This window comes from Xanthobacter wiegelii (assembly GCF_043193855.2).
Taxonomy (GTDB): Bacteria; Pseudomonadota; Alphaproteobacteria; order Rhizobiales; family Xanthobacteraceae; genus Xanthobacter; species Xanthobacter flavus_A.
In genome coordinates, this window is sequence record NZ_CM195529.1 from 3,336,587 (window position 1) to 3,394,257 (window position 57,671).

The 57,671-nt window shown below is 68.9% G+C and carries 45 protein-coding genes (2 of these 45 running past the window's edge); 24 read left to right on the forward strand and 21 right to left on the reverse strand.

The genetic code is table 11. The features are described from left to right. The 3 genes from V5F63_RS15555 to V5F63_RS15565 form a co-directional block, all read right to left on the reverse strand. Positions 1-1,046, reverse strand: the 5' portion of a protein-coding gene (locus tag V5F63_RS15555) for a glutamate--tRNA ligase (RefSeq protein ID WP_394100947.1). Its footprint begins 319 nt before the window's first position; only the first 1,046 of its 1,365 coding nucleotides appear in the window; its start codon is at positions 1,044-1,046; its stop codon lies beyond the left edge, outside the window. Between the two features lie 92 nt (positions 1,047-1,138). Further along, the gene (locus V5F63_RS15560; protein WP_394100946.1) at positions 1,139-2,842 is read right to left on the reverse strand and encodes an SH3 domain-containing protein; all 1,704 of its coding nucleotides are present in this window, start codon (positions 2,840-2,842) and stop codon (positions 1,139-1,141) included. Positions 2,843-2,956: 114 nt separating this feature from the next. Next, on the reverse strand, positions 2,957-4,381 hold the full coding sequence (locus V5F63_RS15565) for a helix-turn-helix domain-containing protein (protein ID WP_209483642.1): 1,425 nt from the start codon (positions 4,379-4,381) through the stop codon (positions 2,957-2,959). A gap of 249 nt (positions 4,382-4,630) precedes the next feature. Between V5F63_RS15565 and V5F63_RS15570 the strand changes: the two genes are divergently transcribed. From V5F63_RS15570 to V5F63_RS15600, 7 genes are all read left to right on the forward strand, one after another. Beyond that, a complete protein-coding gene (locus V5F63_RS15570) occupies positions 4,631-6,163 on the forward strand; it encodes an acyl-CoA carboxylase subunit beta (RefSeq protein WP_394028222.1) in 1,533 nt (510 codons plus the stop codon). Between the two features lie 258 nt (positions 6,164-6,421). Further along, positions 6,422-8,449 carry an acetyl-CoA carboxylase biotin carboxylase subunit gene (locus tag V5F63_RS15575; protein WP_394028221.1) on the forward strand — a complete coding sequence of 676 codons (2,028 nt, stop codon included), beginning with the start codon at positions 6,422-6,424 and terminating at the stop codon, positions 8,447-8,449. 344 nt (positions 8,450-8,793) lie between these two features. After that, on the forward strand, positions 8,794-10,023 hold the full coding sequence (locus tag V5F63_RS15580) for a class I SAM-dependent methyltransferase (RefSeq protein WP_394100945.1): 1,230 nt from the start codon (positions 8,794-8,796) through the stop codon (positions 10,021-10,023). A gap of 183 nt (positions 10,024-10,206) precedes the next feature. After that, the gene (locus V5F63_RS15585; RefSeq protein ID WP_394100944.1) at positions 10,207-12,048 is read left to right on the forward strand and encodes a methylmalonyl-CoA mutase subunit beta; all 1,842 of its coding nucleotides are present in this window, start codon (positions 10,207-10,209) and stop codon (positions 12,046-12,048) included. Between the two features lie 36 nt (positions 12,049-12,084). Further along, positions 12,085-12,468 (forward strand): hypothetical protein, encoded by a 384-nt coding sequence (locus V5F63_RS15590; RefSeq protein ID WP_394100943.1) that lies wholly within the window; start codon positions 12,085-12,087, stop codon positions 12,466-12,468. A 15-nt stretch (positions 12,469-12,483) separates the two neighbouring features. Then, positions 12,484-14,640 (forward strand): methylmalonyl-CoA mutase, encoded by a 2,157-nt coding sequence (gene scpA, locus V5F63_RS15595; protein WP_394100942.1) that lies wholly within the window; start codon positions 12,484-12,486, stop codon positions 14,638-14,640. A gap of 26 nt (positions 14,641-14,666) precedes the next feature. Continuing rightward, positions 14,667-15,542, forward strand: a complete 876-nt coding sequence (locus tag V5F63_RS15600; RefSeq protein ID WP_394100970.1) for an MBL fold metallo-hydrolase — start codon at positions 14,667-14,669, stop codon at positions 15,540-15,542. A gap of 10 nt (positions 15,543-15,552) precedes the next feature. On the opposite strand, the gene V5F63_RS15605 is transcribed toward V5F63_RS15600, so the two are convergent. The 6 genes from V5F63_RS15605 to V5F63_RS15630 form a co-directional block, all read right to left on the reverse strand. Further along, positions 15,553-16,125 carry a UbiX family flavin prenyltransferase gene (locus V5F63_RS15605; protein ID WP_394100941.1) on the reverse strand — a complete coding sequence of 191 codons (573 nt, stop codon included), beginning with the start codon at positions 16,123-16,125 and terminating at the stop codon, positions 15,553-15,555. Positions 16,126-16,129: 4 nt separating this feature from the next. Then, positions 16,130-16,933, reverse strand: coding sequence for an ABC transporter ATP-binding protein (locus tag V5F63_RS15610; RefSeq protein WP_394100940.1), 804 nt, complete (start codon positions 16,931-16,933; stop codon positions 16,130-16,132). After that, positions 16,924-17,730: an ABC transporter permease gene (locus tag V5F63_RS15615; protein ID WP_209483660.1), complete on the reverse strand. Its 807-nt coding sequence runs from the start codon at positions 17,728-17,730 to the stop codon at positions 16,924-16,926. Before V5F63_RS15615 ends, V5F63_RS15610 begins: the two co-directional genes overlap by 10 nt. An 8-nt stretch (positions 17,731-17,738) precedes the next feature. After that, positions 17,739-18,710, reverse strand: a complete 972-nt coding sequence (locus V5F63_RS15620) for an ABC transporter substrate-binding protein (protein WP_394100939.1) — start codon at positions 18,708-18,710, stop codon at positions 17,739-17,741. A 193-nt stretch (positions 18,711-18,903) separates the two neighbouring features. Next, positions 18,904-20,508: a UbiD family decarboxylase gene (locus V5F63_RS15625; protein ID WP_394100938.1), complete on the reverse strand. Its 1,605-nt coding sequence runs from the start codon at positions 20,506-20,508 to the stop codon at positions 18,904-18,906. 643 nt (positions 20,509-21,151) lie between these two features. Continuing rightward, positions 21,152-21,658: a MarR family winged helix-turn-helix transcriptional regulator gene (locus V5F63_RS15630; protein WP_209483667.1), complete on the reverse strand. Its 507-nt coding sequence runs from the start codon at positions 21,656-21,658 to the stop codon at positions 21,152-21,154. A gap of 350 nt (positions 21,659-22,008) precedes the next feature. On the opposite strand from V5F63_RS15630, the gene V5F63_RS15635 reads away from it, so the two are divergent. The 10 genes from V5F63_RS15635 (at position 22,009) to V5F63_RS15680 (ending at position 31,947) form a co-directional block, all read left to right on the forward strand. After that, complete coding sequence (locus V5F63_RS15635; RefSeq protein ID WP_394100937.1) at positions 22,009-22,779, forward strand: GntR family transcriptional regulator; 771 nt, start codon at positions 22,009-22,011, stop codon at positions 22,777-22,779. Next, the gene (locus tag V5F63_RS15640) at positions 22,776-23,522 is read left to right on the forward strand and encodes an ABC transporter ATP-binding protein (RefSeq protein ID WP_394100936.1); all 747 of its coding nucleotides are present in this window, start codon (positions 22,776-22,778) and stop codon (positions 23,520-23,522) included. Before V5F63_RS15635 ends, V5F63_RS15640 begins: the two co-directional genes overlap by 4 nt. 50 nt (positions 23,523-23,572) lie before the next feature. Further along, positions 23,573-24,364, forward strand: coding sequence for an ABC transporter permease (locus V5F63_RS15645; RefSeq protein WP_209483672.1), 792 nt, complete (start codon positions 23,573-23,575; stop codon positions 24,362-24,364). 49 nt (positions 24,365-24,413) lie between these two features. After that, the gene (locus tag V5F63_RS15650) at positions 24,414-25,391 is read left to right on the forward strand and encodes an ABC transporter substrate-binding protein (protein WP_394028208.1); all 978 of its coding nucleotides are present in this window, start codon (positions 24,414-24,416) and stop codon (positions 25,389-25,391) included. A gap of 61 nt (positions 25,392-25,452) precedes the next feature. Then, positions 25,453-26,457 (forward strand): zinc-binding dehydrogenase, encoded by a 1,005-nt coding sequence (locus tag V5F63_RS15655; protein ID WP_509210836.1) that lies wholly within the window; start codon positions 25,453-25,455, stop codon positions 26,455-26,457. 9 nt (positions 26,458-26,466) lie between these two features. Further along, positions 26,467-26,886 (forward strand): PaaI family thioesterase, encoded by a 420-nt coding sequence (locus V5F63_RS15660; protein ID WP_169122793.1) that lies wholly within the window; start codon positions 26,467-26,469, stop codon positions 26,884-26,886. A gap of 10 nt (positions 26,887-26,896) precedes the next feature. Then, entirely contained in the window at positions 26,897-27,679 is a 783-nt protein-coding gene (locus tag V5F63_RS15665; RefSeq protein WP_394100935.1) for a VOC family protein, read from the forward strand. Further along, positions 27,676-29,199: a class I adenylate-forming enzyme family protein gene (locus V5F63_RS15670; RefSeq protein ID WP_394100934.1), complete on the forward strand. Its 1,524-nt coding sequence runs from the start codon at positions 27,676-27,678 to the stop codon at positions 29,197-29,199. Before V5F63_RS15665 ends, V5F63_RS15670 begins: the two co-directional genes overlap by 4 nt. Continuing rightward, positions 29,196-30,296 carry a PLP-dependent cysteine synthase family protein gene (locus V5F63_RS15675; protein WP_209483678.1) on the forward strand — a complete coding sequence of 367 codons (1,101 nt, stop codon included), beginning with the start codon at positions 29,196-29,198 and terminating at the stop codon, positions 30,294-30,296. Before V5F63_RS15670 ends, V5F63_RS15675 begins: the two co-directional genes overlap by 4 nt. A gap of 25 nt (positions 30,297-30,321) precedes the next feature. After that, a complete protein-coding gene (locus V5F63_RS15680; RefSeq protein ID WP_394100933.1) occupies positions 30,322-31,947 on the forward strand; it encodes a gamma-glutamyltransferase family protein in 1,626 nt (541 codons plus the stop codon). 72 nt (positions 31,948-32,019) lie between these two features. Here the strand turns inward: V5F63_RS15680 and dxs are convergent, their stop codons facing one another. From dxs to V5F63_RS15695, 3 genes are all read right to left on the reverse strand, one after another. Next, the gene (gene dxs, locus V5F63_RS15685) at positions 32,020-33,951 is read right to left on the reverse strand and encodes a 1-deoxy-D-xylulose-5-phosphate synthase (protein ID WP_394100932.1); all 1,932 of its coding nucleotides are present in this window, start codon (positions 33,949-33,951) and stop codon (positions 32,020-32,022) included. 120 nt (positions 33,952-34,071) lie between these two features. Beyond that, complete coding sequence (locus V5F63_RS15690) at positions 34,072-34,989, reverse strand: glycosyltransferase family 2 protein (protein WP_394100931.1); 918 nt, start codon at positions 34,987-34,989, stop codon at positions 34,072-34,074. A 7-nt stretch (positions 34,990-34,996) separates the two neighbouring features. After that, a complete protein-coding gene (locus V5F63_RS15695; protein WP_394100930.1) occupies positions 34,997-36,265 on the reverse strand; it encodes a glycosyltransferase family 9 protein in 1,269 nt (422 codons plus the stop codon). Between the two features lie 150 nt (positions 36,266-36,415). On the opposite strand from V5F63_RS15695, the gene V5F63_RS15700 reads away from it, so the two are divergent. Together V5F63_RS15700 and V5F63_RS15705 are read left to right on the forward strand one after the other, a co-directional pair. After that, positions 36,416-37,792, forward strand: coding sequence for a hypothetical protein (locus V5F63_RS15700; protein WP_394100929.1), 1,377 nt, complete (start codon positions 36,416-36,418; stop codon positions 37,790-37,792). Further along, positions 37,789-38,379, forward strand: a complete 591-nt coding sequence (locus tag V5F63_RS15705) for a protein-S-isoprenylcysteine O-methyltransferase (RefSeq protein ID WP_394028198.1) — start codon at positions 37,789-37,791, stop codon at positions 38,377-38,379. Before V5F63_RS15700 ends, V5F63_RS15705 begins: the two co-directional genes overlap by 4 nt. Before the next feature lie 96 nt (positions 38,380-38,475). Here the strand turns inward: V5F63_RS15705 and V5F63_RS15710 are convergent, their stop codons facing one another. Beyond that, positions 38,476-38,751, reverse strand: coding sequence for an exodeoxyribonuclease VII small subunit (locus V5F63_RS15710; protein WP_209483692.1), 276 nt, complete (start codon positions 38,749-38,751; stop codon positions 38,476-38,478). 63 nt (positions 38,752-38,814) lie between these two features. Beyond that, a complete protein-coding gene (locus V5F63_RS15715) occupies positions 38,815-39,204 on the reverse strand; it encodes a hypothetical protein (RefSeq protein ID WP_394100928.1) in 390 nt (129 codons plus the stop codon). A gap of 156 nt (positions 39,205-39,360) precedes the next feature. Here V5F63_RS15715 and V5F63_RS15720 point away from each other — a divergent pair, with 156 nt between their 5' ends. After that, the gene (locus V5F63_RS15720; protein WP_394100927.1) at positions 39,361-40,524 is read left to right on the forward strand and encodes an ATP phosphoribosyltransferase regulatory subunit; all 1,164 of its coding nucleotides are present in this window, start codon (positions 39,361-39,363) and stop codon (positions 40,522-40,524) included. Next, complete coding sequence (gene hisG, locus V5F63_RS15725; protein WP_394028194.1) at positions 40,521-41,498, forward strand: ATP phosphoribosyltransferase; 978 nt, start codon at positions 40,521-40,523, stop codon at positions 41,496-41,498. Before V5F63_RS15720 ends, hisG begins: the two co-directional genes overlap by 4 nt. Before the next feature lie 47 nt (positions 41,499-41,545). Here the strand turns inward: hisG and V5F63_RS15730 are convergent, their stop codons facing one another. Then, on the reverse strand, positions 41,546-41,818 hold the full coding sequence (locus V5F63_RS15730) for a hypothetical protein (protein WP_209483698.1): 273 nt from the start codon (positions 41,816-41,818) through the stop codon (positions 41,546-41,548). Between the two features lie 207 nt (positions 41,819-42,025). Between V5F63_RS15730 and V5F63_RS15735 the strand changes: the two genes are divergently transcribed. From V5F63_RS15735 to V5F63_RS15745, 3 genes are all read left to right on the forward strand, one after another. Continuing rightward, a complete protein-coding gene (locus tag V5F63_RS15735) occupies positions 42,026-42,847 on the forward strand; it encodes a sulfite exporter TauE/SafE family protein (RefSeq protein ID WP_394100926.1) in 822 nt (273 codons plus the stop codon). Positions 42,848-42,944: 97 nt separating this feature from the next. Beyond that, the gene (pepN, locus tag V5F63_RS15740; RefSeq protein WP_394100925.1) at positions 42,945-45,575 is read left to right on the forward strand and encodes an aminopeptidase N; all 2,631 of its coding nucleotides are present in this window, start codon (positions 42,945-42,947) and stop codon (positions 45,573-45,575) included. A 189-nt stretch (positions 45,576-45,764) separates the two neighbouring features. Further along, positions 45,765-49,532, forward strand: coding sequence for a PIG-L family deacetylase (locus V5F63_RS15745; RefSeq protein ID WP_394100924.1), 3,768 nt, complete (start codon positions 45,765-45,767; stop codon positions 49,530-49,532). 45 nt (positions 49,533-49,577) lie between these two features. Here the strand turns inward: V5F63_RS15745 and V5F63_RS15750 are convergent, their stop codons facing one another. The 6 genes from V5F63_RS15750 to V5F63_RS15775 form a co-directional block, all read right to left on the reverse strand. Beyond that, a complete protein-coding gene (locus tag V5F63_RS15750; protein WP_209483706.1) occupies positions 49,578-52,541 on the reverse strand; it encodes a bifunctional [glutamine synthetase] adenylyltransferase/[glutamine synthetase]-adenylyl-L-tyrosine phosphorylase in 2,964 nt (987 codons plus the stop codon). Positions 52,542-52,697: 156 nt separating this feature from the next. After that, positions 52,698-54,077, reverse strand: a complete 1,380-nt coding sequence (locus V5F63_RS15755) for an ATP-binding protein (protein ID WP_394028252.1) — start codon at positions 54,075-54,077, stop codon at positions 52,698-52,700. 65 nt (positions 54,078-54,142) lie between these two features. Further along, on the reverse strand, positions 54,143-54,859 hold the full coding sequence (locus tag V5F63_RS15760; RefSeq protein WP_394100923.1) for a response regulator transcription factor: 717 nt from the start codon (positions 54,857-54,859) through the stop codon (positions 54,143-54,145). Between the two features lie 223 nt (positions 54,860-55,082). Then, entirely contained in the window at positions 55,083-56,660 is a 1,578-nt protein-coding gene (locus tag V5F63_RS15765) for a Do family serine endopeptidase (RefSeq protein ID WP_394100922.1), read from the reverse strand. Between the two features lie 141 nt (positions 56,661-56,801). After that, on the reverse strand, positions 56,802-57,467 hold the full coding sequence (locus tag V5F63_RS15770) for a HupE/UreJ family protein (RefSeq protein WP_394028188.1): 666 nt from the start codon (positions 57,465-57,467) through the stop codon (positions 56,802-56,804). After that, positions 57,464-57,671: the final stretch of a HupE/UreJ family protein gene (locus tag V5F63_RS15775; protein WP_209483712.1), read on the reverse strand. The gene runs 404 nt beyond the window's last position; the window shows 208 of its 612 coding nt (coding positions 405-612); its start codon lies beyond the right edge, outside the window; it ends in the stop codon at positions 57,464-57,466. The genes V5F63_RS15770 and V5F63_RS15775 overlap by 4 nt, the downstream gene beginning before the upstream one ends.

The following is a 57,671-nucleotide window of genomic DNA, read 5'->3' on the forward strand; positions in this document are numbered from 1 at the left end:
CGCACCGCCAGCCAGAACGCCTCGCCGCCCTCGATGCCGGCCGCCTCTAACCGCGCGGCGGCGGCGGAGAAGGGCATGATGTGCAGGGTGCGGGCGGTGAGCGCGTCGAGGTCCGCCGGATCGAACCGGGCGGGCGCCCGGGAGATGGCGGCAAGGTCCACCATGGCCGCGAGCGCGTGGAGGTCGGCGACCGGCTCCACCGCATGGGAGGTGCCCACCAGCACGGACAGCGCGGCCACCGCCAGCGCCTCCTGCCCCGCCTCGCGCAGCGCCGAAAGGGAGAGATGGCCGAGCCGCTTGGAGAGGCCTTCCCCTGAAGGCAGCGTCAGCAGATTGTGGTGAGCGAAGCCCGGCACCGGCCCGCCCAGCGCCGCGAAGATCTCGATCTGCACCGCCGTATTGGTGACGTGGTCCTCGCCGCGGATCACCTGCGTGACGCCGAGCGCCAGATCGTCCACCACCGAAGGCAGCGTGTAGAGGAAGCTGCCGTCGGCGCGCACCAGCACGGGGTCCGAGAGGGTGCTGGTGTCCACCTGCTGCGGGCCGCGCACGCCGTCGTCCCATGCCACCACGCGATGCTCCAGCCGAAAGCGCCAGTGCGGACGGCGGCCCTCGGCCTCGAGCCGGGCACGGTCCTGCGGAGTGAGCGCGAGGGCGGCACGGTCATAGACCGGCGGCAGGCCGCGGGCGCGCTGCAGGCCGCGCTTGAGGTCCAGCTCCTCCTCGCTCTCATAGGCCGGATAGAGGCGGCCCATGGCCTTGAGCCGCTCCGCCGCCGCCGCGTAATCGGCGATCCGGTCGGACTGGCGGACGGTGATGTCGGGCGCAATCCCGAGCCAGCCGAGGTCGGCGGCGATGGCGTCCGCATATTCGGCGCGGGAGCGGGCGGCGTCCGTGTCGTCGAAGCGCAGGATGAAGGTGCCGCCGGAGCGCCGGGCGATCAACGCATTAAGGAGCGCGGTGCGGGCGTTGCCCACATGGATCAGGCCGGTGGGCGACGGGGCGAAGCGCAGCACGGGCGCGGCGTTGCGGGGAAAATCGGACATGGGCAGCCCCATAGCCCGCCTTTCATCCCGCGTCGATGGGCGGGCCCCGGAAAGCGAAGAGCCCGGCGTTGCGGCCGGGCTCTCCTGTTCGTTCAGCGGGGCTGGGGGCAGTCCGGCCCCTGGCAGCGGTTGCCGCCGCCGCCACCCTGCGGCTGCTGGCGCTGTTGCGGCGCCTGCTGCTGCGGGGGCTGACGCTGTTGCTGTTGCTGCTGGATCAGCTGCTGGCGCTGCTGCTGGTACTGCTGGCGCTGCTGCTGCATCTCCTGCTGACGCTGCTGGTTCATCTGCTGGATCTGCTGCTGTTGCTGCTGACGCTGCTGCTGGCGCTGCTGGATCTGCTCCTGCTGACGCTGCTGCATCTGCTGTTGCTGCTGTTGACGCTGCTGGATCTGCTCCTGCTGACGCTGCTGCATCTGCTGTTGCTGCTGGCGCATCTGCTGTTGCTGCTGCTGGCGCTGCTGGTTCAGCTCCTGCTGCTGCTGGCGCAGCTGTTGCTGGCGCTCGGCCGGCGACACCTGCCCCGGTCGGGCACCGGGCTGACCCGGGCCACCAGGACCGCCCGGCTGGCCGGGCTGCACCTGTCCGGAACCACCGGGGCCGCCCGGACGACCGGGACCGCCGGGCTGACCCGGTCCACCCGGGCCACCGGGACCACCCGGCTGACCGGGCTGAACCTGCCCAGGACCACCCGGGCCGCCGGGACGACCGGGACCGCCGGGCTGACCCGGGCCACCGGGACCGCCCGGCTGGCCGGGCTGCACCTGACCGGGGCCGCCGGGACCGCCCGGACGACCGGGACCGCCGGGCTGACCCGGACCACCCGGGCCACCAGGACCGCCCGGCTGGCCGGGCTGAACCTGCCCAGGACCACCCGGGCCGCCGGGCTGACCCGGACCACCCGGGCCACCAGGACCGCCCGGCTGGCCGGGCTGAACCTGTCCGGGACCACCCGGGCCGCCGGGACCGCCCGGACGACCGGGACCGCCGGGCTGACCCGGACCACCCGGTCCACCGGGACCACCCGGCTGGCCGGGCTGCACCTGACCGGGGCCGCCGGGACCGCCCGGACGACCGGGACCGCCGGGATAGCCAGGACCACCAGGATAGCCGGGGCCACCCGGACCACCGGGTCCGCCGGGATAGCCGGGACCGCCCGGATAGCCGGGGCCACCAGGACCACCCGGTCCGCCGGGATAGCCGGGACGGCCCGGAGGATAGCCGGGGCTGCCGGGATAGCCGGGCTGGCCCCAGTTGGGCGGCGGGCGCGGGGCGTCCGGCGGCGGGCGCATGCCCGGAGGCGGGACGTAATTGCTGCGCCACCAGCCGGGCGGACGCGGGCCGGGAGGCGGCGGGCCCCAGCCGGGACGCGGCCGCGGATTATAGGCTTCCCAGCGCCAGCGATCGGCATACCAGGGCTGGTTCACATAGATCGGCCGGTTGACGTAATAGGTGTTCCAATACTGCGAGGCCGCGAAGGCCACCACCGGCACGCCGACAGCCGCGAGGCCCCAGTCCGGCAGCACCGCGGTGCGGCCCTGCTGCTCGTAGCCGATGTATTCGCTGTACACCCAGCCGCGGAAATCCTGCCAGATGACGTCGCACCACGACTCATCCTGGAGGCAGCCCTCCACCTCGATGGGCGAGCCATCGGGAATGACACCGAGGCTGGGGAATTCCGTATCCGGCCCCGTCCGGATGTTGACGTTTGCCGTGGAGAAGGCCGGCGCTGCCTGCGCCGAAACGATCCCCGCCATGGCCAAGCCGGTAACCCAGCCGGCCAGCTTCAGCACCCTCATGGTTCACTCCCATGCGACTCGCATCGAGCCGATGACCATACTTTAAACCGGCCCTCATGGCGTTTCGTGTGCGCAGGCAAGGCCTTTCGCAAGCGCAGGCACGGCCGAATTGCGTCAGGAGATGGTGAACGGGACGATGTCGCGCACGTTCTCGTCGATGCGGATGTCCCGATCGAGGGGCGGGAAGGCTCTGAGGTCGCAGTCCCGGCGCGGGCAGATGCGGCAGGAGACGCCGAGCTTCGCCACCGGCGCGGCCTTCAGATCCAGCCCATCCGCATAGACGATGTCGTGCGCGAACGAGACCTCGCAGCCGAGGCCGAAGGCATAGGCCCGCGCCGGCTGGCCATGGCGCAGCGCCGGGCTCGACACCGCGCGGGCGAGGCAGATGTAGCGGGCGCCGTCCGGCATCTCGCCCACCTGCACCAGCGTGCGGCCGGCGACCTCGAACGCCTCGTGGACGTTCCACGCCGCGCAGGCCCCGCCATGGCGGGCGAACTGGAAGCGCGTCGCCGAGTGCCGCTTGGTGATGTTGCCGGCCCGGTCCACCTTGGCGAAATAGAAGGGCACGCCCTTGGCCCCCGGACGCTGAAGGGTGGAGAGGCGGTGGCACACCTGCTCCAGGCTCGCGCCCGTCTCCAGCACCATGCGGTCGAGATCGTGCCGCAGGCGGCGGGCGAGGTCGAGGAAGCGGCGGTAAGGAAGTATCAACGCACCTGCGAAATAGTTCTGCAGCGCCAGCCGGCAGATCTCCGCCGCCGTCTGGCTGCGGAAGGCGCCGGAGGATACGGTGTGCTCCACCAGCGCCCCATGCTCCAGCTGAGCCATGGTGACGGCCATGCGGAAGGCCCGCGTCGCCGCCGGCAGAACGCCGGAGAGCACGAGCCGCCGCGCCCGTGGATCGTAGCGGGAGAGGGGGGCGTCGGGGTCCGCCGGGCCAATCTCCACCTGCACCTGGTGGCGCCGGGCGAGGTGGGCGGCGATGGCTGCGCCGGGTTCGCCGCCGTCCATGATGCCGAGGGCTATTGCGGCATTTTCCGCAGCACGATCAAGGCTATCCACGTAATTGTCAATGTAATGGAAGAAGTCGCGGACCTCCTCATAGGGGATCAGCTTCGCCTCGTCCGCACCCGGCGTGACGCCGGCCGTGATCATGTCGTCGAGGGATGCGCGCCACTCCGCCGTGCGCCGCAGCGCGACGTGCATCCGCAGGAAGGCGTGGGCGAAGGCCGGGGAGAGGTTCGCCACCGCCTTCATGTCCTGAAGGCCAAGGTCGAGATCCTTGAACAGGGGGTCCGCCGCCGTCTCGCGCAGGTCGGCCACCAGCCGGTCGAGGTCTTCCGCGCCGAAGGAGGTGATGTCCACGGCGAAGGTGCGCGAGATGGCGATCAGCACCGAGGCCGTGAGCGGGCGCTGGTTGCTCTCGATCTGGTTGATATAGGAGGGTGAGACGGCGAGCCGCTGGGCGAGTTCGCCCTGCTTCAGCCCCAGCTTCTCGCGCAGCCGGCGTACCGCATGGCCGGCAAACACTTTCTGACGCATGGCCGCTCCAGGGCTTTGCGACGCACCTGACCCAACGTCCTGTACCGCCAGAGCTTCGAGTTCAGGATTGTGAATGATTTACAATTCGCTATGTCAATTTTTCACATATTCCAATGCGCCGCAACTCCTGTTAGCCGAATTGGGACGCAGCTGCGGGAACTGGCTGCCGGCCAAGCCTGAAAGCTCTGGCTCGGCCGCAGGAACCCGCTAGTCTCAATCCATCTCTGGCCTCAATGAAAGGCGCTCGGCATGAAGGACATCCTTGAGGAGCTCGAGAGCCGGCGGGGCGTTGCCCGCCTCGGTGGCGGCATCAAGCGCATCGAGGCGCAACACGCGCGCGGCAAGCTGACCGCCCGCGAGCGCATCAGCCTGCTGCTCGATCGCGGCACGTTCGAGGAATACGACACCTTCGTGCAGCACCGCTGCGTCGACTTCGGCATGGAGGATCAGAAGATCCCCGGCGACGGCGTGGTCACCGGCTGGGGCACCGTCAACGGCCGCAAGGTCTTCGTCTTCGCCAAGGACTTCACGGTGTTCGGCGGCTCCCTCTCCGAGGAGCACGCGCGCAAGATCACCAAGATCCAGGACCTGGCCCTGAAGACCCGCGCCCCGATCATCGGCCTGTTCGACGCCGGCGGCGCCCGCATCCAGGAAGGCGTTGCTGCGCTTGGGGGTTACGGTGAAGTCTTCAAGCGAAATGTGATCTCCTCCGGGGTCATTCCGCAGATCTCGCTCATCATGGGGCCGTGCGCCGGCGGCGACGTCTACTCCCCTGCCATGACCGATTTCATCTTCATGGTGCGGGACACGTCCTACATGTTCGTCACCGGCCCCGAGGTGGTGAAGACGGTGACCAACGAGACCGTCACCTCGGAGGAGCTGGGCGGCGCCAAGGTGCATACCTCCAAGTCCTCGGTGGCCGACGGCGCCTTCGAGAACGACGTGGAGATGCTGCTGGAGACCCGGCGCCTCATCGACTTCCTGCCCGCCAACAACATCGACGGCGTGCCCGAATGGCCCTCCTTCGATGATCCCGGCCGCACCGACGCCAGCCTCGACACTTTGGTGCCGGACAATCCCAACAAGCCCTACGACATGAAGGAGCTGATCCTGAAGGTCGTGGACGAGGGCGACTTCTTCGAGATCCAGGCGGCCTACGCCAAGAACATCCTCACCGGCTTCGGCCGCATCGAGGGGCGCACGGTGGGCTTCGTCGCCAACCAGCCCATGGTTCTCGCGGGCGTGCTCGACAGTGACGCCTCCCGGAAGGCGGCCCGCTTCGTGCGCTTCTGCGACGCCTTCGAAATCCCGATCGTCACCTTCGTGGACGTCCCCGGCTTCCTGCCCGGTACGGCGCAGGAATACGGCGGCCTCATCAAGCACGGCGCCAAGCTCCTGTTCGCCTATTCGCAGGCGACCGTGCCGCTCGTTACCGTGATCACCCGCAAGGCCTTCGGCGGCGCCTATGACGTCATGGCCTCCAAGCATGTGGGCGCGGACGTGAACTATGCCTGGCCCACCGCCCAGATCGCGGTGATGGGCGCCAAGGGCGCGGTGGAGATCATCTTCCGCTCCGACATGGGCGACCCGGAGAAGATCGCCGCCCAGACCAAGAATTACGAAGAGCGCTTCCTCTCGCCCTTCGTCGCCGCCGAGCGGGGCTATATCGACGAGGTCATCACGCCGCGCTCCACCCGCCGCCGCCTCGCCCGCGCGCTCGCCATGCTCCGCACCAAGAAGCTGGAGCAGCCCCCGCGCAAGCACGACAACATGCCGGTGTGAGCGGGCGGCGAGAAGGCCGCCTGCGAGTTGAAACTGGGAACCTGAAGCTGGGCGTCTGAAGCCGCCGACCGTTCTTGAACCGCCGTCATGCCCCGGCTCGTCCGGGGCATCCACCCATCCGCCGGATCGGGTGTTGGGGTGGATCCCCCGGACAAGCCGGGGGATGACGGCAAGGGAACACGGTTGTCGCGCGCAGACACAGGAACAGGGAACCCGACCCGAGCTTATTCGCGCCACTGGCGCAAAGGAACGAACGCCATGTTCTCGAAGATCCTGATCGCGAACCGGGGTGAGATCGCCTGCCGCGTCATCAAGACGGCGCGCAAGATGGGCATCAAGACGGTTGCCGTCTATTCCGACGCCGACAAGGACGCCCTCCATGTGGAGATGGCGGACGAGGCGGTGCATATCGGCCCGCCGCAGGCCGCCCAGTCCTACCTCATCGCCGAAAAGATCGTGGAGGCCTGCAAGAAGACCGGGGCCGAGGCGGTGCATCCCGGCTACGGCTTCCTCTCCGAGCGCGCCTCCTTCCCGAAGATGCTCGCCGAGCACGGCATCGTCTTCATCGGCCCGAACCCCCATGCCATCGAGGCCATGGGCGACAAGATCGAGTCCAAGAAGGCGGCGGCGGCGGCCAACGTCTCCACCGTGCCCGGCTATCTCGGCGAGATCGCTTCCGGCGCGGAGGCGGCCAAGATCGCCGACGAGATCGGCTATCCGGTGATGATCAAGGCCTCCGCCGGCGGCGGCGGCAAGGGCATGCGCATCGCCTACAGCCGCGACGAAGTGCAGGACGGCTTCGACCGCGCCCGCTCGGAGGCCAAATCCTCCTTCGGCGACGACCGCGTGTTCGTGGAGAAGTTCATCGTCGATCCGCGCCATATCGAGATCCAGGTGCTGGGCGACAAGCACGGCAACGTCATCTATCTCGGCGAGCGCGAGTGCTCCATCCAGCGCCGCAACCAGAAGGTCGTCGAGGAAGCCCCCTCCCCGCTGCTGGACGAAGCCACCCGCAAGAAGATGGGCGAGCAGGCCGTCGCCCTCGCCAAGGCGGTGGGCTACGACAGCGCCGGCACGGTGGAATTCGTCGCCGGGCAGGACAAGAGCTTCTTCTTCCTGGAGATGAACACCCGCCTGCAGGTGGAACACCCGGTCACGGAACTCATCACCGGCATCGACCTCGTGGAGCAGATGATCCGCGTCGCCGCCGGCGAGCCGCTGACCATCACCCAGGACGACGTGAAGCTCACCGGCTGGGCGGTGGAAAGCCGCATCTATGCGGAAGACCCCTACCGCAACTTCCTGCCCTCCACCGGCCGCCTCGTGCGCTACCGGCCCCCGGCGGAAGGCAAGGACGGCCCCATCACGGTCCGCAACGACACGGGCGTCTATGAGGGCGGGGAGATCTCCATCTTCTACGATCCCATGATCGCGAAGCTCGTCACCCACGCACCCACCCGCGCCATCGCCATCGAGGCGCAGGCGGATGCGCTGGATGCCTTCGCCATCGACGGCATCGGCCACAACATCCCCTTCCTCTCCGCGCTGATGGCGCATCCGCGCTGGCAGTCGGGCAACCTCTCCACCGGCTTCATCGCCGAGGAATATCCCGAGGGCTTCGTCGCCCGCGCGCCGGAAGGTGAGCTGGTGCATACGCTCTCGGCCGTCGCGGCGGTGATCGACCACATCCAGAACACCCGCAAGCGGCAGATCTCCGGCCAGACCTCGGGCGTGACGTGGCGCATCGCCAGGCGCCGCATCGTCAACCTCTCGGCCGGCGAGGCGACGCTCGCCACCCCCTGCGAGGTCGAGGCGGTGGACGGCGGCTTCAAGGTGCAGATCTTCGAGGCGGACGGCACGCCCGGCCACATCCACCTGCTGCGCTCCAGCTGGAAGCCCGGCGACGTGGTGTGGTCCGGCACCATCGATGCCGATCAGGTGGCGGTGCAGGTGCGCCCCATCCCCAACGGCTATTTGCTCGCCCATCGCGGCATCTCCACCAAGGCGCGGGTCTATACCGAGCTGTCCGCCTCGCTCGCCGCGCTGATGCCGAAGAAGGAGAATGCGGGCGGCGGCAAGGAGCTGCTTTGCCCCATGCCCGGCCTCGTGGTCTCCGTCGCCGTGGTGCCCGGCCAGGAGGTGAAGAACGGCGAGATCCTCGCCATCGTCGAAGCCATGAAGATGGAGAACGTGCTGCGCGCCGAGCGCGACGGCACGGTCAAGGCCGTCCACGCCAAGGCCGGCGACAGCCTCGCGGTGGATGCGGTGATCCTGGAATTCGCGTGATGGGTGCGGCGCGCCCTCTTTTCACCACGCTCCTCCCCTCTCCCCTCGAAGTCGGCTGTTGCCGACTTCGAATTTCACGAAGCGAACTCGGCAACAGCCGAGTTCGCTCGGGAGAGGGGCCGGGGGTGAGGGGGGTGCCTTGCCGCATTCCGGATGCAGGGACGAACGGCGCCACCCCCCTCACCCCAACCCTCTCCCGCAAGGGGAGAGGGAGTCCGTTCGGTTTGGTTTGGCCGGGGCGCGAGGGTGGCCTCGCGCCTCGTCATGTGAAAATGTCCGGCACATTCGACCCCTCCCCGTCCCTCCCGCCTGCGCGGGTCCGGGCGCCTGCCGGAGCCTTCTGAATGCGCCTCCTCTCCCACCTCCTCAGCCGCTTCGTGGAAAAGGGCCAGCTCACGGTCATCACGGCCGATGGCAAGCGCCACGTGTTCGGCTCGGGCAAGGACGGCCCCTCCGTCACGGTGCGGATGCACGACAAGAAGCTGGAGCGCGACCTGTTCTTCAATCCGGAGCTGGTGGCGGCGGAGGCCTATATGGACGGCCGCCTCTCCTTCGAGGACGGGGCCGGCGCGTTCGAACTGCTCAATCTCTTCTCGGTGAACCGCAAGGGCCTCGGCTCCCACCCCGTGCAGCAGGCGCTGCGCAAGGCGTGGCGTTCGGTGCGGCGGTTCCAGCAGGCGAACCCGGTGGGCAAGGCCAAGGAGAACGTCTCCTCCCACTACGACCACCCGGCCGATTTCTACCGGCTGTGGCTGGATGAGACGATGGCCTATTCCTGCGCCTACTTCACCCATCCCGACCAACCTTTGGCCGACGCCCAGCGCAACAAGTTCCGCCATATCGCGGCGAAGCTGAACATCTCCCCCGGCATGCGCGTGGCGGAGATCGGCTCCGGCTGGGGCGGGCTCGCCATCTACATGGCGAAGGAATGCGGCGCGCAGGTCACCGCCATCAACGTCTCGCCCGAGCAGCTGGCCGAGAGCCGGCGTCTGGCGGAAGCGGCCGGCGTGGCGGGCTCCATCGACTTCCGCGAGGTGGATTACCGCAACCTCACCGGCAAATATGACCGCGTGGTCTCCATCGGCATGATGGAGCATGTGGGCGTCGCCCATTTCGACGAATATTTCACCACCATCCGCAACCTGCTGGACGAGGGCGGCTTCGCGCTCATCCACGCCATCGGCCGCATGTCGCCCCCCGGCACCACGGCACCCTTCATCCGCAAGTACATCTTCCCCGGCGGCTATGTGCCGGCGCTGTCCGAAGTGTTCGCCTCCACCGAGCGCACACACCTGTGGGTGGATGATTGCGAGGTGCTGCGGCTGCATTACTACTGGACCATCCGCGCCTGGCGGCGGAACTTCATGGCCCGCCGCGCGGAAGCCGACGCCATGATGGGCGAGCGCTTCGGCCGCATGTGGGAATTCTACCTCGCCGCCGTGGAGCTGGGCTTCCTGCACGGCTCCAACATGGTGTTCCAGCTGCTCCTCTCCGAGAAGCGCGACGACGTGCCGGTGATCCGCGACTACATCGTGGACGCCGAGCGCGCGCTGGCGGCACGGGAGGGGCGGTGATGGGGGAGCTCCTGCCCTTCGCTCGCCGGTGCCTGTGGCGCCATGGACCCTCCGGTCAAGCCGGAGGGCGACACCTGCCTTCTGAACTGCCTTCTGAACTGCCGTCGTGCTCCGGCTTGACCGGAGCACCCATGCCGCGGCTGTCCGCGTCGTGGCCGACCCCTTCCCTCCCGAGGTCCTGACATGACCGACGCCACCGCCCTCCCCTTCGCAACGGACATCGCTCCCGTCACCCGCGCGGACTGGCTGAAGCTGGTGGAAGGCGTGCTGAAGGGCGCGCCCTACGACAAGCGCCTCGTGACCCGCACCTATGAGGGGCTGGCGCTGGACGCTTTGCCCGAGCGCAAGGCGGATGCGCCCCTCGTCGCCGGACGCCCGGCGGGCGCGCCGTGGGTCATCTCCATGCGGGTGGACCAGACCGACGCCGCCGAGGCCAATGCGCAGGCGCTGGAAGACCTCGACGGCGGCGCCTCGGGCCTCTCCCTCGTCTTCGCCGCCGCTCCCTCGGCCTACGGCTTCGGCCTGCCGGAGAGTGTGGACCTGGCGGTGGTGCTCAAGGACGTGCTGCTCGATCTCATCGACGTGCGCATCGAGAGCGGCAATTTCCAGGGCCGCGAGGATGCCCTCGCCTTCGCCGATCTCGTGGAGGCGCGCGGCTTCAAGCCGGAGGGCGTTTCCGTCTCCTTCGGCCTCGATCCGCTCGGCGATTTCGCCGCCCACGGCACGCTGCCCATGGCGTGGCCGCTTCTGGCGAAGCGTTTCGCCGAGACCTCGGCCATCCTCGCCGCGCGCGGCTTCGCCGGCCCCTTCGCCCGCGCCGATGGCGGCGTCTATCACGCGGCCGGCGCCTCCGACGCGCAGGAGCTGGCGGCGGTTCTCGCCACCATGGTCGCCTACCTCAAGGCCTATGCCGAGGCCGGCATAGCGCTGGAGGAGGCCGCCAGCCGCATCGAGGCGGCCCTCGTCGCCGACGTGAACCAGACCGCCACCATCGCCAAGTTCCGCGCGCTCCGCCTGCTGTGGGCCGCCGTGTTGCGCGAGTGCGGCCTGCCGGAAAAGCCGCTGAAGCTGCACGGTACCACCGCGTGGCGCTCCCTCACCCGCCGCGACCCTTACGTGAACCTGCTGCGCACCACGATCGCCGCCTTCGCGGCCGGCGTGGGCGGGGCGGACAGCGTCACCGTTCTGCCCTTCACCCAGGCGCTGGGCCTGCCGGACGCCTTCGCCCGCCGCCTCGCCCGCAACACGCAGGTGATGCTGCTGGAGGAGAGCAACGTCCACCGCGTCGCCGATCCCGCCGCCGGTGCCGGCGCCATGGAGGCCCATACGGACGGCCTCGCGGAAAAGGCGTGGAACCTCTTCCGCACCATCGAGAAGCGCGGTGGCATGGCCGACGTGCTGGAAGACCGCTGGTTCAAGGCCGAGATCGCCGAGGTGAAGGCCAAGCGCGACGCCGATGTCGCCACGCGCAAGGCCCCCATCACCGGCACGTCGGAATTCCCCATCCTGGTGCAGGAGGCGCCGGAGGTTCTGGCGCCGCTGCCGCCCGCCGCCCCGGTGGCGGACGGCGCGCTCGCGCCCACCCGCATCGCGGAAGCCTTCGAGGCCCTGCGCGACGCCGCCGAGGCCGCGCCCAAGGCGCCGGTGGTGTTCCTCGCCGCCCTCGGCCCGGTGGCGGCCTTCACGGCGCGGGCGACCTTCGCCAAGAACTTCTTCGAGGCCGGCGGCATTGCCGCGCCGGTGCCGGACGGCTTCGCCGACCTGGACGCGCTCGTCGCCGCCTTCAAGACGTCGGGCACGCCCTTCGCCTGCCTCGTCTCCTCCGATGAGGTGTACGGCGCCGAGGGCGCGGCGGCCGCTACCGCCCTGAAGGCGGCCGGCGCCACCGCCGTCTGGCTCGCCGGCAAGCCCGCCTCCGAGCTTCAGGCGATGCTCGCTCCGGCGGGCGTCGCCGATTTCATCTTCGCCGGCTGCGATGCGCTGGAGACTCTGACTCGCGCTCAGGTTGCGGCGGGCATAGAATGAGGCCATTGGCATTCATTCCCTTGGGGCGGGGACGCGATGACACTGGCCTTGAATCTGCGATCCGACCTCGCTCGGCTGAGCGACGCCGAGCTGGCGAAGCGGTGCGACGCCATCTGGGCCGACATGGAGGCGCTGGAGCACGACCGGGGCGCCCTGCGCACCTCGCCGCGCTGGCGCGGCCCGATACGCCATCCGCGCGCCTATCTGTTTTTCGCCATGGCGGGCAGCGGCAGCGCGTCGGAGCTGGACATCCTGCTCTCCGCCTTCGTCTCCGGCACCGCGCTGGCGGATGTGGTGTCGCGCCTGCCGCGCATCCGGCTGCATCTGGCGCTGTGCGAAATGCAGGACATTCTGGACGAAATGAAATCCCGGACCCGGTCGCCGCTCAGGCCTGCGCCGTCGCGACCCGAGTCCATTTGAGCTAGGATGGATGCCATGAGCCCGATCCCCAATTTCGCCGAGATCGCCTGGCGTGCCGCCGCCCCCGCCGTCCCTTCCGCCGCCGCCGAGGCGTGGACGACGCCCGAGGGCATTCCGGTGAAGCCGCTCTACGGCCCGGCGGACATCGAGGGCCTCGGCTATATCGATACCTACCCCGGCATCGCGCCCTTCCTGCGCGGGCCCTATGCGCCCATGTATGCCACCCAGCCCTGGACGATCCGCCAATATGCCGGCTTCTCCACGGCGGAGGATTCCAACGCCTTCTACCGGCGCAACCTCGCCGCCGGCCAGAAGGGCCTATCGGTGGCCTTCGACCTCGCCACCCACCGCGGCTATGACAGTGACCACCCCCGCGTCGCCGGCGACGTGGGCATGGCGGGTGTCGCCATCGATAGCATCTACGACATGCGCACGCTGTTCTCCGGCATCCCGCTGGACCAGATGAGCGTGTCCATGACCATGAACGGCGCTGTGCTGCCGATCCTGGCGCTCTATGTGGTGGCGGCCGAAGAGCAGGGCGTAGCGGCCTCCAAGCTTTCCGGCACCATCCAGAACGATATTCTCAAAGAATTCATGGTGCGGAACACCTATATCTATCCGCCCGCGTCTTCCATGCGCATCATCTCCGACATCTTCGCCTTCACCTCGAAGGAGATGCCGCGCTACAACTCCATCTCCATTTCCGGCTACCACATGCAGGAAGCCGGCGCGACGCAGGATCTCGAACTCGCCTATACGCTGGCGGACGGCGTGGAATACGGCCGCGCCGGTGCGGCTGCGGGCCTGCCCATCGACGTGTTCGCGCCGCGCCTCTCCTTCTTCTGGGCCATCGGCATGAACTTCTACATGGAGGTGGCGAAGCTGCGCGCCGCCCGCCTCCTGTGGACGCGCCTGATGACCGACCTCGGGGCAAAGAACCCCAAGTCGCTGCCCCTGCGCACCCATTCCCAGACCTCCGGCTGGTCGCTGACCGCGCAGGACGTGTTCAACAACGTCATGCGCACGGCCATCGAGGCCATGGCGGCGACGCAGGGCCAGACCCAGTCGCTGCACACCAACGCCCTCGACGAGGCACTGGCGCTGCCCACGGACTTCTCCGCCCGCATCGCCCGCAACACCCAGATCCTGCTCCAGCAGGAGAGCGGCACCACACGGCAGATCGATTTGTGGGGCGGCTCCTATTTCGTGGAGAAGCTCACCGCCGACCTCGCCGCCAAGGCGTGGGCGCACATCCAGGAAGTCGAGGCGCTGGGCGGCATGGCCAAGGCCATCGAGGCCGGCATTCCCAAGCTGCGCATCGAGGAGGCTGCCGCCACCACCCAGGCCCGCATCGACGGCGGCGCCCAGACCGTGGTGGGCGTCAACAAGTTCAAGCCGCAGAAGGACCGCCTCATCGACGTTCTCAAGGTGGAGAACGCCGCCGTCCGCGCCGCGCAGATCGAGAAGCTCAATCGCCTCAAGGCCGAGCGGAACCCGGCCGAGGTGGCGTCCAAGCTCGAAGCCCTCACCAACGGCGCCGCCGGCAACGGCAATTTGCTGGCGCTGGCCATCGAGGCGGCGCGGGCCAAGGCCACAGTGGGCGAGATTTCGGACGCGCTGGAGAAGGTGTTCGGCCGCCACCGCGCCGAGATCCGCGCCATCTCCGGCGTCTACAAGCGCGAGGCTTCCGCCATGACGGACAAGGTGGGCAAGGTGCAGAAGCTGGTGGAGGCGTTCGAGACCGCCGAAGGCCGCCGCCCGCGCATCCTCGTCGCCAAGGTGGGCCAGGACGGCCACGACCGCGGCCAGAAGGTGATCGCCTCCGCCTTCGCCGACCTGGGCTTCGACGTGGACATCGGCCCCCTCTTCGCCACCCCCGAGGAAGCCGCCCGGCAGGCGGTGGAGAACGACGTCCACGTGGTGGGCATCTCGTCGCTGGCCGCCGGCCACCTCACCCTCGTGCCGGCGCTGAAGGCGGCGCTGGAGGCGGAAGGGCGCGGCGACATCATGGTGGTGGTGGGCGGCGTGGTGCCCCCGCAGGACTACGACGCGCTGAAGGCCTTCGGCGCCGAAGCCATCTTCCCGCCCGGCACCGTCATCGCCGACGCGGCGAAGGAGCTGCTGCACACGCTTTCCCACCGGCTCGGGCATAACCTCGAAGCGGCGGAGTGACCGCAGCCGCGAGCGGGGCGCCCACGATGGCGCCCGGCGCCACCTTGCGCCTCCTCGAGCCGGCGCCCGGCGTGCTCGCCTTCTATGACGGGCGCATCCCCGGTGTGCGGCTGCACGGGCTTGAGGAGAACTGGCTGGACGACGGCGCCTTCGCCCTCGGCATCGCCTCCTATGCGGTGATCGATGGCGACGACGCCCTCGTCTACGACACCCACATCACCCTCGGCCACGCCCGCTTCATCCGCGCGACGCTGGAGGAGCGGGGCGCGCGGCGCATCCGGGTGGTGCTGAGCCACTGGCACGACGACCATGTGGCCGGCAACGCCGCCTTCGCCGATTGCGAGATCATCGCCAACCGCCAAACCGACGCCCTGCTCCGCGCCAACCGCGCCCGGCTGGAGGCGGCGGACCCGCCCATCAATCCCCTCGTGCTGCCCAACCTTCTGTTCGATGAGCGGCTCTCGCTGAGGGTGGGCGCTCTGCCCATCGAACTCATCCAGATGGACATCCACAGCCGCGACGGCACCGTCGCCCTGCTCCCGGGCGGTATGCTCCTCGCCGGCGACACTTTGGAAGACCCCATCACCTATGTGGACGAGCCCGACCGCCTCGCCGCGCACCTGATTGGCCTTGAGCGCCTCGCGGCGCTGGGCGCGACGCGCATCCTGCCCTGCCACGGCGCGCCCGAGGTGATCGCCGCCGGCGGCTACGGGCCGGCGCTGATTGAGGCGACGCGGCTCTATGTGGAGAAGCTGCTCAGGCTGAAGGCCGAGCCGGCGCTGGCAGGGCTCGACCTGCGCGCGTTCGCGGCGGAAGCGTTCGCCACCGGGGCGATTTCGTACTTCGAGCCTTATGAGGCGGTCCACCGGCGCAATGTTGAGGCGGTCATGGCGCTCGACTGAGCGCCCCCCCTCAGTCCACGCCCTTCCCGTTCCACCGCTTCGTCGTCGGCAAATCGAGGCCGAACAGGTCGAGGGCGCGGGCGACGGTCTGGTCCACGATCTCCAGGATGGAGGTTGGCCGGTGGTAGAAGGCCGGCACCGGGGGCATGAGGATGGCGCCGTTGCGGGTCGCCTGTGCCATCAGCTCCACATGCCCGGCATGGAGCGGGGTTTCGCGCAGCAGCAGCACCACGCGGCGCCGCTCCTTCAGGCACACGTCGGCGGCGCGCACCACCAGTTCGTCATTGTAGCAATGGGCGATGCCGCTCAGCGTCTTGATGGAGCAGGGCGCGACCAGCATCCCCTCCGTCACGAACGAGCCGGAGGAGACGGACGCGCCGATGTCCTTCGGATTGTGGACGTGGTGGGCGAGCGCGCGCACCGCGTCCGGCGTGAAGTCGGTCTCGGCGATAATGGTGCGGGCGCCGGAGGGCGAGAGCACGAGATGGGTCTCGACCCCGCCCCGCTCCCGCAGAAGCTGGAGCGCGCGGATGCCGTAGATGGCGCCCGACGCGCCGGTGATGGCCACCACGAGACGTTTCATGTCGTCAATCCGGCAGCGCCAGATCCGACCAGATGGCCTCGGTCAGGTCCGTGAAGGCGGGATCGCTGCGCATGGAGCGCATGTGCCGGGGACGCGGCAGCTCGACCTTGTATTCGGCGAGGATGCGCGCCGGGCGGGCGCTGAACACCACCACGCGGTCGGCCAGCGCCACCGCCTCCTCGATGTCATGGGTGACAAAGATGATGGAGCGGCGCTCCGCCTCCCACACCCTCAAAAGTTCGAGGCCCATGGCGATCTTGGTCTGGTAGTCGAGCGCGCCGAAAGGCTCGTCCATCAGCATCAGGGACGGGCGATAGGCGAGCAGGCGTCCCAGCGACACGCGCTGGCGCATGCCGCCCGAAAGCTGCTTCGGCCAGGCATTCTCGAAGCCGTCGAGCCGCAGCAGCTTGATGAGCCGCGCCACCTGCGCCGCCTGTTCGCCGGCGGGCGTGCCGCCCAGCTCGGCGCCGACGCGGATGTTCTGCGCCACCGTGCGCCACGGCAGCAGCGCATCCTTCTGGAACATGAAGCCCACCTTGGGCGGCGGCCCGGTGACGGCCTTGCCATCCACCTCCACCTGCCCGCCGGAGGGCTTCAGCAGCCCGCTGATGGCACGCAGGATGGTGGACTTGCCCGAGCCCGAGGGCCCCACCACGGCGACGAATTCGCCCTCCGCCACATCGAGCGAGATGCCGGAGACCACCTCCAGCGGCAGCATGTCCGGCCGGGGGAAGGAGATGCAGAGGTCTTTCAGCGCGGCGCGCGGCCTCGTCGTTTCGGCGGAAAGCGCCAATTGTGTCAGCGCCATGTGATCACCCTCCGCTCGATGAAGCCGACAAGCTGGTTGGCCAGCATGGCCAGAACCATCAGCACGATGAGGCCGGTGAACACGCCGGTGGTGTCGAGCTGCCCGCCCCGGCTTTCCACGTACCAGCCGAGGCCGCGGTTCGCCCCGATCAGCTCGCCCACCACCGCGCCGATGAGCGCAAGGCCGATGCCGATGCGGAAGGAGGCGAGGATCCACGGCGTCACCGCCGGCAGCAACACCCGCCGCACCAGATAGAACCGTCCGGCGCGCATGGACTTCATGAGGTCCAGATGGTCGGGATCGATGGTGCGGATGCCCTCCATCACGTTCATCAGGAAGATGAACACCACCATGGTGAAGGCCATCATGATCTTGGAGAACAGGCCGATGCCGAACCACAGGATGAACAGCGGCGCGAGCGCCACGCGCGGCAGGCCGTAAAGCCCCATGATGACCGGATCGAGCGTGCGGGCGACTTCCGGCGCCCGCGCCAGCACGATGCCGAGCGGGATGCCGACCACGGCGGCGAGCAGCAGCCCCGCCCCCGCCTCCTGCAGCGTGGTGCTGGTGTGCAGCCACAATTCGCCGCTCAGCGCCAGCTCCCACAGCCGCGCCGCGATCAGGCTCGGCCGACTGCTCCAGAACGGGTTGAACAGGGTGTGGGAGGCCAGCTCCCACAGGCCGAGCAGGACGGCGATGAGACCGATCTGCCGCAACCCGGTGGCGCCGATGCCCAGAGAGAGGCGCCGGGCCGGCCGCGCCAGCGCCGGCCCGCGCGTGGTGATGGTGTCGCTCATGCGGCGCCTCATTTGGGCAGATAGGAGAGAGCCACGATGTCGGCGTAGGGCATCGGCTTCAGCTTCGGCTCGGCGATGGTCATCATGGCCATCAGGAAGTTGAAGCTCTCGGGGGACATGATGCCGTCCTTGGAGAGATAGCCTGCGGCCAGGTCATCGGCGAGCTGGGCGACCATGGCATCGTCCTTCATCTCGGGAAACAGGGCCTTGATGGCCGGGTAGAGCACGGTCTTGTCCTGCTGGATGAGGCGCAGAGCCTTCACCACGGCCCGCGCCACCTTGCGCGCGTCTTCCGGATGCGCCTTCAGCCAGGTATCGGTGGCGATGAGGTCCTGCGCCGGATAGGGCAGCTTGCGGAAATCCTCGATGATCCGGTAGGCGCCCTTCTCGGCCATCACGATCTGGATGTCGGGCGTGGAGAACATGCCGCCGGCGATGGCGCCGGCCTGCAGCGCCGCCTTCTGCGCGCCCGCGCGGCCCACCGAGAGGAGGATGAAGTCCTTGTCCGGATCGAGCCCGGCCTTGCGGATGGCATAGCGCACCGTGGTGTCGGTGAGGCTGCCGGCGGTGGTGATGCCGATCTTCTCGCCCTTGAGGTCGGCGATGCTCTTGGCGGTGGAATCCGCCTTGCCGATCAGCGCGTAGCTGTGCTGCTCGGCGAGCGCCACCAGCACCTTTCCGCCGAGCCCGCGATCCTGGAGATGGACCGCATGGTCGGCGGCGCAGATGCACAGATCGATGCTGCCGGAGGCGAGCGCCTGCGCCACCGGGCCGCCGCCCTTGAAGTCGAGGCGCTCATATTTGAGGCCCTCCTCGGCGAAAAAGCCTTTCTGGTCGGCGACGAGAATGGGCAGGCCGCCGGCCGAGAGCTGGGCGACGCCGATCTTGAGCAGCGTCTCGGCGGAGGCGGCGATGGACGAAAGGCCGGCCAGCGGCAGCAGCGCCGCGGCGAAGAGAAGAGACTTAAACCTGCGACGCATGTGTTCACCCTCTGGAAGAGTGGAAGGATGCTTCACCAACTTCAGACGCCCTGGCCTCTTCTGTGCTTCAGGCGATCTCTGCTTTTCTTGTTATTCAACCGGGATAGCCCCGAAGATTCTTCTGGTTTGGAGACGAGGGGCGCGGCGTCCCCGCAGCCGCCACGCCCCTCGTCCCGGCCCTCAGCCAACCGGCTCAGCGGCCGGGCGGCTTGGCGGCGAAGGCAGAGCCGCGCAGGCACATGGCGCCCTTCGCGTCCTGCCACAGCCGTTCGGTGGCGTGCAGATGGCCGAGGGCACGGGCGACAATGGCGAAGTTGTAGTCGCTGAATGCTTCGGCGATATCCGTGTAATAGCGCGGCGCCTCGCCGATCATCTGCGCGATCTTCTCGGCCAGCGCCGCGACATCTTCATCGGTCGCGGAAGCGCCCGGCTCATCCGCCTTGCCGGAGACGTAATCGCCGATCTTCGCCGTGTCGGCGTAGGCATAGGCGATGCGCTCGTAGCGCTCCTTCGGGATGCCCTCCGAGATGGTGGCATCGATGCCGACCTTCGCGGTGGTGGGCACCACGCCGGGCGGCGTCGGCGGCAGGCTCGGGTCCAGCGGCTTTCCGCGTGCGCCGGTGACGATCATGATGTCCTTGTCGCCCTGCACGCGCGTGGCGATGGCCCACTCCACGTCCATGGGATTGAAGACGTCGATATCGTCGTCCACCACCACCACATGCTTCAGGTCCATCACCGAAAGGGCGGCGAGAAGGGCATTCTTGCCCTCCCCCGGCTGCTTCTTGATGGAGATGACCGCGTGCCAGAAGGCGCAGCCGCCGAGGGTGACGTTGATGTCCTTCACCTGCACGCCGGCCGTCTTCAGCGCCTGCCGGATGGCCGCGTAGCGGGTGGGGGCGGCGAGCCAGGTGTTCTCCCACGGCATGTGGAGCGCGTAATAGACCGCATCCTTGCGCATGGAGACGGACTTGATGCGCACGATGGGGTTCCAGTGCAACCCGCCCATGAGGCGGGTGAACTCGCCGAAGCGGCCCTCGGGGTAGACCCAGCCGTGGGGCAGGATTTCCGCCTCCAGGACGATCTCGGCGTCGGCGATGTAGGGCACGTCGATGGTGCGGCAGGGCGCGAGGTCCACCGGACCGCCGCGCAGGCCGCCGGAGATGGCCATCTCATCCACGCCGAGGGGCGCGCGGAAGCCCGAGCCCATGATCTCGTAGGGATGGGTGCCGATGGAGATGGAGATCGGACAGGGCCGGCCCGCCTCATACGCCCGCTGCGCGAACAGGCGCATGTTGTTCGGCGTGACGATATCAATGCCGGTGAGGTTCTTTTCCTTGACGATGAAGCGATAGATGCCCGCGTTCAGCCCGAATTCCGGATCGCGCGCGATCACGACGCCGGCCGTGATCATCGGCCCGCCGTCATAGATCGAGCTCATGGGGATGGGCAGCTTGTAGAGATCGACGGCATCGCCCTCCATCACCACCTCCTGCGTGGGGGAGGTGTTGACGATGTTGGGGTTCACCGGCCGGTCGATGGCCGCCCTCAGCTTCATCTCGATTTCGGGATAGGCGGTGCAGCCGAGCGACATGATGGCCCGCTTCTGCGAGCGGATGATGCCGGAGACGACGGGCACGTCGTAGCCGATGACATTGTGGAAGAACAACGCCTTGTCGGACTGGTCCACCAAGGTCGCGATGTGGCGGATGTCGATCGGCTGATGCAGGTCGATCAGTTCGCCCTGATCGCGAAGCCGGGCCAGAAACTCCCGAAACGTCTCGGTATCATGCCGCATCTGTCACGCTCCACGCGCGCCACGTGCCGTGGCCGCGCCACAAAAAAGGCCCGGCCTGCGGCCGAGCCCTGGATCACCTGACGGTCCGCCCGGACACCCGCGCGCCGGCCCGCGCCACGCGGAACCCGCGATGGGGTGCGCCCGGCACGGCGCGCCGGCCGGGATGGCTGAAACGGGAAGGTTGGGCTGTCGTCGCATCGACCATGATGGGAAACACCTCTCGAACGCACGCCACTTGCAGACATTCACTTGGCCGATGCTTCCGGCACCGGCGGAATACTGCGCGATGTACAATCAACAGGCCGCCGGGGCGCGCGTGAGCGCACCGTCATGCTCCGGCAGATGAGATACGCGTGGTGCTACACAGCCCGGTTTCGGGCAGGCCGCGGACGCGGATGAACGGTCGTCACGCCGGGAGGCGAGATCTCCATCCGCCGCGCGCGGTCGGCCGGAAACCAGCCACCACGGAAGACATAATACATAGCTTGGTATGCAAGTCCATCTATTCGCCATGCCCGAATATTGGGCAATCGTCGGGCGCGATCCGATCAAAAGGAATGAGCGCGAACGGTCGATCGCCCTCTAACTCCATGAAAGAGCGAGCGTTATTCGATGTGATGCGATCCAGTCAGTCCTGCGCGCCCTACTCGTCGCGACGGCGCAGGTCGGCTTCCAGCCGGTCCGTGAGGTGGATGAGCATGTCGCGCAGCGCCGCCTGAGCCGCCGGATCGAGCCCTTCCAGCGCCACGCTGTTGACGTCAGCGGCGTTGCGCACCGCCGCGCGGGCGAGGCGCGCGCCATCCTCGGTAAGATGGATGGTGGCGAGCCGGCCGTCCTCGGCGCTCTGCCGGCGGGTGATGAGCCCGTCCCGTTCCATCCGCTTCAAAGTATTGGCCATGGTTGCCTGCTCGATGCGCACCACCTCGCACAGGTCGCGCTGGCTGATGCCGTCGCGAGCGAGCAACTCGACGGCGATCGGATACTGGCCGGGCAGGATTCCATCCGCCCCGTTGCGCACCTTCAGCGACTGGGCGAGCAGCCGGGCAAGCAGGCTGATGAGGTAGCCGAGCGTCATCTGGTGCAGCGGGGCGACCTCGAAGCCGTCCGGCGCCGCCGTCTCCTGCGCCTGATGCTTCCCCCTGGCCGCCATCCCCGCCCCCTCCGCTCGCATCACAGATCCACCCGGCCGGGCGCGCGACCCGGCCTGCGCCCCGTCTCGGGCGCGGCCCCCTTTTTGGTTTTAGAGGCAGAGCGGCTGAATTTCCAAGGTCTCGCGCGATACGCCCGGACAGAGCAAGAGCCCGGCCGCCGCCCAAGGCACCGGATGGTCCATTCTTGGGCAGCGCACCGTGAGCTTCCCACCGGAACCGCCTGCTTTTGCGACAGCATCGGATTAGTGAATTGTTTTAAATGGATAAATTTTTTAATAGCGTGCTATCTATTTAGTCTTCTCCGTTCCGGAGGCGCGCTGTAGGCTTCTCACCAGTCAGCCGAGAGGTGATGAGCGTGGCCGAGGAGCGCGACAGCGACCGGGGATCGGATGCGGGGCATGTCCTCGAAATTCCGAGCGCGACCCTGAAGGGCCGGCAGGCCTACGACCTGCTCCGGCGCGAGATCGTCTCCTGCCGCATCCTGCCGGGCACGCGCTTCACCGAGGCGGAGCTGATGGAGCGGCTGGAGATCGGCAAGGCGAGCTGCCGCATCGCCCTCCAGCGGCTCATCCAGGACGGCGTCGTCGCCTCCATGCCGCGCCACGGCTACCGGGTCACGCCCATCACCGTGAAGGATGTGGAAGAGGTCTTCGCGCTCCGGCTCGTGCTGGAGCCGCTAGCCGCGCGCGGCGCCGCCGGGCGGGTCAACCGCGCCCATCTGGAGCGCCTCGAACAGGCTTGCCGGGTGAAGCTGCCCACCGACGTGGGCAACCAGATCGACTTCTTTCTCGAAGCCAACCGCAGCTTCCACATGGCCATCGCCGAGGCGGCCGGAAACCAGCGCCTGTGCCGCACGCTCTCCGGCTTGCTCGACGAGATGACCCGCCTCGTGGCGCTGGGCTTCGGCGTGCAGGGCGTGCGCCCCAATATCGCCAACGATCACGTCCTGCTCATCGAATATCTCTCGGCCGGCGATGCGGCCGCCGCCGCCGAAGTGGCGCGGCGCCATGTGGAGACGTTCCGCGAGATGACCATGGAAAAGGTCATCGCCTCGCTGAAGGATTCCGCGGCGGTGGTCCCGGTCTCCCCCCTCTCCAGCCTCGGCGGGAGGGTGCGGTGAGCGTCGTTCAGCTGGAAAGCGTCGGCAAGAGCTTCGTGCGCCGCGACGGCGAGCAGCTCGAAGTGCTGCGCAACATCGATCTCGACGTGCCGGAGCGCTCCATCGTCGCCCTTGTCGGCGCCTCGGGCTGCGGCAAGAGCACCCTGCTCAACATCGTCGCCGGCCTCATCCCGCCGGATCAGGGCGCGGTCTTCCTGAACGGCCAGAAATCGAGCGCCTTCAAGGACTGGCGCACGATGACCTACATGTTCCAGGAGGACCGTCTGTTCCCCTGGCGCACCACGGCCCAGAACGTCGCCCTCGGCCTCGAAGCGGCCGGCCTGCCGCGCAAGGAACGGCGCGAGCGGGTGATGCAGGTGCTGGAGCTGGTGGGGCTGGAAAAGTTCGCCGATTCCTTCCCCCACGAGCTGTCCGGCGGCATGCGCTCACGCGCCGCATTGGGCCGCAGCCTCGTCACCGAGCCGTCGATCCTGCTCATGGACGAACCGTTCTCCAAGCTCGACCCCTCCATCCGCACGCAGATGCACGACGAGGTGCTGCGCATCGCCGCGCTCCGGCAGATGTCGGTGCTGTTCGTCACCCACGATGTCGAGGAGGCAGTGGTGCTCGCCAACAAGATCGTGGTGCTGATGCCGCGCCCCGGGCGGGTGAAGGAAACCCGCGAGATCGCCCTGCCCTACCCCCGCAATCCGCTGTCGCCCGAGGTCGCCGAGGAAGTGCGCCTGCTGCGCCTGAGCCTTTGAGCCCCAACGCTTTCCGCCGCGTCCGTCCCCCTTCGCAGAAGCCGAGCCCGATGAAGCGCTCTCCCCTCCAGATGACCCAGGACCGCCGGCTGCGCCTGATCGGCCTCAGGCTGCTGCTCATCGTCGTCGTGGTCGGCGTCTGGGGCATCGGCTCGCTGGGGGCGCCCGCCTTCATCCTGCCGAGCCCGGCGCGGGTCTTCGGCGTGTGGACGAAGCTGGTGGTGACGCCGGGCTTCTGGGCCGATTTCGGCATCACCTTCTACCGCATCGCCATGGGCTTCGCCTTCGCCACCGTGGTGGGCGTGGTGCTCGGTCTCCTGCTGGGGGCGAGCCGCCTGCTGGGCGATTTCTTCCAGCCTTTGCTGGTGGTCATCAACACGGTGTCATCCTCCATCTGGGCGATTTTCGCGCTCATCTGGTTCGGCCTGTCCAACTGGTCCACCATCTTCGTGGTGTTCATGACGGCGATGCCGCTCATCCTCACCAATGTGTGGCAGGGCACGAGCACGGTGAACCGCGAATTCATCGAGCTGGCGCAGACGTTCCGCATGTCGCGGCTGCAGGTTCTGCTGAAGATCTATTTGCCCACCATCCTGCCCCAGTTTTTCGCCGGTGCCCGCCTTGCCTTCGGCTTCGGGGCCCGCGTCTCCATCGTGGCGGAAGCGCTCGGGGCGTCGAGCGGCATCGGCTACCGGCTGCGGCAGGCGGCGGACCTCGTGCAGACGGATCAGGTGTTCGCGTGGACCGCGACGCTCGTCATCCTGATGATCTTCGTCGAGGCGATGCTGCTGAAGCCGCTCGAAAGTCGTCTCTTCGCCTGGCGCAAGCCGCGCCCGGACTGACACCGATAAAACAAAAAACAATACAACCTTCCAACACGGGGATTTCGATATGAAGCGTCTTGCTTTACTGGCCGCCGCAGTCGCAATCGGCCTGTCGTCTCTTCCTGCCGAAGCCGCGAAGGTGCGGATCGGCTACTGGAGCTCGGGCGTCAGCCTCGGCTTCGGCTCCTTCCTGGAAGCCGGCAAGTTCATGGAGAAGCAGGGGCTCGAAGCCGAGTTCGTGAAGTTTCCGGATGTCAACGCACCCACCAAGGCCATGGCCGCCGGTGCCATCGACTTCGCCATCGGCGCGAGCGCCGGCAGCGCCTTCTCGGTTGCCGCCGACGGCCTGCCCGTGAGCATCGTTCTCGCCACGCAGGTGGCCGATCTCGACTTCGTGGTGATGGCGGACTCGCCCATCACCAAGATGGAGGAGCTGAAGGGCAAGAAGATCGGCATGTCGCCGGCCGGCAGCGCGACGGCGGCCATCAGCGCGGCCATTCTCATCAAGAATTACGGCATGGCAGCCTCGGACTTCGAGGCCGTTCCGGGCGCCGATCCCCGCCTCGCGCAGTTCCTGGTGCAGAAGAACATCGACGCCGCCGCGCTGCGCACCGTCACCATCGCCCTTCTGCCGGACGTGAAGCTGCGCAAGCTCGCCTCCTTCCGCGCCGAGTGGGCGAAGGTCACCGGCAAGGCGGCCCCGCCCGTGCTCGGCGTCGGCCTCATGCGCAACGCCTGGATGAAGGAAAATCCGGGCGCCGCCGCCAAGGTCATCGCGGGCATGCGGGGCGCCTACGAGGCCGGCAAGGCGGACAAGGCCGCCGTCGCCAAGGCCCTCATGGCCGCCGGCAACATCCCCGAGGATGACGCCAAGGCCTACGCCGCCCTGTGGGACGGCATCTACACCGTCTCCATGGAACCCGCCGACATCGCCTCGATGAAGGCCGAGTTCGAAGTCTTCAAAAGCGTCGGCGCAGTAAAGGGCGACCTGCCCGACGCGGCCCTGGACCCCGCTCCCTATGAGGCTTCCAAGGCCATCAAGTAGTCGCCCTGGCGCGCAAGCCGCCGAAACGGTCCAAGCAGAGAGAAGTGAAATGACAAAAACCATGAAGGCCCTGCTGCTGAAGCAACATGGCGACGTGAGCGACCTTCAGGTCGTCACCGACTATCCGGTCCCCAGCGCCAAGCCGGGTGAGGTGGTGATCCGGGTCGGCGCGTCGTCCTTCAACTATCACGACGTGTTCACGGTGAAGGGCATGCCCGGCATCAAGGTGCCGCTGCCCGTCATCATCGGCCTCGACATGGCCGGCGAGATCGTGGAGCTGGGCGAGGGCGTCACCGGCTGGGCGGTGGGCGACCGGGTGCTCGTGAACCCGCTCAACCCCAAGGTGGGGCTGATGGGCGAGATGATGGACGGCGGCATGGCGGAATACTGCGCCGTCACCGCCGGCCAGCTCATCAAGATGCCCGACGGCGTGAGCTTCACCGACGCCGCCTCTTTGCCGGTGGCCTACGGCACGGCGCACCGCATGCTGGTCACCCACAACACGGTGAAGGCGGGCGACAAGGTTCTCATCCTCGGCGCCTCGGGCGGCGTGGGCACCGGCTGCGTCATGCTCGCCAAGCAGATGGGCTGCGAAGTGATCGCCTGCGCCGGCTCCGACGACAAGATGGCCCGCCTGAAGGAACTGGGCGCGGACCACGTCGTCAACTACCGCACCACCGACTTCTCCAAGTGGGCGGTCGAGAAGTACGGCAAGCCCCAGCGCCGCACCTATGAGGGCGGCGTGGACGTGGTGGTGAACTTCACCGGCGGCGACACCTGGGTGCCCTCGCTGCGCTGCGTGAAGCGCGGCGGCACCATCCTGGTGTGCGGCGCCACCGCCGGCCACGATCCGAAGGAAGATCTGCGCTACATCTGGAGCTTCGAGCTGAAGGTCATCGGCTCCAACAGCTTCTACCACGAAAACCTCTCCGCCCTCATGGACATGATCCAGAAGGGCGAGCTGAAGCCGGTGGTGGACAAGATTCTCCCCCTCGAAGAGGCCGCCGAGGGCCTGCGCATGATCCGCGACCGCGAGGTCATGGGCAAGATCGTCGTCACCCCCTGAGAGGCCGCCATGTCTGACGCTCCCCTGACCAAGGAACAGGTCGAAGCCCTCCTCCTGAAGGGCCCCTTCCACCAGTGGCTCGGCCTCACCGTCGAGGACGTGGGCGAGGGCACCATCCGCCTGCGCGCCAAGTGGCGCCCGGAATGGGTGGTGAACGCCGACCGGGGCTACGCCCACGGCGGCATCCTCGCCACGCTGGTGGACCTCACCGCCGACTGGGCGCTGGTGTCGAAGACCGGCCGCGGCGTACCCACCGTCGATCTTCGCGTGGACTACCACCGCGCGGCCATGCAGCACGACCTGATCTGCGTGGGCAAGGTCATCAAGTTCGGCGGCCAGCTCTGCGTCTCCGAGGCGCAGATCCTGGACGAGGACGGCAAGCTGCTGGCCTCCGGGCGCGGGGTCTACATGATCCCGCCCAAGGCCTGAGGAGGCGCCCGTGGCCGCGCTCGACCATGTGGTGATCAACACCCTCAAGTCCATGGACGCGGCCGCGGACCTCTTTGCGGCGCTGGGCTTCACGCTCACGCCGCGGGGGACCCATTCGCTCGGGTCCATCAACCATCTGATGATGACGCCCGGCGCCTATCTGGAGCTGGTGGGGGTGCCGGACACCGGCCGCCAGCGCCAGGAGGTGCTGGACAGCCCGTTCGGCCTCAATGGCCTGGTGCTGCGCACCTTCGACGCCGACGCCACCCGCGACACGCTCGCGGCCGCCGGCTTCGCCCCGACCGGGCCGGTGGCCTTCTCGCGGCCGGTGGAGGTGGACGGGGTGGAGCACGATGCCCGCTTCCGCACCGTGCGCCTGCCGCCGGAGACCTTCCCGGCCGGGCGCGTCTATTTCTGCGAGCACCTAACGCCGGAGCTGGTCTGGCGGGATGAGTGGATGACGCATCCCAACGGCTTCTGCGCCATCGACGCCTTCACCATCGCCTCACCCCACCCGGAAGCCGAGGCGCGTCGCCTCGCCAGCGCCTTCGCCAGCGTCGCCGAGCCCGATGGCGCGGGCTGGCGCGTGCCGCTGGACGATGCCGACGTGCGCGTGGTGCCAGGCGACAAAGCCGCCTTCCGCACGGCGACGTTGCGCTTCTCATCCCTCGACGACATCGCGGCCCGCGCCAACGCGCTGAGGGACGCCCGCTGGGAGGCGCTCGACCCCGACGCGGGCCTCCTCACCCTGCCCGCCTTTGACCTGAACCTGACCTGCAGGAGCAGCCGATGAGCCTGCCCGCGAATCTCGGGGATTTCGTCTGCCGCACCACCGCGCCGGACCACCCCCTGTTCATCGGCCTCGATTTCGACGGCACCACCACCGTGCTCACCCGCGCCGGCTTCGACGCCCTCGCCGATGCCGTGGCGCGCGGTCTTCTCAAGCACGGCCTCGTGCGCGGCGACCGCGTCGCCCTCCTCGCCGCGAACCGGCCGGACTATGTGGCGGTGGTGATGGGTGCCATGCGCGCCGGCATCGTGCCGGTGCCGGTGAACTTCAAGTTCCCGGCCGCCACCATCGCCGACGTGATCGCCGATTGCGGCGCACGCCTCGTGGTCCACGACGGCGAGCGCCGCGCCCTCCTGCCCGCCGAGGCGCCCGAGGGCGTGGCCTTTGTGGATTTCGACGGCACCGGGCCGGGCACGCTCGCCGCTTTGCTCGATCCCGGCCCGTTCGAGCCGGTGGTGCCCGCGCCCGATGAGCCGGCGCTCAGCCTCTATACCTCCGGCTCCACCGGGCGGCCGAAGGGCGTGCTGCTCTCCCACGCCGCGCACCGCTGGGTGGCGGGCACGCGCCGCGCCGAGATCGACCTCTCCCGCGAGCGGATGCTGATTGCCGCGCCGCTCTACCACATGAACGCGCTGGCCCTCGCCTTCCTCGCCTGCGCATCCGGGAGCACGGCGGTGCTGCTGCCCCAGTTCCGCGCGGTGCCCTATATCGACGCCATCGCCAGCCACGGCTGCACCTTCCTCACCGCCGTGCCGCCCATGATCGCCATGATGCTGCGGGAGAAGGCGGCGCTGGCTGAGGCCGACCTTTCCGGCGTGCGCCTGCTGCGCATGGGCTCGGCGCCGGTGACGGATTCCCTCGCCCAGCAGATCCGCCAGCTGCTGCCCAACGCCGCCATCATCAACGCCTATGGCACCACGGAGGGCGGACCCATCGTGTTCTCCGGCCATCCGGACGGGCGGCCCGTGCCCATGGGCTCGGTGGGCTATCCCCACCCGCAGGTGTCGGTGCGGCTCGTGGGGCCGGAGGCGCCGGAGAGCGGGGAGCTGGAGATGAAGAGCCCGGCGGTGATGCTCGGCTATCACAACCGCCCGGATGTGCGCTCGCCCCTCACGGCGGATGGCTTCTACCGCACCGGCGACGTGTTCCGGCGCGACGCGGACGGCTTCTATTATTTCCTCGGCCGCACCGACGACATGTTCGTCTGCGGCGGCGAGAACATCTTCCCCGGCGAGGTGGAGGCGGTGCTCGACAAGCACCCGCAGGTGCTTCAGTCCTGCGTCGTGCCGGTGCCGGACGAGATCAAGGGCGAGAAGCCGGTGGCCTTCGTGGTGCGCCGTCCGGGCGCCGATATCGCAGAGGAGGCGCTCAAGCAGTTCATGCTCGCCAACGCCCCCGCCTACCAGCATCCGCGCCGCATCTGGTTCCTGGAGCAGATGCCGCTCGCCACCACCAACAAGATCGACCGTAGCGCGCTCAAGCGGCGCGCCATGTCCGAAATCAGCGCGGGGAGCCCGGCATGAACGTCATCGCCCCGCCCCGCGCGGTGCCGGACCAGGCGTGGGTGGCCGAAGCCATCGCCCGCATCGAGGCCGACATCAACCGCTCGGCGGATACCCACCTCATCCGCATCCCGCTGCCGCGCGTGCCGGGCATCACGCTCTATCTGAAGGACGAATCGAGCCACCCCACCGGCAGCCTCAAGCACCGGCTGGCGCGCTCGCTCTTCCTCTATGCCCTGTGCAACGGCTGGATCGGGCCGGACACGACGATCATCGAATCCTCGTCCGGCTCCACCGCCATTTCGGAAGCCTATTTCGCCCGGCTGCTGGGCCTGCGCTTCATCGCGGTGATGCCCCGGCGGACCTCGGCGGAGAAGGTGGCGGCCATCGCCTTCGAGGGCGGCGAGCCCCACCTCATCGACGGCTGGAATACCTCGGAAGAAGCGCGCCGGCTCGCCGAGGAGCTGGACGGCCATTACATGGACCAGTTCACCTTCGCCGAGCGCGCCACCGACTGGCGCGGCAACAACAACATCGCCGAGAGCATCTTCTCGCAGATGGCGTTCGAGCCGCACCCGATTCCCGACTGGGTGGTGTGCAGCGCCGGAACCGGCGGCACGGCGGCGACCATCGGCCGCTTCATCCGCTACCGCAAATTCCCCACGCGGCTATGCGTGGCGGACCCGGAGGCCTCCGTCTTCCACCGCCATTATGCCGACCGCTCGGTGATGCAGGTGGATGCCTGCAAGAGCGTCATCGAGGGCATCGGCCGCACGGTGGTGGAGCCCTCCTTCATCCCCTCGGTGGTGGACCGCATGGCGGTGATTTCCGATGCGGCGAGCATCGCCGCCGCCCGCCGGATCAGCGCCGTCATCGGCCGCGCCTGCGGCGGCTCCACCGGCACCAACATCTCCGCCTGCGTGGACCTCATCGAGGAGATGGCGGCGGAGGGGAAAGGCGGGTCCATCGTGACCCTTCTGTGCGATTCCGGCGCGCGCTACCGTTCCACCCTGTATGACGATGCCTGGCTCGCCGAGCACGGCATCGACCTCAAGCCCCACATCGCGCGGCTCGATGCCGTGTTCGGCCCTCAGCCATCCACCCCTGTTTCTTGCTAAGCTTCCTCTTCTTCGGGACCGCACCATGACTGCGTCGTTCGATTGGTCCGCCGGCTATCCCTCGCGGCGCCTGCCCGTGTTCGGCAACAATGTGGTCTCCACCTCCCATCCGCGCGCGGCGCAGGCAGGGCTGTCCATGATCGCGCGGGGCGGCAATGCGGTGGACGCCGCCATCGCCGCCGCAGCCGTCATGGCCATCGTGGAGCCGTGCAGCAACGGCCTCGGCTCGGACGCCTTCTGCATCCTGTGGGACGGCAAGGGCCTGCACGGCCTCAACGCCTCGGGCTTCTCGCCCGCCGCCTGGACGCCCGACTACTTCCGCGCCAAGTACGGCGCCGACGCCAAGACCCTCCCCCAGCGCGGCTGGGACGCGGTGACGGTGCCCGGCGCGGTGGCGAGCTGGGTGGCGCTCTCCGAGCGCTTCGGCAAGCTGCCCTTCGCGGACCTCATGGAGCCGGCCATCGCCATCGCCGAGCGCGGCTTTCTCGTCTCCACCAACGTGCAGCACAAATGGGCCGCGGCCGCGACCCTGCCCCAGCTCACCAGCCAGCCCGGCTTCAAGGAGGTGTTCCTGCCCAAGGGCCGGGCGCCCTTCGTGGGTGAGCATGTGACCATGCCCGGCGCCGCCCGCGCGCTGCGGCTGATCGGCGAGACCAAGGGCGAGGCCTTCTATCGCGGCGAGATCGCCGATGCGCTGGAGGCCAACGCCAAGGCCAATGGCGGCGCCCTTACCGCCGCCGACATGGCCGCCTATGCCCCGGACTGGGTGACGCCCGTGGCGCAGGACTATCGCGGCTACACGGTCCACGAGATTCCGCCCAACGGGCAGGGCATCACCGCGCTGATGGCGCTCGGCATCCTCTCCCACTTCGACCTTCAGGGGTTCTCGGCGGATGGCGTGGAGGCGCAGCACCTCCAGATCGAAGCCATCAAGCTCGCCTTCGCCGATGTCTATCGCTACGTGGCGGACCCCCGGGCCATGGAGATCAGCCCGGCGGACATGCTGGACAAAGACTACATCGCCTCCCGCGCCCGCCTCATCGATCCGCGCCGCGCGCAGCGCTTCGCGCCGGGCAATCCGGTCAAGGGCGGCACCATCTATCTCACGGCGGCGGATGCCTCGGGGATGATGGTGAGCTTCATCCAGAGCAACTACCAGGGCTTCGGCTCCGGCGTGGTGCTGCCCGACTGGGGCGTCTCGCTGCAGAACCGGGGCTTCGGTTTCAGCCTGAACCCGGAGCGCGCCAACGTGGTGGCGCCGCGCAAGCGGCCATTCCAGACCATCATCCCCGGCTTCCTGACCAAGGGCGGCCAGCCGGTGATGAGCTTCGGCGTGATGGGCGGCAACATGCAGCCGCAGGGCCACGTGCAGACGCTGGTGCGGATGCTCGACTTCGCCCAGAACCCCCAGGCCGCCTGCGACGCGCCGCGCTGGCGCTTCGACGAGGGGCTCTCCATCAACCTGGAACCCGGCAATTCGCCGGAGCTGCTGGACGGCCTCGCCGCGCTCGGCCACGAGGTGGCGGTGCTCAACGACACCTATCAGGATTTCGGCGCCGGCCAGTTCATCTGGCGCATGGGCGATCCGGCGGTGGAAGGCTACGCGGCGGCGAGCGACCCGCGCCGGGATGGGCAGGCGGCGGTGAGCTGAGGGGCCAACTGTAGGTTGAACAGTGCGGGCGCTTCAGGCGCCCGCATACCCCGAAGCCATAGCCCCCGACCCTCACCCCGCCCGCGACAGCTCCCGCCCCGCCTTCGCCTTGCCCAGCAGCCCTTCCACCTTCGCCACGATGGCGTTGGCGTCGAGGCCGGCCTCGGCGAGCTGGCGGGCCTGCGTGTCGTGGTCGATGTAGATGTCCGGCAGCACCATGGAGCGCACCTTGACGGTGCCGCGATCCAGCGCCCCCGCATCGGTGAGAAGCTGGAGCACCTGGCTGCCGAAGCCGCCGATGGAGCCCTCCTCCACCGTCACCAGCGCGGCATGGCCGGCCGCCAGCTTCAGCGCGAGGTCGCTGTCGATGGGCTTGGCGAAGCGGGCGTCCGCCACGGTCACAGCAAAGCCGGCCGCCTCCAGACGCTCGGCGGCCTCCAGCGCGGCGGCAAGGCGCGTGCCCAGCGAGAGGATGGCGACATCGCCTTCGCCGGAGCCACGCACAATGCGGCCCTTGCCGATGGGCAGCGCCTCGGCCCGGTCAGGCCGCTCCACGCCCACGCCCTCGCCGCGCGGGAAGCGCACGGCGGAGGGGCCGTCGTCATAGGCGACCGCCGTGGCGATCATGTGCATCAGCTCCGCCTCGTCGGACGGCGACATCAGCACCATGCCGGGCAGGCAGCCAAGATAGGCGAGGTCGTATGCGCCCGCATGGGTCGCCCCGTCCGCCCCCACGAGGCCGGCGCGGTCCACGATGAAGCGCACGGGCAGGCCTTGAAGCGCCACGTCGTGGATCACCTGGTCATAGGCCCGCTGGAGGAAGGTGGAATAGAGCGCACAGAACGGCTTGAAGCCTTCCGTCGCGAGGCCGCCCGCGAACGTCACCGCATGCTGCTCGGCGATGCCCACGTCGAAGGTGCGGTCCGGATAGGCCTGTCCGAACAGGTCGATCCCGGTGCCCGAGGGCATGGCAGCGGTGATGGCGACGATCTTGGGATCGCGCCGCGCCTCGGAGATCAGGCTCTCGGCGAACACGCGGGTGTAGGACGGGGCGTTGGACTTGGCCTTCACCTGCGCGCCCGTCACCACGTCGAACTTCACCACGCCGTGGTACTTGTCCGCGCTCTGCTCGGCCGGGCCGTAGCCCTTGCCCTTCTGGGTGACCACATGGACGAGGATCGGCCCCGTCTTGGCGTCCCGCACGTTCTTCAGAACGGGGAGCAGGTGGTCGAGATTGTGCCCGTCGATGGGGCCGACGTAATAGAAGCCCAGCTCCTCGAACAGCGTGCCGCCGGTCCAGAAGCCGCGCGCGAATTCCTCGGCCCGCTGGGCGCCGCGCTCCACGAACTTGGGCAGGTGGCCGGCGATCTGCTTGCCGATTTCACGCAAGGACCGATAAGTCTGCCCCGAGATGAGCCGCGCCAGATAGGCCGACATGGCGCCCGTGGGCGGGGCGATGGACATGTCGTTGTCGTTGAGGATGACGATGAGGCGCGAATCCATGGCGCCGGCATTGTTCATCGCCTCATAGGCCATGCCCGCCGACATGGCGCCGTCGCCGATCACCGCCACCACGTTCCGCTCGCCACCGCCAAGGTCGCGCGCCACCGCCATGCCGAGGCCGGCGGAGATGGAGGTGGAGGAATGGCCCGCGCCGAAGGGGTCGTATTCGCTCTCGGCCCGGTTGGTGAAGCCGGAGAGGCCGCCACCGGTGCGCAGCGTGCGGATGCGCTCGCGCCGCCCGGTGAGAATCTTGTGGGGATAGCACTGGTGGCCCACGTCCCAGATCAGCCGGTCGTGGGGGGTGTTGAAGACGTGGTGCAATGCCACCGTCAGCTCAACCACGCCGAGGCCCGCGCCCAGATGCCCGCCGGTGACGGACACCGCATCGATGGTCTCGGCGCGCAGTTCGGCCGCAAGCTGGGTGAGCTTTTCCTGGGGCAGGCGGCGCACATCTGCGGGCTCGCGGATGGTGTCGAGCAACGGGGTCTTCAGCAAGGTCACGGACCACTCCGACCGGAACGAACCGGGAAAAGCGAGCCTTACACAGGGGCCCGCTGGTATGCAACGTACAAAGGTTAACGCCGCGGCGGCATGCGGACGACCTTCGTCTACTCCCGAAACCTATACGTGCGGCGGAGCGTTCCGGCGCACTCCATCGATCAGGCCGGCGAACTTTCCCGCCCGGATGGCGACCCGGTGCAGGTCGAAAACCGCCAGCGCCAGCGCGCAGCCGGCGCCGAGCCACAGCAGCCGCGACGCCCGCCCGCCGGCGTGACCGTACTTCTCGCGCACATAGAGTTCCGAATGCATCTTGGCGCGGTTGATGCGGAAGGTCTGGCCGAAGGAGGGCGTGCTGGAGCGCCCGCCCGCATGAGTCACCCGCGCCTCCGTCACCACCACGATGGGGATGCGACGGGCCAGCGCGCGAAGCGAGAGGTCGTCGTCCTCATGGTAGAGAAATATGGATTCGTCGAAGCCGCCGAGATCGAGGAAGGCCGCGCGGGACACCATGAAGGCGGCGCCGTGGACGAAGCGGGTGCAATAATCCCCCGCAATCTCCTCTGGCGCGAGGCGTGCGCTGCGCGGCACCTTCTCCAGGATGGACCCTTCCTTGCGCATGAGCCGGCCGTTCTCGCCCACGATGGCCGGCATGAGAATGGCCAGCTCGCCATAAAGCCGCGCTGCCGCCAGAAGGCGGGGAATGGTGTCCGGCTCCAGCACCGCATCGGGATTGAGGAAGAGCACGTAAGGGGTCACGGCGCGGCGCGCGCCCGCATTGCAGGCGGTGCCGAAGCCGGCATTCACCGGCATGGCGAGGAGATCGGCGGGGCGGGAGAGCGTCGCGGCCCACGCCGTGCCCTCCGGGCTCGCATTGTCCACCACCACCACCGGACATTCCGACGGAACGCTCGCCACCGCCCGGCCGATGACGGACGAGCTGTTGTAGGTGACGAAGACCACCGTCACGGCGGCGGGGTCGGGCCGTTCGCCATCCTGTGCGGAGGGCGCTTCCGCCACGGTCGGAAAAGAGCGCGTCATGGGCGCGTTAGTGCAGCCGAACGCCGGCAAACTCAAGGCCGAGGGCCGCAAGGCCCGCCAGCGCGTGGTCCGGCGTCAGCCGCGTCATGCAGCCGTGGCCGTGGGCGCAGTCCGCCACATCGCTCAGAAAGCACGGCGCGCAGCTCGCATGGGCGCTCACCACCGCCACGCGCGGCCCGGCTGGTGCCCAGCTGTGGATATCGGCAAGGCCGGAGAAGAGGCAAAGGGTGGGACGCCCCAGCGCCGCCGCGAGATGGGCAGGCGCGGAATCCAGCGCCACCACCACCCGCGCCCCGCCGATGACGGCGGCGAGCCCGGCGAGATCCTGCCGCCCGGCGAGATTGGCGACGCGATCCGCCGGCAGGCCCTCGGCGATGGCCGCGCACAGGGGCGCATCCTCGGCCGTTCCCGTGAGCACGAGGCCGAGGGGACTTTCCGCAAGCATCCGCGCCGCCAGCGCCCGCCAGTATTCCACCGGCCAGAGCTTGATGGCGAGGCGAGCGCCGGGGGCGAGCACGCCATAGCCATCGGGGACATCCGGCAGCGCCGGTAGCGCACCGAGGGTGATCGGCGCGGGCGGGTGGGACTGCCCCGCGCGGAAGGCGCTCACCAGCACTTCGGCGAGGGCGGACAGGCGCACCCCCGCCGGCAACGGCGCAAACAGGCCGCCCGTCCGGGCCGACGCCTCCATTTCCGGCAAGGCGAGGTCCAGGCCATGGCCGGCATGGAGCCCCGCGAACCCGACGCGGAACCGCACCGGCAGCGCGGCGAGCAGCGGGCGGGCATCGTCGGCGTGGCGCAGGTCGATGGCGATATCGGCAGGGGGCAGATCGAGCACCGCCAGCGCGGCCAGCGCCTCGGGCGGGACGGCAGCGGGCGGATGACCCCGCGCCGGATAATAATCGAACGCCCGCACCGCATCGAAGAGACCGGTGGCGGCGGCGAAATCGCGCACGAAGGGCGCGCACAGCAACGTTACACGCGAGGCGGGAAACGCCTCCCGCAGCCGGCGGACCGCCGGAAGAGCGGTCACGAAATCCCCAACGTGATCGAGCTTCACCACCAGCAGCGACGGCGCCGGCCCCAGCTCCGCCAGCCGCGCCAAAGGCCCCCGCCACGGGCCGGGCGCGAAGGTCGGCTCCGGCGCGGGCGCGGGTGGCGCTGGAAATGGAAGGGTTGCCGCGGGATCGGCTGCCTGTTCCACGGCCGGCGGCTCGGCGGAAAGCTCCGGCGGCCGCTGCCGCCAGACACCGAGAAGATCGCGGAACCACGCCATGCCTGATGTCCCGCCAACCCGCGACCCGCCCGTAACCGCCCCTTTATCCTTGGGCGCTGCCGTTTAGGCAATGCCGGCCGGGCGGACGCGACCCGGCCCCCAGCCCGCCCGGCCTAGCCACGCCCGGCCATCTTCGCTAGAAGGCGCCCCATGCAGGATGCCGAGGACACGCTCGCAGGCCCCCCCGCCGGGACCGACGCCGAGGCGCGCGGCCTCCCCCCGGGCGACGCGGAGGCGCGTGCCCGCGTCCGCCGCCGCCATGTCTTCTTCATCGCCGGGTTCGACCCGATGGCGGTGGATGGACACCACCGGATCTTCGTCCGCGAGCTAAAACGCTTCGGCAGCGTGTGGAATGTGCGCACCCACTGCCGCGACGCGGCGCCCGTGCCGACCCCGACGGGCGGATTCTGGCGAACCGAAGCTGACACCCCCAACTGGCATACCGAAACCACGTTCGAAAACCTGGGCTGGCATGACCTGACCCGCGCAGACATGGGCCGTTCGGTCTGGAGCCACCTGAAAGGCTCGGTGCGGGCGCTGGCGGACATGGTGACGAGCGGCACCATCGCCAATTATTTCCGCTCCAGCCGGCGCTACGGCCTGTTCTTCCTTTTCACCTACATGCTGTTGGCACTGTTCTGGGGGCTCGCGGCGGCAGCAGGACTCTGCGCTTTTCAATGGCTTGTGGCGTTCGGCACAGTAGTCGCAACGGTCGCCGGCCTTGGCGTGACGCTCGCCGTGGGCCTCTTCCTGATGCGCTGGCCGGGGCGCCGCTTCCGGCTCAAGCAGTCGCTGGATCTTGCTGAATTCTCAGTGGATTTCGTCCGCGGCCGTCATCCGGAGGTGGAAGCACGGGTTGTCGCTTTCGCCGATCGCCTCCGCGCAGTCGAGGCCGAGGCGGAAGCGCAGGGCGTTGAAGAAATTATCATTGCAGGCCATAGCCTTGGCGCGATGCTCGCGGTCAGCGCCGTGGCCGGGGCGCTGGCTGCCGACCCTGCCTTCGGCACCCGTGCCCGAGTCCGCATCCTGACCCTCGGCTCCACCACCGCCAAGTTCGCCCTGCACCCGGCCGGCGGGCGATTTCGTGAGGCGGCAGAACGGGTTGCTGCCGCCGAGGCGATCGGCTGGGTAGAGGTGCAGTCGCGCGACGACATCGTCTCCTTCTACAAGGTCGATCCCGTCACCCTCGGCCCCGCCAGCTTCGCCCCTGTGCTGCTCCCGCCCGGCGATTATTCCCTCAAGCCATTGATCCGGCATGTGGAAATCCGCCAGATGATCTCCCCGGCCATCTACCGCCGCCACTGGTTCGACGTCATGCGCCTGCACTGCCAGTGCTTCCTGGCGGGCGACATCCGCGCCACCCATGACTTTTACGCTTACGTGTGCGGGCCCTTGTCCTTCGACGTTTTAGCATCACATACCAACAGCTTACGGGCCTATGTGCGGCCCGATGGAACCCTGCGCCCCCTCGTGTTCGACGCGGCCGGCTGCATCCTTCCCCTCCCCGAATCCGAGACCCCCGCATGACGCTTCTGACCTTTGCCAAGATCGCCTGGGCGTTGGGCGTCGTATCCTGGTACGTCCTGCGCATCCCCTTCGAAAGAAAAGCGAAACGCCAGCGCGTTGCGGATGCGCGGCACCGCAATCTGCGCGAGATGATCCTTCTGTCCATCTCCACGCTGGGGCTCGGAATCGTTCCGGCGATCTACGCCGCGACAGGCTTTCCCAAGTTCGCCTCCTACCCGCCGAGCATGCTGCAGGTGGTGGTGGGCGTTCTGGTGTTCGCCGGTTCCCTTCTGCTCTTCTGGCGCACGCACCGGCAGCTGGGCAAGTATTGGTCGGTGACGCTGGAGATCAAGGACAAGCACGAGCTGATCATATCGGGGGTATACGAGAAGGTGCGGCACCCCATGTACTCGGCATTCTTCCTGTGGGGCTTGGCACAGCTTCTGCTGCTACCGAATTTCATCGCCGGCCCGGCGGGATTGATCGGCTTCGGCATCCTCTTCTTCTTTCGCGTCGGCCGCGAGGAGCAGATGATGCGGGAAGCCTTCGGCGCGGAGTATGACGCCTACGCCCGGCGCACCAAGCGCGTCATTCCGGGCGTCTACTGAACGAACCGGGAAAATGGGCGCGGCAGCGATTCGGTCCCGCTGCGTTCCCCCGTTGTCCCGCGCAAACCCTTCAGCCGTCCCGTTTTGAGACGGTTCTCAGGCGTCGGGATCGAGCGGCTGGGTACCGGCCGGCCGACCGGCGGCGTCGCGGGTGATGGTCTCCACCCGCGCCTCGGCGGCCTTCAGGAGGGCCTCGCACCGCTGCTTCAGGGCTTCGCCGCGCTCATAGATGGCGATGGATTCCTCCAGCGGGACATTGCCCCGCTCCAGATTGGCGACGATCGCCTCCAGCTCGGCAAGTGCCTGCTCGAACGAGAGATTTTCGACGCCGACCACCACCGTTCCGGCCTTTGCTCCGCTCGCGCCTGCCATGGCCGCCTCCTGATTCGATCCGGCGACACCATAGACGACCCCCGCCGCCGCCCGAAGCGCGTCTCAAAAATGCAGATAGCGCGAAACCACCGGAACCTCCGCGACCAGCGCCATCAGCACCCCGCTGGCGGTGAGATAGAGGCCGATGACGAAAATCTTCACCAGCCGGTTGTAGCGCACACGCCGCAGCGAACTCGTCTCCAGCATGCCGGCGAGGGCGCGGAGCTGGAAGGCGATGCCCAGCGCCAGCAGGACAAACGCCACCAGCGCCGATCCGCCCCAGCGGCCCGGCATCAGCGTCCAGTTGGCGAGAAAGGCTAGGGAAAAGCCGCCGATGACGCCGATGGCGGTAACCGAACCGTTGCGGAAGGTTGGATCCAGAAGATGGGCCGGCGCGCCGGGAAGGCTTCCCTCGCGCCCTTCGTCCTCGTCTGCCGCCGGCCTCTCCGCCATGCGAACCCAACCCTTCGCTGAGCCGGCCCGACGCCGGCGGCTACAGCTTAACGGCAAAGCCACGCATGTTGCCAACCCGGCCTGGTCTGCGTCGGGGTGGTCGCGGGGCGCCGGCTTTGCTAGAAGCCGGCCAGCATTCACGGAAACCTTGCACCCATGTCGCCCGCGGCGCCCGCGCCCCTCACCTTCCGCACGTCCCCGAGCCTCGAAGAGGCGCTGGTCGCCACCTTCGCGGCCGCGGGCTTCGCGCGCCTCGATCCGCCCATCCTCCAGCCGGCCGACGTGTTCCTCGACCTGTCGGGCGAATCCATCCGCCGCCGCATGTATCTGACGGCCGACGCCGATGGCCACGAGCTGTGCCTGCGGCCGGACCTCACCATCCCGGTGGCCCGCGCAGTGCTGGCGCAGGGCATGGCGATGCCGGCGCGGGTGAGCTACCTCGGCCCGGTGTTCCGGTTCCGCGGCGAAGGCCCCGGCGAGTTCCGGCAGGCCGGCGTGGAATCCTTCGGCCGCACCGACATCGAGGCGGCGGACGCGGAGATTCTCTCCCTCGGCCTCAACGCCTGCGCGCTCTATGGGCTGCCCGAGCCGGAGATCCGGCTGGGCGACGTGGGCCTGTTCACGGCGCTGCTGGACGCCCTGCCGCTGGCTCCGGCGCTGCGCCGCCGCCTGCTGAAGGATTTCGGGCAGGGGCGGGTCAATCTCGATTTCGCGGCTACCGCCGATGCGAACCGCGAGGGCGCGCCCGCCCATGCCGGCGTGCTGGCGGCGCTGGACGGCGCGGACCCTGCGGCGGCGCGCGCGCTGATCACTGACCTTCTCTCCATCGCCGGCATCTCGACGGTGGGCGGGCGCAGCGTGTCGGAGATCGCCGAGCGGTTCCTGGAGCAGTCCTCGCTCGATGCGGGCGGCGGACTCTCGGCGGAGACCTCGGAAATCCTCTCGCGCTACCTCGCCATTTCCGGCACTCCCGACGATGCCTCGGCCCGGATGCGGGCGCTGGCAGCGGATGCGGGGATCGACCTTTCCGCCGCGCTCGACCTGTTCGACCGTCGCACCGGCTTCTTCACCGCCTATGCGGTGAACCTCGCCCACGTGCGCTTTTCCACCGCCTTCGGGAGGCCGCTCGATTACTACAGCGGCATGGTGTTCGAGCTGCACGATCCGGGCCGGTCCGGCTCTGGCCCTCTGGTCGCGGGCGGTCGCTATGACCGGCTGCTGACGCGGCTGGGCGCGGACAGCGCCATTCCTGGGGTCGGCCTTGCCGCCTGGGTCGAGCGCCTCGCCGCCCTCCCCGGTGCCGCGGAGGATGCCCGATGACCGCGCCGCTCATCCTCGCCGTACCGTCCAAGGGCCGGCTGCAGGACAATGTCCACGCCTTCTTCTCCCGCGCCGGCATGCCGCTGACGCAGGCCCGGGGCGCCCGCGAGTATCGCGGGGCGCTTGGCGGTGTGGAGGGGGTGGAGGTCGCCTATCTCTCCGCCTCCGAGATCGCCGCCGCGCTGGCCTCCGGGGCCGCCCATCTGGGCGTGACCGGAGAGGATCTCGTGCGCGAGAACATCCATGAGGCCGACAGCCGCGTGGCGCTGCTGGAGAAGCTCGGCTTCGGCCACGCCAATGTGGTGGTCGCGGTGCCGCAGGCGTGGATCGACGTGCGCACCATGGACGATCTCGACGATGTGGCGAGCCACTTCCACGGCCGCACCGGCCGGCGCATCCGCGTCGCCACCAAATACGTCAACCTGACGCGGGGCTTCTTCGCCCGCCACGGCATCATCGACTACCGCATCGTGGAAAGCGCGGGCGCCACCGAGGGCACGCCGGCTTCGGGCACGGCCGAGCTGATCGTGGACATCACCTCCACGGGCGCGACGCTGGCCGCCAATGCGCTGAAGGTGGTGGATGACGGCATCATCCTGAAATCCGAGGCGAATCTCGTCGCCTCTCTCACCGCCACCTGGAGCCCCGGAGCGCTGTCGGCGGCGCGCGCCATGTTCGACCGGCTGGGGGCCGAGAAGCGGGCGCGGACCATGCGGGAAGTGCGCACGCGCTTCGCCGATTGCGATGCCTCGCTGGTGGACGAGGCGGTGGCGGCCTATCGCTGCGTGGCGCCGTTCGGTGGTCCCACGTCGTCCGGCATGCTGACGCTGCACTGCCCGCCGGACACGCTCCACGCCCTCGCCACCTTCCTGCGCCAGCGCGGCGCCAGCATGGTGACGGTGGGGCCCATCGAATACGTCTTCGCCGCCGACAACCCGCTCTATGAGGCGCTGGAAGCGCGCCTCGGTCAGTAACGGAGGCAAGGCCCCGGCCGGCGCGTGAGGCCGGCCGGGGCGTATCCTCAGTTGGTGCCGAGACCCCGGTCACCCTGCTTCAGGAAGAGGCGATCGCCTTCCGAGATCGGGCTCTGCTCCTGTCCGGCGGAGAGCGCCACGAAGGCCGGCGGGGTCGCGCGGGGCGCCGCATAGCCGAGCGGCTGGGTCTGCGCATGGATGGTCGCGGCGGCCTGCGCCTCGGCATCGGCGGCGGCGAGGGAAGCCTCGTCACCGGCAAAAGCCGCGCCGGAGGTGAGAAGGGCTGCAAGCGCGACGGCGCCAAAAGTCAGATTACGCATGTTGATCTCCTGAAATACCAACCCCACCACGCCCTTTGATGAGGGACAGCTATGGCGCGCCGCCAAATTCGATAAGGCGCCCTTAGCGAAACAATCAGTGGGGATTTCTGGACAATCGATGAGATCTCTTTGATATCAATGGTTCGCGCCCTATTATGAGGCTGAGCTGACGGTGGGAAGCGGCCCGTTCAAGGGAGCGTGATCGGCATGTCGTTCGAGCCTTCCGCAATGTCCATGCGGCGTCGGCTGCTGCACGGATCGCTGGCCGGTCTGGCGATCGGTACCATCGGTGGGCTCATCGGACTCGGCGGCGCCGAAATCCGGCTGCCGGTGCTGATCGCGCTGGGGTTCGAGGCGCTGCCGGCCATCATCATCAACCGCGTGCTGAGCCTCGCGGTGGTGGCCTTCGCTCTGCCCGCGCGGGCAGAGACCATTCCCTTCGCCGAGGTGGCGGAGCATTGGCGGGTCATCGTGACCCTGCTGGCGGGCAGCCTCGTCGGCGTCTGGACGGGAGCGACCTACGCCACCCGCATCGCTTCCCGTACCCTGTACCGCACCATCGCGGCCATGCTCGTCTTCACCGCCGTGATGCTGGCGCTGGGGGATGATCCTGACCTCAAGCACATGGCCATAGACGGCACGGTGCGGCTGGTGGCGGGGGTTCTCGCCGGCTTCATCATCGGCCTCGCGGTGGCGCTCATGGGCGTCTCGGGTGGGGAATTGCTGGTGCCGACGCTGGTGCTGCTGTTCGGCCTGCCGGTGAAGCTGGCGGGCAGCGTCGCGCTGGCGGTGAGCCTGCCCACCCTGCTCCTCGGCTTCGCCCGGTTCGGGCGCGACAACACCATCACGGTGGTGCGCGAAAACCTGACGTTCCTTGGCGTGGTGACCGCCGCCTCCATGCTGGGCGCGTTCCTCGGCGGGCAAATGCTCGGCATCGTGCCGGCCGCGACGCTGCTGCCGCTGCTCGGCGCCATCCTGCTCATGTCGGCCTGGAAGATCTGGCGGCACGGCTCGGCGTCCGGGCAATAGGCGCGCTTCCCTCCCGGCGCGCCGGGCCTTACTCTCCGGCCCGACTACATCACATTGAGCGTCGCCCGATGCGGCGGCGCCCGGGGAGTTCATGTTCATGCGTGATGCCGAGCCCAAGGCGATCCACCTCTCCGACTACCGTGCGCCGGACTGGCTGGTGGACAAGGTGGACCTCGATTTCTCCCTGCACCCCTCGCAGACTCGCGTCACCTCGAAGCTGTCCCTGCGCCGCAACCCGGCAGGCGCCCCCGGCGCGCCGGTGGTGCTCGATGGCGACGGGCTCACGCTGGTGCGCCTCGCCATCGACGGCAAGCCGCTCGCCGGCCCGAGCTTCGAGGCGACGCCAGACCGCCTGACCCTCGCCCACCCTCCGGCAGACGCCTTCGTGCTGGAGGTGGAGACGCTGGTGGACCCCACCGCCAACACCCAGTTGATGGGGCTCTACCGCACCTCCAGCAATTACTGCACCCAGTGCGAGCCAGAAGGCTTCCGCCGCATCACCTATTATCCCGACCGTCCGGATGTGCTGTCCGTCTTCACCACCCGCGTCGAGGCGGATGAAGCCGAGGCGCCGGTGCTGCTCGGCAACGGCAATCTGGTGGAGAGCGGCAAGGTGGACGGCACCAGCCGCCATTATGCCGTGTGGCACGACCCGTGGCCCAAGCCCTCCTACCTGTTCGCCCTCGTGGGCGGGCGCCTCGCCAAGATCTCGGACAGCTTCCTCACTCGCTCCGGGCGCGAGGTGGAGCTGGGCATCTATGTGGAGCACGGCAAGGAGGCCCGCGCTGGCTATGCCATGGACGCGCTGAAGCGCTCCATGCGCTGGGACGAAGAGGCCTTCGGCCGCGAGTACGACCTCGACGTGTTCAACATCGTCGCCGTGTCGGACTTCAACATGGGGGCCATGGAGAACAAGGGCCTCAATGTCTTCAACGACAAGTATGTCCTCGCCACGCCTGAAACTGCCACCGACGCGGACTACACCGGCATCGAGGGCGTCATCGCCCACGAATACTTCCACAACTGGACCGGCAACCGCATCACCTGCCGTGACTGGTTCCAGCTGTGCCTGAAGGAAGGCCTCACCGTCTTCCGCGACCAGGAGTTCTCGTCCGACGAGCGGTCCCGCCCGGTGAAGCGCATCGCCGACGTGCGGGCGCTGAAGGCGGCCCAGTTCACCGAGGACCAGGGCCCGCTGGCGCATCCCGTGCGGCCGGAAACCTATCGCGAGATCAACAACTTCTACACGGCGACCGTCTATGAGAAGGGCGCAGAGGTGGTCCGCATGCTGAAAACCCTGCTCGGCGAGGCCGGGTTCCGGGCGGGCATGGACCTCTATTTCGAGCGCCACGACGGGGATGCGGCGACCATCGAGGATTTCGTGGCGTCCTTCGCCGATGCCACCGGGCGCGACCTCTCCCAGTTCGCACTCTGGTATGCACAGTCGGGCACGCCCGTGCTCACCGTGAGCGGCGCGTGGGATGCCGAGGCCGGCACCTATCGCCTCGACGTGGCGCAGGAGGTGCCGCCCACCCCCGGCCAACCCACCAAGAAGCCCATGCTCATCCCCCTCGCCCTCGGCCTCGTCGGCCCGGATGGGCGCGACCAGCCGCTCACGCTCGGCAACGTGCCGGTAGGGAACGGCGTGGTGGAGGTGAGCGAGGCCCGCCAGAGCTTCCTCTTCACCGGCCTCGACGCCCGGCCCGTGCCCTCGCTGAACCGCGGTTTCTCCGCCCCGGTGAATTTGGTGAGCGACCTCACCGAGCAGGACCGCGTGTTCCTTGCCGCCCATGACGCGGACCCCTTCAACCGCTTCGACGCCATCCAGCGGATTGCGCTGGAAATGCTGAAGACCGGCGCGCGCACCGGCAGCCTGCCGGCGACGGAGGCGTTGGTGACGGCCGCCCGCGCCATCCTCGCCGACACCACGCTCGACGCCGCCTTCAAGGCGCAGGCGCTCGCCCTGCCCGGCGAAGGCGAGGTGGCGCGCGAACTGGCGAAAGACGTGGACCCGGATGCCGTGTTCGCCGCCCGCAAGGCGCTGCGCATCGCGGTGGGCACGGCGCTGGAAGGCGCCTTCGCCACCACCTATTCGGCCATGGCCGCGACCGGCCCCTTCTCGCCGGATGCGGCCTCCGCCGGGCGGCGGGCGCTGCGCAACCTCTCGCTGGATTTCCTCGCCGTCACCGGCTCGGCGGAGGGCATCGCCCGCGCCAAGGCGCAGTTCGAGGCGGCGGACAACATGACGGACCGCATCACGGCGCTGGCCGTTCTGACCCAGCACGAGGTGCCGGAGCGCGAGGCCGCGCTGAAGGCCTTCTACGACCGCTTCGAGCGGGATGCGCTGGTGATCGACAAGTGGTTCACCCTGCAGGCGCAGATCGCCGCGCCCGGAACCCTCGACCGCATCAAGGATTTGATGCTGCATCCCGCCTTCTCGCTGGGCAATCCCAACCGGGTGCGCTCGCTGGTGGGCGCCTTCGCCGCCACCAACACGACCCAGTTCAACCGGGCGGACGGCGCGGGGCACGACTTCGTCACCGATGTGGTGCTGACGCTGGACGGCAAGAACCCGCAGGTGGCGGCCCGCCTTCTCGCCTCCTTCAAGACCTTCCGCCAGCTGGAGCCGGTGCGCCGCGCCAGCGCGGAGCGGGCCTTGCGCAAGGTGGCCGAGACGCCCGGCCTCTCGCCGGACGTGGCGGACATCGCCACCCGCGCGCTGGGCTGAGCGCACCGGACGGGGCGCCCTGACCGTTCAACCTGCGGGCAACGCAGGGTGTATCGGGTTTCGTTCGCATATCCTTTCGGCTGTGCTAAAGCCGAACCATGTGTCCTGTACCGCCAAGCGATGCGGGACACATGGTGAGCCCGCCTCTTCTCAAAGCGAGGGCGTGCTCCAGCCGGCGGTCGGGGTCCAATGAACGAAGCAAGCATAATCCCCTATAGCTGCGTGCGGCGGCTGATCGAGGGTGCCGCCCTCGTCCTCGCGCCCCATCCTGACGACGAGATTCTCGGCTGCGGCGGCGCCATTTTGCGCCATGTGGAGGCCGGCGAACCGATCACGGTGGTGATCTTCACCGATGGTGCGGCCGCCTCGGGGGCGGCGGACCACGCCGGCGACTACGTGGCCATGCGCCAGGCGGAGTCCCGCGCCGCGGCACAGGTGCTGGGCTATGGCGCGCCCCACTTTCTGGACTATCCCGACCGCGGGCTCGTCTACGACGAAGACCTCGTCGCCCGCGTCGCTTCCCTCATCGCCATTCACCGGCCGGCCATCGTCTATGCGCCTTCCATTTACGAGGTGCATCCCGACCACCGCGCGCTGGCCTTCGCCGCCATAGAGGCGGTGCGCCGGCGCGGCGGGCCGCTCGCCATCGCATGCTACGAAATCGGCAATCCCCAATTGCCGAACCGTCTCCTCGACGTGACCGACCTGACCGACACGCTGAAGGCGGCCATGCGGTGCTTTCCCTCCCAGCTCGCCGAGCGACCCTATGACACTTATGTCCTCGACGGCCTGAACCGATTCCGCGCCTATACGCTCGGGCCGGGCGTGGACGCTGCCGAGGCCTACTGGATGGCGACCGGCGATGAGTTGAGGACCCGCCCGCCGGGGCTCTACCGCGCCCTCATGGGCGCCTGGGCCGACGCGGAAGTGCCCCCGACCGTGGGCGCGCCGGCTGCGACTGTCGCGCCCCTCGTCTCCATCGTCACCCGCACCATCGGGCGCGCCAGCCTTGCGGAGACGCTCGATTCCATCTGCGCCCAGACCTATCCCCATATCGAAATCGTGCTGGTGGAGGCGGATCCTGCCCAGGCCGGCCGTTCCGGCGAGGGCTGCTGGCGCTATCCCCTGCGCGCTGTCGGCGGCACGGCGCCGCTCGACCGTCCAGCGGCAGCCAATCTCGGCCTTGCGCATGCGCGCGGCGAGATGATCCTGCTCCTGGATGACGACGACTACATCGACCCGGACCATGTGGCGACGCTCGCCGCCCTTCTGCGCGGCGCGGATGATGCCGTCGCGGCCTATTCCGGCGTGCGCGTGGTGGCGAGCCGGGAGCCGGGGCATGCCCCTGTCGCCATCTTCCACGAGCATTTCGACGCCGACCGCCTCGCCTACGACAATTACCTGCCGGTCCACGCGGTGCTGTTCCGCCGCCGCGCGCTCGACGCCGGCTGCCGCTTCGACGAGAGCCTTGTCCTCTATGAGGATTGGGATTTCTGGCTCCAGGTATCGCGCCACGGCCGCTTCCTGAGGTCGGATGGAGTGAGCGCGACCTATGTGAGCACGGGCGGCTCGGGCGCGGGCACCGGGGCGTTCGATCCGGTGGTCGCCCACGGCGCCCGCCTCGCCGTCTACCGCAAATGGTTGGGACTGTGGCAGCCGGAGGACATCAACCGCGTTCTCGGCGTCCACCGCTCCACCGAGCACCACCTGCGTCACGCGCAGGCGGAGAATGGCAAGCTTCGCGGCGAGGCCACCGCGCTTCAGAACCGGATCGCGGCTCTTGAGGCCGAGCTGGCGAAGGCCGCCGAGGCGCCCGGTGAAGCGGCGGTGTCCCCGCCTGAAGCGCAGCCGACGGACGCGCAGACCGCCGAGGTGCAGCCCCTCTGCGATGCCCCGCCCCTTTCAAGCCAAGGAGAGGACAAGAGCGAGGGCGAGGAGCCGCCGGTGGCCGATTCCGCACCTGAGCAGCCCGAGACGGAAGAGCCGGCCGGGACACCCCCAGTTGCGCCCGCCCAGCCCACTGTCGAGGGCGGCAGCGATCACCATGGGCCGGACGACGCCCCGGAACTCGGACACGGGGCGTCTCCGGAGGCCGACGCCCCGTCACCGGACGCTCCGGCGGAGACGGGGCCTGACGATGCCGTTGAAACGCCCGCCTTCGCCACCGAGACCGCGGAGCACACGAGCGAGGCCGGCGCGGACGGGCAGCCTGACCTGTCCGCGTTCAAATCCCTGCCATTTCCGCTCAATGTCTATGGGGCGTTGTTGCAGATCGAGGTGGGCGAGGTGGCGTGGCTGCACTTCGCCCTGTTCGATCATCCCGGGGAACCCATGGTCACCGCCCAGCGGCGGTCCACGGACCTCCTGCTGGCGCAACTCCCCCCGCCGCCGGCCCGCATTCTGGAGGTCGGCACCGGCCTCGGCACCTTGCTCGCCGAGCTTGTGGCCAAGGGCTACGACGTGACGGGCATCAATCCGGACCCGGCCCAGGTCGCAGTGGCCCGCGCGCGCTTCGGCCCCGACCTGCCCCTGGTCGAGGCCACCTACGAGGGCTGGACCCCGCCGCCCGATGCCGCGCCCTTCGACGTGATCCTGTTCCAGGAGAGCGCGCAATATGTCGACTCTCTTGAGATCTTCGACCGCGCGCTCGACCTTCTGAAGCCTGGGGGAGCCCTTGTCATCCTCGACGAGTTCGCCATCCGGCGCACTCTTTTGACGCCGGAACCGCTGCACCTTTACGGCCACATCGTCGCGCTGGCGGAACGGCTGGGCTTTACGAAGGAGGTGGAGCAGGACTTCTCCGCCATGGCGGCGCACACGGTTGACGCCATGCTGGAGATGACCCGGCGCCACCGGGCAACGCTCGAACGCGAACTCGGCGTATCCGGGGCCATGCTCGACGCCCTCGATGCCTCGAACCGTGCCTATCAATCGGCCTACGCGGAAGGACGCTTCGGCTACCGGCTGCTCGTCCTGCGGCGCAGCGTCGAAAAGGGCTGGCGTATGCGCCGGATCACGCCGGAACGGTTTCCAGCATTCGCCGAACTGTTCCGCGAGACATTCGGCCACGACATGTCGCGCGAGCACTGGATCTGGAAGTACGGTGACAACCGGGGCCACGGCCTCGGCATCTGGATCGACGGCCAGCTCGCCATCCATTATGGCGGCATCAGCCGGCCCACGCTGGCGTTCGGGCATCCGACGCGCATGTCGCTCTCGGGCGACCTGATGGCCCGCAAGGGCAGCCAGCGCAGCCTCGGGCGTCAGGGTCCGTTCTTCGCTTCGGCCGCCACCATGCAGGAAATCTACAGCGGGTTCGGAACGGACCATCTCGTAGCCGCCGGCTTCCCCAATGCCAAGGCCATGCGGGGGCCGCGCCTGCTCGGCCTGTACACCGAGGCCACCGACCGGGTGATGGAGTTGCACTGGCCCGCCATCGCCGACGGCTCCTCCCCGGCGGCCCGCCGGCTCGCCGATCCGGATGATGCCGACGCGCGGCGGCAGGTGGATGCGCTGTGGGGGCAGATGGCGGCCGATCTGAGCGCCGAGGTGGTCGCGATCCGGGACTGGGGCAGCCTGATCCAGCGCTTCCTGCGCCATCCCGACAAGGTCTACGAGCTGTACCTCGTGACCGGCCCGGCGGAGGGCGACGGACTCGGCCTCGTCGTCCTGCGGCGAACTGCCGAAGACGCCATGGAGCTGCTCGATCTCGTCGGTCCGCTCGCCGCCATGCCGGCCCTGGTGGACGCAGCACGGCGCATCGCAGGGGCCGCCGGCGCGCGCGACCTCTGGGGATGGTTCGCGGAGGCCTGCGTCGCGGCGCGGATCGCTGGCCCGGAATGCGAGCTGCGCGACATCCAGGTCGAAACGCCCACCACCGCCTGGCGGCCTGGCATTACGGCAGAGGAGATGCGCGGGCGTGTCTGGCTGACGGGCGGGGATGCCGACTTCCACTGAAGCCGGTGCCTCGCCCCGCGATCATGCGGACGGGGCACCCTTCGCCTACTCCGCCGCCGTCTCCAGCACGCGCTCGAAGATGGCGCGCACCTTCTGCTGCGTCTCGAAGAGATCGGCCTCCAGCGTGGTGAAGTCCGGCATCTCGCCCGCGCGGGCGAGCAGGGCCCGGAGCGCGGGGCTTGCATCCTGCGGCACCACATGCGCGTCCACGGACAGGCGCAGCACCTGCGTCAGGTTCTGGTAGAGCCGGCAGGCGCGCAGCAGCACATGCGAATCTTCAGGCGCCAGCAGCGCCAGCCGCTCGGTGGTGGCGAGTACCCGGGCGGTGGCGGTGTCCACGATCTCCGGATGGTCATGGGCATGGGCCAGCACGAGGTATTGGGCCAGGAACTCCACATCCACCTGCCCGCCGGCGGCATGCTTCAGGTTCCAGCGATCATCCTCGCCCTTCTCGGCGGCGATGGCCCGGCGCATGTCGAGGATGTCACCCGACAGCCGGCGCGGATCCCGCGGCTGTCCCATGATGCCGCCGATGACATCGCGCACGATGGCGCCGAACTCGGGCGTGGCGGCGATCACGCGGGCGCGGGTGAGCGCCATGTGCTCCCAGGTCCAGGCTTCCGCCTGCTGGTAGGCGGCAAAGGACGAAAGCCGCGTCGCGAGTGGGCCGGAGCGGCCGGAGGGCCGCAGCCGCAGGTCCACGTCATAGAGCTTGCCGGCATTGGTCAGCGAGGTGAGCGCCGTGACGAGGCGCTGGGTGAAGCGGGCGAAATATTGGGCGCCAGTGAGCGGGCGGGGACCGTCCGATGTGGGATCGGCCTCGGGATCGAAATCGTAGAGCACGATGAGGTCGAGGTCGGACCCCGCCGTCATTTCCCGCCCGCCGAGCTTGCCCATGGCGAGCACGGCCGTCTCGGCGCCGGGGATGCTGCCATGTGCCTCGCGGAAGCGCTCCCAGACGCGCCGGTGCAGGGCGCGGATGATGACCTCCGCCAGCGTCGCATAGGCCTCGCCCGCCCGCGCCGCCGGCAGCGTGCCGGAGGCGATGCGCACGCCGATGAGCACATGCTGCTCCTGCCGGAAGCGACGGGCGCGGTCGAGCTGCTCCTCGTCGGTCCCGGCGGTGTCGAGCAACAATTCGAGGTGCTCGGACAGGCTCGCCTCGTCGGGCAGTACGTCGAAGAAGGCGGGATCGAGCAGCGCGTCGGCGAGCGAGGGCCGCCGCGCCAATGTCTCGCCGAGGCGCGGGGCGGCGGTGAGGATGGTCGCGAGCAGCCGCACCAGGTCCGGATGCCGGTCCAGGGCGGTGAGAAGATGCGGTCCCGGCAGTTCGGTGAAAAAGCGATCGGCGGCAATCAGCGCGCCGTCCGGATCGCCGCCGCGCGACAGCGCCTCCAGCATCAGCGGCACGATGCGGGCGAGATGGGCGCGGGCCGGCTCGGTCTTCAGCGCGCGCGGCACGCCCGCGAGCCAGCGCCGCACGATGGCGCTCGCCGCCGCCGGATCCTTGAAACCGAGGCGTGCGAGGGCGGCCAATGTCGGGCGGTCGTTCTCATCCGGGGGAAAGAGCAGGTCGGCGTCGAGCACGGCGGGGGGCGGCGCATCCTCGAAAAGGTGCGCATAATGGCCCTGCACGGTGGTCAGGCGCTGCACGAGGGCGGCGGCGAAGGCGTCGCGGTCGCGATAGCCCATGAAGCGGGCGAAGCCCTCCATGGCCTCGCGGCTCTCGGGCAGCGAATGGGTCTGCGCATCCGCCACCATCTGGATGCGGTGCTCGACCCGGCGCAGGAAGTGATAGGCCTCGGCGAGATCGTCGCGGACCTTGGGCTCGATCCAGCGATGGGCGGTGAGCGCATCGAGGGCGTCGAGCGTGCGGCTGGTGCGCAGCAGCGGATCACGCCCGCCGGCGATCAATTGCTGGGTCTGGACGAAGAACTCGATCTCGCGGATGCCGCCGCGCCCGAGCTTCACATTGTGGCCCTCCACCGCCACCACGTCGTGGCCCCGGAAGGCGTGGATCTCGCGCTTCATGGCGTGGACGTCGGCGATGGCCTGGAAGTCCAGCACCCGGCGCCACACGAAGGGCGAGAGATCGGCGAGGAACTGCCGGCCCACCTCGGCATCGCCCGCCACGGGGCGCGCCTTGATATAGGCCGCGCGCTCCCAGGTGGCGCCCTCGCGCTCGTAATAATCAAGGGCCGAGACGGTGGAGAGGGCGACCTGCGTCGAGCCGGGATCGGGGCGCAGGCGCAGGTCCACGCGCAGCACGTAGCCGTCGGCGGAGCGCTCCTGCAGCAGGCGCACCAGTCCCTGTGTGATCTTCACGAAGAAGGGCGAGGCGGAGACGCTGTCGGAGAGCTGCGCCTTCTCCCGGTCGTAGACCACCACGAGGTCGATATCGCTGGAATAGTTGAGTTCCCGCGCGCCGTGCTTGCCCATGGCGATGGCCGCGAGACCGGAGCCGGCCTCGGGATCGGCGGCATCGGGCACGGTGAGCCGCCCGGCCTTCACCGCCTCGCCGAGGAGGAAGGACAGCGCCTTGCGCACCGCCGCGTCGGCCACGTCGGTCAGGGCCGCCGTCACCTCCACGAGGCCGAATACGCCCCCCATGTCGGCCACGGCGATGAGCAGGGCCGCCTCGCTGCGCATCCGCCGCAGCGCGCGCATCACATCGGCCTCGCTCCCCTCCACCGCGGCACATTCGGCGATGAGCGCATGGAGATGGGCGTGGGGCGGACGGCCGAGCACGCGCAGCAGGCGCTCCGGCTCGGAGCGGATGACCTCGGTGAGGAAGGGCGAGCTTTCGACGATCCCGAGGCAGACCTGTTCGGCCAGCGGCGCGTCAGCCAACAGCGCGTCGAGGGCGGCGCGCGCGTCCGGCGCCAGCCGTTCGATGGCGTGGGAAAGCTTAATCTTTGCCGCCTCCGGATCCGCCACTACGGGCGTTTCCCGCATCCGCAGGGCGAGGGGCGGCTGGTCCGCCGAATCCGGTTCCGTGGGCCAACGCATGGTCAGGCCTAAAGGCACCAGCGACTTGCCGCGCGCAAGCCTTCTTTCATCCAAAGGGAACTCGGGCCGGGGCGGCGCGCATCATGGTTGGGGAAGAATGAAATGGTCATCGGAGGGGTTAACGCCCGCGCCGACGGCTTGGTTCACGCTTGGATGTCATTTCGTCGGCAAACGGAAAGTGGCCACCAAGCCCGGCCCGTTGTCCGAAAAGGCGAGCGTACCGCCATGCAGCCGCGCCACCGCGCCCACCAGCGACAGGCCGAGGCCGGAGCCCGGGCGGGTGCGGCTCGCCTCCAGCCGCACGAACCGCTCCACCACCCGCTCGCGGTCGGCGGCCGGGATACCCGGCCCGGTATCGGCCACCGCGAGCACCGCCTCCGCGCCCTCGCGCGTCAGCGTCACGGTGATGCGCCCCCGCCCCCCGTCGGCCGGGCGACCGTATTTGATGGCATTGTCGATGAGGTTGGAGAGCGCCTGCGCCAGCAGTTCCTTCACCCCGTGCACGGTCATCGGCACGGCGCTGACGGTGAGGTCGAGCCCCTGCTCGTCCGCCAGCGGCTCGTAAAGCTCGGACACCGCCTCGGCGATCTCGGCGAGGTCCACGTCGCCCATGGTCGCCCGCCCCTGCCCGGCCTCGGCGCGGGCGATCATCAGGAGGGCGTCGAAGGTGCGGATGAGGCCGGCGCTCTCCTCGATGGTGGTCTCCAGCGCGGCGCGCCAGTCCTCCTCGGTGCGGGCGGTGCGCAGCGCCTCCTCGGCGCGGTTGCGCAGGCGGGTGAGCGGGGTCTTCAGATCGTGGGCGATGTTGTCGGAGACTTCCTTCAGCCCGATCATCAGCCCCTCGATCCGCTCCAGCATGGCGTTGAGGGAGTGGGCGAGGCGGTCGAACTCGTCCTCCGTCCCCATCAGCGCAAGGCGGCCGGAGAGGTTGCCGGCCATGATGGTTTCCGCCGTGGCGGTCATGGAATCGATGCGCTTCAGCACCCGTCGTGTCACGAACACGCCGCCGGCAAGGCCGAGCACGACGATGAGCAACACCGCCCATTGGGCGGGCCGCGCCACGAGATCGCGCAGCGTGTCGCGTTCCTCGATGTCGCGGCCGACCAGCAGCCGGTAGCCGCCGGGCAGAAACATCGTCTGCACGAAGGCCACATGACTCTTGGCGACGGGATCGTCCGGCCGATTGTAGGTGGTGAAGCGGGTGCCCTCCTTGTCGAGCAGGCCGATGGGCAGGTCCGTCACGTTGGCGGCCAGCACCTCGCCCTGGAAATTGGAGAGCACGTAGATGGACGAGCCCGGCCGCCGCGTGCGCCGGTCGATGACGTAGACCAGCCGCTGGATGCCGCCGATACGGTACTGGTCGGCGAGGCCGTTCACCTCGCGGTCGAGGTCGTCCGCCACCTGCCCCTGGATCAGGGAGCGGGTATGCCAGGCGGTGTAGATGATGACCGACACCGCGAACAGCGCGAAGACGACGAGATAGGCGGCGAGCAGCTTGAACGCCGTGGTGCGCACGAGCCGTGCCGCCTGGGCAATGGGACCGTGCCCCCTCCCCCCGTTGCCGGACGCGCCCGCGCCGGCGGCCGGGGCGCCCTCCCCCTTCACGCCAGCCCCGCCCGCACCATGTAGCCGGCGCCGCGGACGGTGTGGATGAGCGTCACGTCGAAGCCCTTGTCGATCTTGGCGCGCAGGCGCGAGACATGAACGTCGATGACGTTGGTCTGGGGGTCGAAATGATAGTCCCAGACGTTTTCGAGCAACATGGTGCGCGTCACCACCTGCCCGGCATGGCGCATGAGATATTCCAGCAGGCGGAATTCGCGCGGCTGAAGCTGGATTTCCTTGCCGGAGCGGGTGACCCGATGGGCGAGGCGGTCGAGTTCGAGGTCCCCCACCTTGTAGACGGTTTCGGCCCCCTGGCTGACACCGCGCCGCGACAGGGCCTCGACGCGCGCCAGAAGCTCGGTGAAGGCATAGGGCTTGGGTAGATAATCGTCGCCGCCGGCGCGCAGGCCCTGCACCCGGTCGTCCACTTGCCCCAGCGCGGAGAGGATGAGCACCGGCGTCGTATGCCCGCGCCCGCGCAGTTCGGTGACGAGGGAGAGGCCATCGCGGGCCGGGAGCATGCGGTCCACCACCATCACGTCGTATTTGCCGTCGAGCGCGAGGGCGAGCCCCTCCTCGCCGTCTGCGGCGTGGTCCACCACGTGGCCGGCCTCGCGGAAGGCCTTGCGCAGATATTCGGCGGCGTCGCGGTCGTCCTCGACCAGGAGAAGGCGCATGGCGGAGAGCGGACCCGGATCGAGATTCGTTGTCATCACTCTAGCTCACCTTTCAGGCAGGTCCATGCGAGCGGGTGCGCACCAAAAAAGTGGCGCGGGAAGCCCTCTGGAGCTTCCCGCGCCTGCGGAGCCGAAGCGGCATCAGGGGCGATGGCGATATCCACCTCGGTCCGGAGGCCCGTCGCCGGGGGATGAACCCCGGCGTGTCATGCGGTCGGGCCTTGTCTCAGGCTCGGGCCAGAGGCCAGCCGATTTTGGCTCAGCCCTTGGCCTTGCCTTCCAGCGAGATGGCGACGAAGCGCACGCCCTCGCCACTCTTCACCTGGATGAGCACCGCCTTGCGGTTCTCGGCCTTGGCGGCGGCGAGGCCGTCGCGCACGTCCTTCGGGGTGGCGACGGTCTTGTCGCCGACCTTCAGGATGACGTCGCCGGTCTTCATGCCGCGCTGGGCTGCCGGGCCGTTGGGCTCGACGCCGGTGACCACCACACCCTCGCCGCCGGCACCCTGCACGCTCTTGGAGGGCGCGAGCTGGAGGCCGAGGCGCGGCAGGTCCTTGTTGCCGGCGCTGTCATCCTCGCCCTTGGGGGCGTCGGAGCGCGAGGCCACCTGATCGTTCGGCAGCTGATCCAGCACCAGCTTGATGTCCATGGGCTTGGTGTCGCGGATCACGGAGAGCTGGATCTCGGTGCCCGGCTTCATCATGCCCACCTTGCGGGTCAGCTCGCGGGCTTCCTTGATCGGCTCGTTGTTGACCTTGACGATCACGTCGCCGGCCTTGAGGCCCGCCTTGGCACCGGGGGTGTTGGGCTGCACCTGAGCAACCAGCGCACCCTCCGCAGCCTTGATGCCGAGACCCGAGGCGAGGTCATCCGTCACCGGCTGGATCTGCACGCCGATGTAGCCGCGGGCCACCGAGCCCTTGTCGCGCAGCTGCGTCACCACCGTCTTCACCGTCTCGGAGGGGATGGCGAAGGCGATGCCCACGTTGCCGCCCGAGGGGGAGACGATGGCGGTGTTCATGCCGATCACCTCGCCGTTCAGCGAGAAGGTCGGGCCGCCGGAATTGCCCCGGTTGATGGGAGCGTCGATCTGGATGAAGTCGTCATAGGGGCCGGAGCCGATGTCGCGGCCGCGGGCCGAGACGATGCCGGCGGTCACCGTGCCGCCGAGGCCGAACGGGTTGCCGACCGCGATCACCCAGTCGCCGACGCGCGGCGCGCCGTCCGCCAGCTTCACCCACGGCAGGTTGGTGACGTCCGCGATCTTGAGCAAAGCGACGTCGGTACGCGGATCGGTGCCGATCACCTTGGCGACGTATTCCTTGCCGTCGGTGGTGGTCACGTCCACCTCGTCGGCGCCGTCCACCACGTGGTTGTTGGTGACGACGTAGCCGTCAGCCGAGATGATGAAGCCGGAGCCCTGGCCCACCACCGGGCGCTCGCCCCTGGGGCCCATGCCGCCACGCGGGCCCATGCCCGGGCCGCCCGGACCCATGCCGGGGCCGCGGCCTTCGCCGAAGCCGAAGCGCTTCAGGAATTCCTCGATCTGGGGCGGGACATTGCCGCCGAGGCCGTCGCCGCCCATGGCCATCTGCTGGTCGCCGATATCCTTCTTCACCTTCACCGAGACGACGGCGGGCGAGACCTTCTCGACGATGTCGGCGAAGGAGAAGGTACCGGCCGGCTGGCTGGTGGTGATCTGGGCGAGGGCGGGAGAATTGGCGGGCGGGACGAACTGGCCGGCCACCACGCCGGCGAGCGCGAGACCGAAAACGCCCGCGAGCATGGCGCGGCGGTTGCGCTTCGTCACGGAAGGGGTGGAGGGGGAGCGGGTCATGCGTCGCGTTCTCTCTGTTGCCTGCCATGCCCGGCAGGTTCGAGAGGGAAGCTAAGGCTTGGATCGTTACGGCAATCTGGCGGCCGGATTAAGCTTCCGTAATGTCGCTCGCGATGCCGTGAGGTCCACGCCTGCGCGGGCTCAGCCGGCCCCGCGCGACACCAGATGCAGGCCGAGCACCATGATTCCCACCGCCGCGACCCAGCTGCCCGCCGCCCTGAGCGCGATGGGCCGCCAGCCGCCGACGCCGGAGAGGAAGGCGATGGCGCAGCCGAGCGCGAGGGTGACGAAGGCGTAGCCGATCACCGTCACGCCGGAAAGGAACAGGAAGCGGTCCGTGGTCGCCACCATGGCGGCGCCGTTCTGATAGCCATCCAGCAGGCCGAGCCCCACCGCCAGCACCAGGAGCGCGGCCAGCGGCAGCCTCAGTTGCGCGGCGACAGCGAGGCCGGTGAGCGCCACCAGCGTGACACCCGCGACCGGCGCGAAGGGCGGCGGCGGCAGGACCAGCGAGAAGGCTCCGCCGGCGGCCAGCGCCAGCGGGAAGACGAGAACCACCCAGCGCGCCGTGCGCGGACCCTGGAAGGCGGCGAGCACCGCCAGCGCGAGCCAGGGCAGCACCTGCTCGAAATCGGTCAGCGGGTGCAGCGCGCCGGAATAGAAATCGCCGAGCCGTGTGTCCACGAGGTGCGCATGGGCAAGGCCGGGCGTGAGCGCGAAGACGAGAGCAAGCGCGCCGGACAGGCCGGCGCGCCGAACCAGGGCAACCGCGCCGGCAAGGCCGGCGCGCTGGACAAGGCGTGTCATTCGATGATCCCGATGGCACCGAGCAGGAAGTAGACACCGAGGCAGCCGATGGCGGCGCCGCAGGCGCGCACCGCCTTGGCCCCCGCCTCCCAGCGCACCGCCACGCCGATGAGGATGCCGAGCAGGTGGAGCATGCCGGTGGCCACCACGAAGCCCACCGCGAACGCCACGGCATCGGCCGCATCCGGCAGTTCCTTGCCGTGC

Coding starts and splice junctions, on each gene's coding strand:
- V5F63_RS15660 (WP_169122793.1), top strand. CDS start 26,467: ATGTCTGACGCTCCCCTGACCAAGGAACAGGTCGAAGCCCTCCTCCTG.
- pepN (WP_394100925.1), top strand. CDS start 42,945: ATGCGTGATGCCGAGCCCAAGGCGATCCACCTCTCCGACTACCGTGCG.
- V5F63_RS15635 (WP_394100937.1), top strand. CDS start 22,009: ATGAGCGTGGCCGAGGAGCGCGACAGCGACCGGGGATCGGATGCGGGG.
- V5F63_RS15580 (WP_394100945.1), top strand. CDS start 8,794: ATGCGCCTCCTCTCCCACCTCCTCAGCCGCTTCGTGGAAAAGGGCCAG.
- V5F63_RS15680 (WP_394100933.1), top strand. CDS start 30,322: ATGACTGCGTCGTTCGATTGGTCCGCCGGCTATCCCTCGCGGCGCCTG.
- V5F63_RS15610 (WP_394100940.1), bottom strand. CDS start 16,933: ATGGCGCTGACACAATTGGCGCTTTCCGCCGAAACGACGAGGCCGCGC.
- hisG (WP_394028194.1), top strand. CDS start 40,521: ATGACCGCGCCGCTCATCCTCGCCGTACCGTCCAAGGGCCGGCTGCAG.
- V5F63_RS15700 (WP_394100929.1), top strand. CDS start 36,416: ATGCAGGATGCCGAGGACACGCTCGCAGGCCCCCCCGCCGGGACCGAC.
- V5F63_RS15715 (WP_394100928.1), bottom strand. CDS start 39,204: ATGGCGGAGAGGCCGGCGGCAGACGAGGACGAAGGGCGCGAGGGAAGC.
- V5F63_RS15690 (WP_394100931.1), bottom strand. CDS start 34,989: ATGACGCGCTCTTTTCCGACCGTGGCGGAAGCGCCCTCCGCACAGGAT.
- V5F63_RS15585 (WP_394100944.1), top strand. CDS start 10,207: ATGACCGACGCCACCGCCCTCCCCTTCGCAACGGACATCGCTCCCGTC.
- V5F63_RS15675 (WP_209483678.1), top strand. CDS start 29,196: ATGAACGTCATCGCCCCGCCCCGCGCGGTGCCGGACCAGGCGTGGGTG.
- V5F63_RS15765 (WP_394100922.1), bottom strand. CDS start 56,660: ATGACCCGCTCCCCCTCCACCCCTTCCGTGACGAAGCGCAACCGCCGC.
- V5F63_RS15575 (WP_394028221.1), top strand. CDS start 6,422: ATGTTCTCGAAGATCCTGATCGCGAACCGGGGTGAGATCGCCTGCCGC.
- V5F63_RS15565 (WP_209483642.1), bottom strand. CDS start 4,381: ATGCGTCAGAAAGTGTTTGCCGGCCATGCGGTACGCCGGCTGCGCGAG.
- V5F63_RS15625 (WP_394100938.1), bottom strand. CDS start 20,508: ATGCGGCATGATACCGAGACGTTTCGGGAGTTTCTGGCCCGGCTTCGC.
- V5F63_RS15615 (WP_209483660.1), bottom strand. CDS start 17,730: ATGAGCGACACCATCACCACGCGCGGGCCGGCGCTGGCGCGGCCGGCC.
- V5F63_RS15605 (WP_394100941.1), bottom strand. CDS start 16,125: ATGAAACGTCTCGTGGTGGCCATCACCGGCGCGTCGGGCGCCATCTAC.
- scpA (WP_394100942.1), top strand. CDS start 12,484: ATGAGCCCGATCCCCAATTTCGCCGAGATCGCCTGGCGTGCCGCCGCC.
- V5F63_RS15745 (WP_394100924.1), top strand. CDS start 45,765: ATGAACGAAGCAAGCATAATCCCCTATAGCTGCGTGCGGCGGCTGATC.
- V5F63_RS15670 (WP_394100934.1), top strand. CDS start 27,676: ATGAGCCTGCCCGCGAATCTCGGGGATTTCGTCTGCCGCACCACCGCG.
- V5F63_RS15650 (WP_394028208.1), top strand. CDS start 24,414: ATGAAGCGTCTTGCTTTACTGGCCGCCGCAGTCGCAATCGGCCTGTCG.
- V5F63_RS15645 (WP_209483672.1), top strand. CDS start 23,573: ATGAAGCGCTCTCCCCTCCAGATGACCCAGGACCGCCGGCTGCGCCTG.
- V5F63_RS15570 (WP_394028222.1), top strand. CDS start 4,631: ATGAAGGACATCCTTGAGGAGCTCGAGAGCCGGCGGGGCGTTGCCCGC.
- V5F63_RS15695 (WP_394100930.1), bottom strand. CDS start 36,265: ATGGCGTGGTTCCGCGATCTTCTCGGTGTCTGGCGGCAGCGGCCGCCG.
- V5F63_RS15750 (WP_209483706.1), bottom strand. CDS start 52,541: ATGCGTTGGCCCACGGAACCGGATTCGGCGGACCAGCCGCCCCTCGCC.
- V5F63_RS15760 (WP_394100923.1), bottom strand. CDS start 54,859: ATGACAACGAATCTCGATCCGGGTCCGCTCTCCGCCATGCGCCTTCTC.
- V5F63_RS15620 (WP_394100939.1), bottom strand. CDS start 18,710: ATGCGTCGCAGGTTTAAGTCTCTTCTCTTCGCCGCGGCGCTGCTGCCG.
- V5F63_RS15730 (WP_209483698.1), bottom strand. CDS start 41,818: ATGCGTAATCTGACTTTTGGCGCCGTCGCGCTTGCAGCCCTTCTCACC.
- V5F63_RS15705 (WP_394028198.1), top strand. CDS start 37,789: ATGACGCTTCTGACCTTTGCCAAGATCGCCTGGGCGTTGGGCGTCGTA.
- V5F63_RS15720 (WP_394100927.1), top strand. CDS start 39,361: ATGTCGCCCGCGGCGCCCGCGCCCCTCACCTTCCGCACGTCCCCGAGC.
- V5F63_RS15655 (WP_509210836.1), top strand. CDS start 25,453: ATGAAGGCCCTGCTGCTGAAGCAACATGGCGACGTGAGCGACCTTCAG.
- V5F63_RS15560 (WP_394100946.1), bottom strand. CDS start 2,842: ATGAGGGTGCTGAAGCTGGCCGGCTGGGTTACCGGCTTGGCCATGGCG.
- V5F63_RS15600 (WP_394100970.1), top strand. CDS start 14,667: ATGGCGCCCGGCGCCACCTTGCGCCTCCTCGAGCCGGCGCCCGGCGTG.
- V5F63_RS15590 (WP_394100943.1), top strand. CDS start 12,085: ATGACACTGGCCTTGAATCTGCGATCCGACCTCGCTCGGCTGAGCGAC.
- V5F63_RS15630 (WP_209483667.1), bottom strand. CDS start 21,658: ATGGCGGCCAGGGGGAAGCATCAGGCGCAGGAGACGGCGGCGCCGGAC.
- V5F63_RS15770 (WP_394028188.1), bottom strand. CDS start 57,467: ATGACACGCCTTGTCCAGCGCGCCGGCCTTGCCGGCGCGGTTGCCCTG.
- V5F63_RS15710 (WP_209483692.1), bottom strand. CDS start 38,751: ATGGCAGGCGCGAGCGGAGCAAAGGCCGGAACGGTGGTGGTCGGCGTC.
- V5F63_RS15735 (WP_394100926.1), top strand. CDS start 42,026: ATGTCGTTCGAGCCTTCCGCAATGTCCATGCGGCGTCGGCTGCTGCAC.